Source organism: Leifsonia sp. PARNA 1/14 (genome assembly GCF_055720965.1).
Genome location: NZ_JBVQSP010000005.1, coordinates 56,681 through 111,461 on the forward strand (window position 1 = coordinate 56,681; position 54,781 = coordinate 111,461).

Consider the following 54,781-nt stretch of genomic DNA (forward strand, 5'->3'; position numbering starts at 1 on the left):
GCGTCTGGGATCACGAGGAACGGTGTGATGCTGCTGGCGCCCCTCGGGGTGCCGTTGTCGGTGTGGTCGCCGTGCGCTGCTCTGGTCATGCGTCCGAACCTACGGCTCCCGCCGGTCGCGAGGCTTGGAGATTCGCGCCAGCTCCCGGGCGAGGAGGTGCGCGGATAGGGTGAACGCGTGAACGCCGTCCCGGCGTCGTCGCGCGGGGTGCTCTACCCGGCACGGCTGCCGACCTTCCATCGCGAGCCCGTCGTGGGCGACCTCGCGGTGTTCGTGCGCTGGTACTGGATCCCGGAATGGCGCATCGAGCCGGGTCGAGCGTCACGTCAGCACATCGTGGGCTTCCCCGCCTGCAACCTCGTGGTGGAGAATGCCGCGACGGGCATCTCCGGCCCGACCACGCGTGCGTCGTATCGCGACCTCTCCGACGCCGGGTGGGCCGTCGGAGCGTTGCTTCGACCCGCCGCGGTCCCGTCGCTGGTCGACGACGTGACGGCGCTCCGCGACGAGTACCGGGAGGTCGACCTCCCCGAGCTGACGGCTGCCGTGACGGCGGCCATGACGAGCGACGCCCCTCCCGACGACCGTCGCCGATCGGCGATCGCGGTCTTCGGCGCGTGGCTGCAGGACCGGCTGGGCGCTCCGGGCGAGGACGGGATGCTCGCCAACCGCATGGTCGAGCTCGCCGAAGGCGATACGAGCCTGCTGACCGTCCCGGACCTCGCCGCGCGCCTGAACGTCTCCGTCCGCACGCTGCAACGCCTGGCCACCCGCTACGTCGGTCTGCCGCCGGCGGCCCTGATCCGACGCCGACGACTCCAGGAGGCGACGGAGCGGCTTCGCGTCGACCCGCTCCTCGACCTGACCGCACTCGCCCACGAGCTGGGCTACGCCGACCACGCTCACCTGACCAACGATTTCCGCACCACACTCGGATTCACCCCGAGCAGCTATCGGCGTTCGCGACCGACGTCATGAGCGGCGGGAGAAACAAGAAAACCCCCGGATGACCGGGGGTTTGCTCTGGTGGTGACCCCAGCGGGATTTGAACCCGCGTTACCGCCGTGAGAGGGCGACGTCCTAGGCCGCTAGACGATGGGGCCGTCTTGCAACTCATCGATAGTGCCACAGATGGGCGCCTACCTCCAAAACGAGCAGGTTATCCCGGGAGTGTCGCCTGCTCGTTCAGGCGAGGACGCGGAGCGCCCCCGCAACGACGGAGACCTCGACCGGCAGAGGGCCGATCCGCTCGCCGTCCGCGTAGGCGATCACGCCGTCGGCCTCGATGCGCACCGTGCTCAGCGCACGGAAGGAGACCTCCGGAAGCCCGGTGTGCTCGCCGCGGAACACTTTCGGGAACAGCCGCAGGAAGCGCAGGCGCTTCATCGCCGTCACGATGAAGAGGTCGAAGCGGCCGTCGTCGAGCGCAGCGTGCGGCACGATGCGCATACCGCCGCCGAGCGAGCGGTTGTTGGCGACGGAGACCAACATGGCTTGCGCGTCGATCTGCTCGCCGTCGGCCACGATGCGGTAGGGGCGCGCGTGCAGCGTGGCCAGTTCGCGCAGCAGGGCGAGGACGTACCGGCTCCGGCCCCGCGGACGCGTCATCAGGTTGGCGCGCTCGTTCACCGTGGCGTCGAAGCCCGCGGACACCACACAGCCGAACCAGGTCGTGAGCTCGGCGTGCAGCTCGCCGTGGCGCAGGAGGCCCGCGTCGATCACGCGCGGCGGGCGCTGCAGGGCCTCCAGCAGCTGGTCGATCGCGGCCTCGGTGTCGTCGATCGGGATGCCCAGGCCGTCGGCGAGGTCGTTGCCGGTGCCGCTGGGCACAATGCCGAGCGGGATGTCGGTCTGGGCGACGATGTTGATACCGAGGTTCGCCATCCCGTCTCCTCCGACGACGACGAGGGCGTCCGCTCCGCCCTCCACGGCACGAGCCGTCTCGCGGCGCAGCAGCTCGATGTTGGCCTCGTCCATCGGGATCACGGTGTGACCGACGGCACGGAGCCGTTCGACGACCCGGGGTCCGACGTCACGGCGCCGGCCGAACGACGCCATCGGGTTGACCGCTACCACGACGGTGCGAGGGGTGACAGGCATAGACCACGACTATGACACAGCTGGAGGATGATGAAGCCATGAGACTCACCAAGTTCGAACACGCCGCCCTGCTCCTCGAGGACTCCGGCAAGAAGCTGTTCCTCGATCCCGGATCGTTCACGTCGCCGCTGACCGACACGGCGAACACTGCAGCCGTCGTCATCACGCACGAGCACGCGGACCACTGGACCCCTGAGCAGCTGAACCGCATCCTCGAACTGAACCCCGACGTCCCGATCTTCGCGCCGGAGGGCGTCGCCAAGGCGGCCGCCGACTTCGACGTCACCGTCGTCCACGCCGGCGAGACGGTGGAGGCCGGCCCGTTCACCCTCCGCTTCTTCGGCGGGCGGCACGCCGTCATCCACGAGAGCATCCCCGTCGTCGACAACGTGGGAGTGCTCATCAACGACGAGCTGTACTACGCGGGCGACTCCTTCGTCATCCCGGAGGGCGTGGAGGTCGACGCCCTCGCCGTCCCCGCCGGCGCCCCGTGGCTGAAGGTCGGCGAGACGATCGACTACGTGCTCGCGACCAAGCCGAAGCGCAGCTTCCCCACGCACGAGATGGTGCTCTCGCGGGCGGGCAAGGACATGTCGAACGCCCGGATCGGCTGGGCGACCGAGCAGGGCGGCGGCGAGTTCTTCGCCCTCGAGCCGGGCGACACGCTCGACCTGTGAGCACCGCCCGCGCAGCAATGGAGGCCCGGCGGCCGGCGGTCGTCTGGTTCCGCGACGACCTCCGGGTCGCCGACAATCCCGCGCTGGACGCCGCCGGGCGCAGCGGGAGGCCGGTGGTGTGCGTCTACCTCTGGGATGACGTCTCCCCCGGCCTGCGGGCGCCCGGCGGCGCCGCCCGCTGGTGGCTGCACCACAGCCTCGGCGCACTCGACGCCGAGCTCCGCGCGCGCGGAGCGAGCCTCCTGGTGCGACGGGGAGCGGCCGAGACCGAGCTGGCGGCCCTCACGTCCGAGCTCGACGCCGCCGCCCTCTTCTGGAACCGCCGCTACGGCGGCGCCGAGCGACGTATCGACGCGGCCGTCAAGTCGGCGGCACGCGAGGCAGGCATCGACGCCCAGAGCTTCGGAGCGAACCTGCTCTTCGAGCCGTGGACGATCCGCACCGGCTCGGGCACGGCGTTCTCGGTCTTCACGCCCTTCTGGCGCGCGTGCCTGTCGGCGCCGACGCCGCGCAAACCCCTCGCCGCTCCCGATGCGCTGCCTGCGTCGCGGCGGCCGGACGGCCTCCGCATCGACGACCTGGCACTGCTTCCCACGCACCCCGACTGGGCCGGCGGCCTCCGCGACGCGTGGGAGCCGGGTGAGCGCGCCGCGCACGCCGACCTCGCGGGCTTCGTCGCCGACGACCTCGAACGGTACCGGGAGGACCGCGACGCGCCGGGGATCGCGGCGACCTCCCGGCTGTCACCGCGGTTGCGCTGGGGCGAGCTGAGCCCGCACCAGGTCTGGCACACCGCGTCCGCCGCGCGCGACCGTCACCGCGGCCTCGCCGACAGCGCGTCCGTCTTCCTCTCGGAGCTCGGCTGGCGCGAGTTCGCGTATCACACCCTCTTCGAGCACCCCGATGTCGCGACCGTCAACATCCGCCGTCAGTACGACGCCTTCCCGTGGCCACGGCTGCACCCCGGCGCGCTGAAAGCCTGGCAGCAGGGACGCACCGGCATCCCGCTCGTGGACGCGGGCATGCGCGAGCTGTGGACGACCGGCACCATGCACAACCGGGTGCGGATGGTCACGGCGTCGTTCCTCACCAAGAACCTGCTGATCGACTGGAGGCGCGGCGAGCAGTGGTTCTGGGACACCCTGGTCGACGCCGACCCGGCCAGCAACCCGTTCAACTGGCAGTGGGTCGCCGGCTCCGGTGCAGACGCTGCACCGTACTTCCGCGTCTTCAACCCCGAGCTGCAGCGCACGAAGTTCGATCCGCACGGCGACTACGTGCGCCGCTGGGTGCCGGAGTGGGACGGGGACGACTACCCGGAGCCGGTCGTCGACCTCGCCGAGACGCGCCGGGCGGCGCTGGCCGCCTACGACACGGTGAAGCGGTCGGCTCAGCGCGCGTGATCGGCGAGGATCTGGTCCACGTCGATCTGCTGTAAGAGGGCGGCCCAGTCGAGCGAGCGCGCCACGTCCGCGAGCTCTTCGTCGGCCAGCACTTTGCCGCTGCGCTCGACCACGATGCCCGACGGCAGCATGCGGTTGAGCTCGGCCAGGATGGCGTCGTCGACCGCTTCGGTGTCGAAATCGGCGCCGACCTGGGCGTAGTAGTCCGACGAAAGGGTGTAGGAGACGATCCCGGCTTCGATGCGGCTCATGTCCGGCATCGTAGTCCCCTCACTCGGGCGTGGCCTCGCGGTCGGCTGCCCACGCCGCGATCTCCGCACGACGGGACGCTCCCAGTTTCGTGAGGATGTGCTCCACGTGCGTCGCGACCGTGCGCGGCGTGATGTGGAGCTCGTCCGCGATCTGCCGGTTCGTGGCGCCGGTCGCGATCTGGCGGGCGACCTCGTCCTCCCTGGCGCTCAGCACGGTCGGGGCCACACCCTCCGCCAGCCGCGCAGACAGCTCGTCCACCTGGGCCTGAAGGACGCTGCCGGCCACACGTTCGCGTGCGGCGGCCACGAGCTGAGCGGCCTCCAGGGGGCTGCGCGTTCGCCGAGCGCATTCCGCCCGGTCGAGCAGTGCCTGGGAGCCCTCCCACCAGCGCCCGAGGGCGTCCCAGCCGGTGGAGGCCTCGGCGAGCAGGTCGCGCGCCTCCGTGAGCCGCCGCTCGCGCAGTGCGAGAAGGCCGGCGGCGTGCCGGATCGCGAACCCGGTTCCCGGGATGCTGCGCCGTTCGACCAGCCCGGTCACCTCCTCGAGCCAGGCTCGCGCGCCCTCGATGTCGCCCAGCGCGAGGTGCGCCCGCATCCCGGTGACCGCGAACGGGAACACATAGGCGGAGTCCTCCACGCGCCGCGACTCCTGCGCCCCGCGCTCGCAGAGCCTCACGGAGGTCAGCGGGTCCCCCGAGCGCAGCGCCACCTCGGCGAGTCCCCACAGCGCCGGCGACAGCCGTTGCAATTCCTGCATGCGCTCGCCGATCTCCCGGGCGCGCTCCAGCACCTCCTGCGCGCGCGCCAGGTCGCCTGCTGCCAGCGCGCGGTAGCCGAGCACGTGCAGCGCGGTCACCTCCGTGGTGATCCCGCCGCGGCCGTCGGCCAGGGTACGTGTGGCGAGAGCCTCCGCTCCCGGGAGGTCGCCGGTCGCCCAGCGCACGTGCGCCAGATGCGCGGCGAGGTAGTGCGCGTCGTTCCAGCGCTCGATGCGCTCGGCGTACGAGATCCCGTCCGTCAGCCACTCCGCGCCGCGCTCGTACTGCAGCAGCACGGAGGCGCTCGAGCCGAGCATCCGGTAGGCACGGGCGGCGGCCTCCTCTTCACCGTGTGCCGCACCGCCCTCCGCGGCGGAACGCAGCAGCTCCCACGCCGGCTCGCCCGCTCCCGCGAAGACGAGCACCGAGCCGAGCGTCGCGTCGATCGCGATGCGGTCGCTCTCGGCGGTGAGCAGGACGCGGGCCTCCTCGGCGACGCGGCGCGAGTCGTCCAGCCGGCGCTCGAGCATGGCGGCGGCCGCGTGCGCCGCCAGCAACCGGCCGCGGGCCTGTCGCGCCTCAGCGCTGTCGTCGCCGTCGATCCAGCCGAGCGCCGCGCGGACGGCGGAGACCCGCGCCGAGTAGTCCGCGCCCAGCAGGTGACGGGTGGCGACCAGCGCCGGGACCACCCCCGCAGCCTCCACCTCGGCACCCGCCGTGCGATAGAACTCGACGGCGCGACTCAGCTCGGTCTCGGCCTCTGCGTTGGCGTCCGCGGCCGCGAGTTCGGCTCCCAGCCTCCGCAGGAGGTCGGCGCGCTCCCGCACGTCCATGCCGAGCGGGAGGGTGCGCTGCGCCCGCCGGTAGAGATCGACCGCCTCGCGATGGGCGGAGAGCGCCGAGGCCCGCTCGGCGGCGCGCCGGGCCAGCGCATAGGCCTCGCGGGCGCGGCCCGCTCGCTCACTGTGCAGCGACAGGAGGGCGTCGGACAGCCCGGCACCGGCGTCGACCACCCGCCCGTGCAGTACGCGGCGACGGCTCGACGGCAGCGCGGCATACACCGCGTCGCGGATGAGCGCGTGCCGGAAGTCGAACGATCCGCCCGGAGCGCGGACCAGGAAGTGGCTCCCGACCAGCTCGTCGAGCGCGGCCTCCCGTGCTCCGCGGTCGACGTCGTCGCCGATGACCACGGCGAGCATCCTGCTGTCGAAGTCGCGGCCGATCACGGCCGCCGCCTCCAGGACCGCACTCGTCTGCGGAGGGAGACCCCGCATCCTCGACAGCACGGCGGTCGCGACGGTGTCGGGTGCGCCGTCGGCCTCCGCGGCGAGCAGCTCCTCCACGTGCAGCGGGATGCCGTCGCTCACGGCGGCGAGACGGGCGACCTCGTCGACGGAGGCCGGGCTCCGGCGGATCGCGGCGATCATCCGTGCGACGCCGTCGGCGTCGAGCCGGACCGGCCGCACCTCCTCGGCCAGCCGGTGGGCGACGAGGTCCAGCCGCCAGGCCGTCGCCGCGGCCGACACCTGCGGGTCCTCCGTGCGGAACGTCGCGACGACGAGGCTCGGACGCTCGCGCACGGCGACCGCTACGCGGCGCAGCACGTCGAGGCTGAGCTCGTCGGCCCAGTGGAGGTCTTCGAGCGTGAGCACGGTCGGCGTCGCGAGCACGGCGGCGAGCGCGGACGCGAGCTGCGCCACCACGAGTCGGCGCGGCCGCTCGGTGCCCGGCATCGAACTGCCGGTCGGCGGCCCGCCGAGGACGAGTTCGCGCACATGCGCGGCGGCCGCGGACTCCGCCGCGTCGTCCAGCGCGGTCGCGATGTCGAGGATGAGCATCCCCGGCGTCTCGCTGTCGTCGGCGTAGGCGTCGGCGCGGAGGCGGCGTGCTTCGCCGATGGCGACGGCCTCGTCCATCAGGCGGGACTTGCCGATGCCGGCCTCCCCGGAGATCAGGAGCACCCCACCGTGGCCTTCGGCCGCCGCGGCCTTCCGGCGGGTCGCGAGGGCGAGCAGGTCCTCCCGGCCGACGAAGACCGGACACACCCGTTCGAGGCTTTGCGATGACGCGGCACCCGCATCCATGGCCGCAGCATAGCGCCGGGAGCGCACGTGCAGCACCGGGATCGGTCGGATGACCGATGCCGCCGCGGTTGGGCCGCCGCCAGTCTGAGCTGAACGAAAGGAGCCGATCATGGCGCGATTCATGGATGTGCACGACGGGTTCGTCGGTGTCACGCGGGACCAGCTGGCGGAGGCGCACGACGCCGACCTGGCGATCGAGGGCGAGGAGGGCGTGCACTTCGAGCAGGCCTGGCTCGACCCGGAGAGCGGCAAGGTGTTCTGTCTCTCCACCAGCCCATCGAAGGAGGCGGTCATGCGGGTGCACGAGAGGGCGGGCCACCCGACCGAGCAGGTGTTCGCGGTCGACATCGTCGTCTGACGGGCCACCGGGTCGTGTCGTCCGGCGTACAGTGCTCGGCATGACGGACCGACAGGACCAGCCGCGCGACGCTCACGACCTGGCCGAACGGGTGTCCGCGCTCGGCGAGACACCGGAGGACGCCCTCGAGGAGGTCGCCGGCCGGAACGAGTCGCTCGAGGAGCGGCTCCCGGACGAGTATCTGGGCGACGCTCACGAGACCGACGGGCTACCCCGCGGCGAGGGGGCACCCGGCCAGGGGTAGGCCACGGATTTCGTCCCTCAGTGGGGACTTCAGCGGCCCGTTCGCCGTCTTTACGCTGTCAGGGATGGACGACGAAGGACGGCGCACGAAGCGCATGCGCGACCGCGCCCCCGGGGCCGCGGTGATGGAGCAGGTGGTGCGGCTGCACACCCAGTCCCCGCCGCGTTCGCCGCTCGCGCGGGCGCTCGGGGCGCGTCCGCTCGGCGCAGAGACGGAGCCCTGGTTCGCCGGTGCCCTCGGCGAGCGGGAGGTCGGCGCCCTCCTGGACCGCCTCCCCGATGCGTGGAGCGTCTTCCACGCCGTCCCGGTCGGAACGCGGCCGGACGAGACGGGCGCCGTCGCCGACGTCGACCACGTGGTGGTGGGTCCGCCCGGCGTGTTCGTCATCAACACCAAGCATCATCGTGGCCAGCGCGTCTGGGTCGGCGAGCGTGCGGTCCTCGTCGCCGGGCAGAAGCAGCCGTACCTGCGCAACTCCGATCTGGAGGCCTCCCGGGTGCGCGGCGTTCTCGCGCAGGCGGGCCTCGTCGCCCCGGTGACCGCGCTCGTGGTCCTCGTGGGAACGAAGGAGGTCACGGTACGGCAGCAGCCGCGGCGGGTGCGCGTCCTCCGGGCGGAGGCGCTGCTGCGCTGGTTGACCCGCCGTCCCGCGGTGATCGACGCGGCGACCACCGCCGCGGTCGCCCGGCTGTTCGACGACCCGGCCACCTGGAGACTTGCGGAGTCGTCGGCGGACACCCTGGAGCGTTTCGCCCTCATCGAGCGGGAGGTGCGCACCGCCCAGCTGGTGCGCCTCGGGTGGGGCTTCGCCGTCGCCCTCGCAGCCATCGCGGCCGCGCTGCCGTTCCTCCCGCGCTAGCACCCGCCGAGCGTCAGGCGGGCTCGACGGTCGTGCGCATCGTGAGAGAGGCGGCCTCGGCGTCGTAGCCGAGCTGGATGCGGATCGCGGCGAGCCCGGCCAGCGAGCGCAGGTGCGTGCCGCCGCACGGGATCTCGACCGTGCCGTCGGGGAGGTCGGCGCGCCAGCGGCGACGCTCCCCCAGCCCGTCGCCGTCCCGCTCGATGGCGATGTGCACGTCGGCGGCCACCCACTGTGCGAGCAGCGCGTTCGCGGCGTCGGTCACCCCGGCGAGCGCCGCAGGCAGCTCGGCGGCGGAGAAGCCCTTCTTCCGCAGGCTCTTGCCGATGCGGTACTCGTCGAGCGAGCCGTCGGGGAGGATGCGGGAGGAGGCGATGGCGAGCTGGTCGAACGCGGGCTTGCCGCGTCCGTCGAGCGGGGCCTCTTTGGTCCACAGCGCGGCGAGCGCGTCGTCGAGGGCGAGGGAGGCGAGATGGCACGCCGTGTGACCCGTCGAGAGCGCGCGCCGCAGCTCGGGGTCGGCCTCCACCTCGACCGTGGCGCCCGGTTCGATGCCTGCGGCGTCCTCCACGAGGTGGCAGACGACGAAGGCCCACCCGGGCGTGCCGGTGCGCACCGGGGCGTCTCCCACGTGGAGGGTCGTGCCGTCGGTCGCGCCGACCACCGCGTCCACCAGCGGCTCGCGGCGCCCGTCGACGACGAGCGCACCGGCGTCGGCCGGCTGGTCGGGCCAGACCGGGTCGACGGGATGGAAGGCCGTGCGGTCGAGGACGATCGCAGTGCGTCCGTCGTCGAGCGGCTGCACGTGCAGCACGGTTCCGGTGGAGGCGGGGTCGCCGTCGGGATAGGTGACGACGGTGTCGCCGGCGGGGAGGCTCATGCGTTCAGACTACGGCTAAGCTGACCGCGTGTCGGGGCAGAGGGGGACGCGACGGGCGGCCGTCGCGCGTGTGATCGCGGTGTCGCTCGTGGTCGCGGCGGCACTCTCCGGGTGCACGCCCCCGCTCGTCCAGCGCGCGGAGGACGACATCGTCGAGGCTCCGTCGACGGCCAGGTTCTACGAGCAGCCCGACCCGCTCCCGTCGGGCGGCCCCGGCGCGCTGATCCGCACCGAGCACATCGTCGGCTCCCCGCTCGGCTCCACGGCGTGGCGGATCATGTTCCACTCCACCGACCTGAACGGCCGCGACGTCGTTAACACCGGACTGGTGGTCATCCCGGCGGCGAAGCCCCCCGCGGGCGGGCGCACGATCGTCTCGTGGGGGCATCCGACGACGGGGGTGGCGCAGAAGTGCGCGCCCTCGCGGGCAGTCGACCCGTTCGATCTCGTGGAGGGTCTGACGGACTTCCTGAACCGCGGCTACATCGTCGTCTACACCGACTACACCGGCATGGGAACGGCCGGCCCCGACTCGTACCTCATCGGCGAGACCGCGGGCAGGAACATGCTCGACGCAACCCGTGCCGCGCGGCAGCTGCTGAAGGACGACGCGAGCGACCGGGTCGTGCTGTGGGGGCACTCGCAGGGCGGCCAGGCCGCCCTCTTCGCCGCCCAGCTCGCGCCGGTCTACGCACCGGAGCTGCATGTGCTCGCCACGGCCGTCGCGGCGCCCGCGACCGACCTGGCGAGCCTCCTGAACGCCGACATCGGCGACATCTCCGGCGTCAGCATCTCGTCGTACGCGTTCGACGCGTACTCGAAGGTGTACGGGTATCCGCTGCAGAGCATCCTGACGCCCGCGGCGATCACCGCGCTGCCCGCGATGAACAAGCTGTGCTTGCTGTCGCAGAACGCGGCTCTGCACGCCATCGCCAAGCCGCTGATCGGCACGTTCCTCACTGCGGACCCGGAGACCACCGAACCCTGGGCAGGGCTCCTGGCCGCGAACACTCCCGGCGCCGTGCGGATCGCGTCGCCGCTCTTCGTCGCCCAGGGCGAGGCGGACAAGCTGGTCCGGCCGGCCTCCACCGACGCGTTCGTCGAACACGTCCGGGGCAACGGCACAGTGGTGACCTACGACCGCATCCCGGGGGCCACCCATGGCACGATCGCCCTCCGCGCACTCACCAGACTGTTCGAGTGGCTGCATGCGGAGGGCGTCAGCGCTACCGGGTGAGCGTCGCGACGTACGAGGCGTGCGCGTCCATCCACTTCGCGACGATGCGGTCGTACTGGCCGGAGTCGGCGCCGCTGTTGAACATCGCGTTCTCGAGTGAGTAAAGCAGGTCGGACTTCATCCGGAACTTCTTCACCCATTCGGCGATCTGCGGCTGCCGCTTCGGGAAGTCCGTGCTCGCGATCGAGTGGATGGACTCGGCCGCGCCGAGCGTGCCCTTCGGGTCCTTCAGATCCTTCAGGTCGAACTGGTCGTAGGCCCAGTGCGGCCGCCAGAGCGTCACCGCGACGTCGTCGCCCTTCTTCATCGCGCTCGACAGCTCGGCGAGCATGGCGGGCGTCGAGGAGGTCACGAAGTCCAGCTTCTGGAGGCCGTACTGCGGGATGACCTTCTTCTGCACCGCCTCGGTGAGGCCCGCGCCCGGCTCGATCCCCACCAGCCGGTCGCCGAACGCCGACGCGTGCGAGGCGAGCTGGTCGATCGAGTCGATCGGCGCGTCCTTGTTCACCGCTATGGTGAGCTTCGCCTCGTCGTTCCAGGCGCCGAGGTCGGTGAGGCTCTTGCCGTACGTCTTCAGATACTGGGCGTGCGTGGTAGGCAACCAGCCGTCGAACGCGATGTCGTAGTCGCCGGTGCTGAGACCGGCGAAGGCGGGACCGGCGTCGGCGTACTCGAAGTCGACGGTGTAGCCCTCCTTCTCGAGCACGTGCTTCCACAGGTAGGAGGCGGCCTCGCCCTCCGGCCAGCCGTTGAAGACCGCGACCTTCACGGTGCCCTTGTCGCCGCCGGCGGTGGAGGCCGCGGTCACGGCCGTGCCGCCGATCACGACGAGCAGGGCCGCGCCGAGCACCGCCAGCGCGCGCTTCGGCATCCGGAGCCGGGCGCGGCCGGCCGCAGCGGTCAGCCGGTCGAGGATGATCGCCAGGATCACAACCGCGACACCCGCCTCGAAGCCGAGGCCGACATCCACGCGGCTCAGCGCCTGCACGATGTCGCGTCCGAGACCGCCGCCGCCGACCATGCCCGCGATGACGACCATCGAGAGCGAGAGCATGATCACCTGATTGACGCCCGCCAGGATGGACGGCATCGCCAGCGGCAGCTGGATCTGGCGCAGGATGCGTCCGGGAGGCGAGCCGAACGCCTTGCCGGCCTCCACCAGCTCGGAGTCGACGCCCCGGATGCCCAGCTCGGTGAGCCGGACCCCGGGCGCCATCGCGAACACGATCGTCGCGACCATGCCCGGCACCACACCCACCCGGAACAGGATCAGCGCGGGGATGAGGTACACGAACGCGGGCATCGTCTGCATGAAGTCGAGCACCGGCCGGACGATGGCCGACGCCGTCTTCGACCGGGCGGCCAGGATGCCGAGCGGGAGGCTCAGCGCCACCGCGATGGCGGCAGAGACGAGCACCAGCGCGAGGGTGTCCATCGCGTTCGACCACTGGTCGATACCGGCGATGAGCAGCAGCCCGACGACGGTCCCCGCCCCGAACACCCAGCCGCGCAGCCAGACCCCGAGGATCGCGAAGATGAGGATGACGCCCCAGAACGGCGGCGTCTGCAGCGCCCAGTCGACGCCGTCGTACATGCCCGTGAAGACGATGCGGATGACGTCGAACAGGCCGCCGAAGGTCGTCGTCACGAAGTCGACGACGTGGGTGGCCCCGTCCCCGAGGGGGATGACCTTGGTCGTTGCGGGAGCGAGGGCGGTCATGCGAGCACCTCCGCCTCGTCGCCCGCGGTCTCCCGCAGGGCCAGCGTCATCGCGTCCACCGGAACCGTCGCCGGTGGTTCGACCACCACCGGGATCTCGGTCGTGTCGCTGCTGACGTTGCCGAGCGCCGCGAGCAGCGTCACGCGCGGGATCACCCCGAGCAGACGGTGCTGGTCGTCGACCACGGCGAGCGGGAGGGCGCTGCCGACGGACGGCTCCACGAGCTCGCTGAGCACCTCGTCGCGCGACACGGTCGCGATGTCCTCGTCGATCGCCTCGGCGAGGTCGGAGCGGCCGTCGCGCACCTGGCGCATCACATCGCGGTCGCGGACCGCCCCGAGCAGCCGGCGGCCCTGGCCGACGACGAAGGCGGCCGAGGTCTGGAGGTCGCGCATCGTGCGCATCGCCGCGCGCGGTCCTCCCGCCACGGTGACCAGCGCACGCGCCGGCTCCATCACGCTCGCGGCCGTCAGCACGCGGGCGCGGTCGACGTCCTGCACGAAACTCGCCACGTAGTCGTTGGCCGGGTCGGTGAGGATCTCCTCCGGGCTGCCGGTCTGCACGACGCGGCCGTCGCGCATGACCGCGATCCGGTCGCCGAGGAACATCGCCTCGTTCAGGTCGTGCGTGATGAACACGATGGTCTTGCCGAGCGAGCTCTGCAGCTCGAGGAGCTGCTCCTGCATCTCGCGCCGGATCAGCGGGTCGAGCGCCGAGAACGCCTCGTCCATCAGCAGCACGTCGGTGTCGGCGGCCAGCGCCCTCCCGAGCCCGACGCGCTGCTGCATCCCGCCCGAGAGCTCGGAGGGGAGCTTGTCGCCCCAGCCGGCGAGGCCGACCAGCTCCAGCACCTCGGCGGCGCGGGCGCGACGCTCGGCGGCCGGCATCCCCTGCACCTCCAGGCCGTAGGCGATGTTGTCGAGCACCGTGCGGTGCGGCAGCAGGGCGAAGTGCTGGAACACCATCGAGATGTGCTTCCTCCGCACCGCGCGCAGACGCTTCGCGGGCAGGCCGGTGATGGTCGTGCCCATGACCGCGACCTCGCCGGCGGTCGGCTCCAGCAGCCCGTTCAGCAGCCGGATGAGCGTCGACTTGCCCGACCCGGACAGGCCCATCACGACGAAGATCTCGCCGCGCCGAACCGTCAGGCCCGCATCGATGACGGCGGCCGTACCGAGACCCGTCACCTCGCCTCTGGTCGCGCCGTCCCGCAGACGGCGCACGGCCTCCTGCGGTTTGCGTCCGAAGACCTTGAAGATGTTCCTCGCCTCGACGGCGATCGTGTTGCTCAACTCTGTACTCCCAGGCGCACTCGCCCCCGCGAGGCACGCACAGTGGTCGCGCCCGGGCCGGAGGCATGCGGCGACGGCAGCACGACTCGAGCGCGGACCCTCCGCGCGAATCGCCATCGCTGGCGCGACCATCGGGGTGCGCCCATGCCAGCCGACCATACGATCCGGCCGGGCCACCTGTGCGGCCACGCGGCCCGGGATCGCGGGCTGGTTCACCCGGTGCACCATGCCGTTCGGCGCGCCGGGCCGCCTTCGACGCTATCAGTGATCTCGCAGCGGTCGCCAATCGAGGCTGTGAGCATGCACACGATCCCGGCCGTGGTGCTCCCGTGGCCGCCGTCGCAGCTCTACCGACGGCGCTGAGTTCTGGGGCAGAGTTGGCGCATGGCGAATAGCACCGGAGATCACCCCTGGCAGCGTGTCCCGATCGAGCCGCAGAGCGTGGATGCGCCGCTCTCGCGCGCGGCCGTCTTCCTGGTGGTCACGGTCGCCGACACGCCGGAGGCGCTGGCGACGGTGAGCGACGTCGTATCGGGGATCTCCGACCTCGTGAAGACGGTCGGCTTCCGCGATCTGAACGCGCACCTGTCGTGCAACATCGGCATCGGCGCGCGGTTTTGGAGCCGGTTGACGACGGTCGCGCCTCCGCAGGAGCTGCATCCGTTCCCGGAGGTCCGCGGAGCCGTGCACACGGCGGTGTCCACCCCCGGCGACCTGCTGTTCCACATCCGCGCCGAACGCGGCGACTTCTGCTTCGAGTTCGAGCGGCAGTTGCTCGACGTCCTCGGCGACGCGATCGCGGTGGTGGATGAGGTCAGCGGGTTCCGCTACTTCGACTCCCGCGACCTCCTCGGCTTCGTCGACGGCACGGCGAACCCGACCGGCGGTGACATGGCGGATGCCGCGATCGTCGGTGAGGAGGACCCCGCGCACGCCGGAGGGAGCTACGTGGTCGTGCAGAAGTACCTGCACGACCTGGCGACGTGGAACCGGCTGCCGGTGCCCTCGCAGGAGGGCGTCATCGGCCGCACGAAGGTCGAGAACATCGAGCTCGATGACGTCGAGCACGGCCAGAAGGCGCACAAGACCCTCACCACGATCACCGACGACCAGGGAGTCGAGCACGACATCCTGCGTGACAACATGCCGTTCGGCCGGCCGGGCCAGGGCGAGTTCGGCACCTACTTCATCGGCTACTCACGCCGCCTCTGGGTGATCGAGAAGATGGTGGAGCGGATGTTCGTCGGCGACCCGGTCGGCAATCACGATCGCATCCTCGACTTCTCGACGGCCGTGACCGGCACGACGTTCTTCGTGCCCACCCGGGGGTTCCTGGAGGGGCTCGCCGACTGACCCTCCGCCGCGCGGCGACCTCCCCGCGCCGTCTGGCCGACACCGATGCCGACGAGGACGATGGCGAGGCCGACGAATTGCCGGAACGTGAACGCCTCCCCCGCCACGAGGGCGCCGAGCGCGACGCCCGCCACAGGGTTGAGCAGCCCGATCAGCCCGACGACGGCGGGGCCGAGACGGCGCATCCCGCCGAACCAGGCGAGATAAGCGAGCGCGGTCGCGACCAGTGAGACGTACGCGAAGCCCGCGATCGCAGCGGCGTCGAGGGCGGGAGGCGCGCCCTCGACCACCACGGCGAAGGGGACCACGAGCAGACCGCCGGCCACCAGCTGCCAGGCGGTCGACGACAGCACGTCGACGTCGTGCCACCGTGTCGCGAGCACGTAGCCGATCGCCGAGAGCAGCATCGCGGAGACCGCGGCGACCAGCCCGAGAGGATCGACCGCGTCGCCGCCTCCGTAGAGCATGACCGCGACGCCGGCGACACCGGTGAGCGCTCCCGCGATCGAGAGCGCTCGAGGCCGCTGGCCCAGCAGCATCCAGCCGAATCCCATCAAGGCCAGCGGCGAGGTCGCCATGACCGTGGACGCGATGCCGGACGGCAGCAGTTGTGCGACCGCGTACACGAGCACGAAGAAGCCGCCCGCGTTCAGTGCGCCCAGCAGGATCGCCCGCCACCACCACGCTCCGCGCGGCCGCCGGTGCGCGACCGCGAGCAGCAGCAGTCCGGCCGGGAGCGCGCGCAGCACGGCGCCCCAGAGCGGGGCTTCCGGGAGGACCGCCCTCGTCACGACGTAGGTCGAGCCCCAAGCCACGGGGGCGATCGCCGTGACGGCGATCCAGCGCCATTTACCTTCCATGGAAGCTACTTTAGCTTCCGTGGAAGGTATTGTGAAGACATGAGCCCCGCATCCGACCGCGTCGCCGGCATCCAGCAGGAATGGCGCCGCGAGCGCCCCGACCTCGACCCGGCTCCCCAGGGCGTCATCGGCCGCCTCCACCGCGTCGCCGGGCTGCTGACGGAGCAGCTCGTCGCCGTATACGCCCGGCACGGGCTCACCGAGGGAGACTTCGACGTGCTCGCGACCCTCCGCCGGGCCGGAGCGCCCTACGAACGCACGCCTGGTGAGCTCGCGCAGCACACCATGGTGACCACCGGCGGCATGAGCAAGCGCATCGATCGGCTCGAGCAGGCGGGGCTCGTCTCGCGCCGGGCTTCGTCCTCCGACGGCCGCGGCCGAGTGGTCGCGCTCACGCCGGAGGGGGTCGAGCGGATCGACGCCGCGGTCACCGAGCACTTCGCCAACGAGCGGAGGCTGCTCGACGAGCTCTCCCCCGCCGACGCTCGAGCGCTGGAGCGCGTCCTCACGGCGTGGCTCGCGCGGCTCGGCGACTGACCTGCGGACAGCAGCGGGTCTCCCGGCCGCAACAGGCCGTCATCTTCGTGGCGACGGACACCGCCGGCGAGGTACAAAGGCCATCATGTCGCGCATCTTCACGAGCAAGTTCAATCCGGGCCGCGCCCGGTGGGAGCTGGTGGTGAGTCCGCGCGGCGATGTCTACGCGTTTCCGCTCGCGCTGCCCATCGCGCAGCGCCAGGTGCTCGGCGGGCACAAGCGCTACCTCGTCGGAAAGGTCGCCAAGCAGAAGGAGACCTGGACCGCCGCCGGCCCGTCGGGTCTGATCTACGGGACGACGTTCCCGACCCTGCCTTCCGCCCTGGAGGCCATCGCCGACGAGGTCGACCTCGCCCCCGTCCCCTGACCTCGGCCCTGTCCCTAAACCTCGCACCTGGGCCGCCGAGGGGCACGTTGTTGTCACTTTACGGCCCCAAAAGTGACAACAACGTGCCCCTCGAGCGTGGGGAGAGCGGGGTCAGGCGGATTTGAGGAGGGCGTCCTCCAGTGCGACCCACGGCAGCATCGCGCACTTCACGCGCGTCACGTACCGCGAGACCCCGGCGAGCACGACGGCGTCGCCGAGCAGTTCCTCATCGCCCTCCAGCGCACCCTTGGACTGCATCAGCTCGCGGAACGCCCCGATCGACGCAGCCAGCTCCTCCCGGTCGGTGTCGTGCACCAGGTCACTCAGCAGGGAGGCCGACGCGGTCGAGATCGAGCAGCCGTGGCCCTCCCAGCTGATCGCGTGGATGCGGCCGTCCGCGTCCGGGTGCACGCCCACGGTCACTTCGTCGCCGCAGGTCGGGTTGAACTGGTGCGAGCTCGCCGCCGCGTCATCGCGCAGGCCGAAGCCGTGCTTCTCGCGCGCGTGGTCGAGGATGACCTGCTGGTAGAGGTTCTGAAGGTCGCTCATCGGTCGATCACTCCGAAGAAGTCACGGGCGTCAGCGACGGCCTCGATGGCCGCATCCACCTCGTCGGCGGTGTTGTAGAGGTAAGTGCTGACGCGGGTGGAGGCCGTGGCCCCGAAGCGCCGATGAACCGGCTGCGCGCAGTGGTGGCCGACCCGCACCGCGATGCCGCGGTCGTCGAGGAACTGGCCGACGTCGTGCGAGTGGATGCCCTCCACGACGAAACTCGCGAGGCCGACTCGCGGCACGCCGGCGCCCGGGCCGAGCACCCGCACGCCCGGGAGAGCGGACAGCCCCGCGACGAGGCGGGCTCCCAGCTCCTCCTCGTGCGCCTCGATCGCCGGCATGCCGACCGCGTCGAGGTAGCCGACCGCCGCGGCCAGCGCCACGGCCTGCGAAACCCGCTGCGTGCCCGCCTCGAAGCGCTGCGGGGCCGGCAGATACTCGGCGCCCTCCAGCGTGACCGTCGTGATCATCGACCCGCCCGTGAGGAACGGCGGCAGCGCGTCCAGCAGCTCGGTGCGACCGTAGAGCGCACCGACGCCGGTCGGTCCCAGCATCTTGTGGCCGGAGAAGACGGCGAAGTCGACGCCGAGCGCCGGCAAGTCGACCGCGAGGTGCGGAACCGACTGACAGGCGTCGAGCACCACCAGCGCGCCGTGCTCGTGCGCCAGCTCGACCAGCAGGCTGACCGGGTTGACCGCGCCGAGCACGTTGGAGACGTGGCTGAAGGCGACGACCCTGGTGCGCGGGCCGATCAGCTCGGCCGCCTGATCGAGCCGCAGCTGCCCGTCGTCGGCGAGTCCGATCACCCGGAGGGTCGCACCGGTGCGCGCGGCCAGCTCCTGCCAGGGGATGAGGTTGGCGTGGTGCTCGGCCTCGGTCACGACGAGTTCGTCGCCCGCGCCGAGCCGGAAGCGCTCGGAGGCCGCGCCGCCCCGCCCGAGCGAGGCGTTCGACATGCCGTACGCGAGCAGGTTGATGCCCTCGGTGGCGTTGGAGGTCCACACCAGCTCCTCCGGCCGGGCACCGACGAACGCCGCGACGCGCGCGCGGGCCTCCTCGAACAGCTCCGTCGCCTCGCCGGCGACGGTGTGCGCGCCGCGGTGCACGGCCGACGTGTACCGCTCCGCGAACGCGCGTTCGGCGTCGAGCACCTGCCGGGGCTTCTGCGAGGTGGCCCCGGAGTCGAGGTAGACGAAGGGGTGGCCGTTGACCTCGCGGGCGAGGATCGGGAAGTCCGAGCGGAGCCGGACCGGGTCGAGGGTGTCGGTGCGCATACTGGGTTCAACGCTACCGGGGTTCGCTGCAATCCCGCCGTGCGTCACGGGACTGTGACGACATGCCGCCGAAGGCGTCCAGCGCCGACGCTAGGCTCGATGCCATGGTCGAACGCACCAACGGCTCCCCCTGGTTCTTCGTCGTCGGCATCCTGCTCGTGGTCGTCGGACTCGCGGGTCCGCTCCTGGTCGATGCGGCCACCGGCGAGGTGCAGTGGCTCGTCCGCGGGATCGGGGTGCTGGTCGCGATCGGCGGCGGAGTGCTGATCGGATTCGGCCTGCGCAGACGCCGCGGACGCTGATCCAGTGCTTCTCCGGCGAGGATGCCCCGGGGTGGAACGTCGATTCTGCCTGCGCCCGTCCAGGTGCTAGCCTGACCGAGCACTGGGTTCCGAGCATCTGCTCATGGGGGGAACATGAATCGTCGTCAGTCCGTGCTGGTCGCCGTCCTTTTGTCGGTGGTCGCAGCCGCTCTGGTCGGCTTCGGCTCCGTTGCTGTGATCGACTCGCTGTCGGGCGCGCCGACGACTCCCGGCATGCACACGACGCCGTGAGGCCCTCCCGCGCGAGGCTACTCGACCGCCGCTCGTGCGAGGTCACGGAGCTCGATGAGGCGACCGGCCGTGCCGCCGCGCCCTCCGCGCACGGCGATGTGCTGGCGCGACGCCGGCGTGAACGCGGCGTCGAGCGCTGAGCTGATCATCAGAAGGTAGAACCGCAACAGCCGGGAGGTGTCGGCGCGCAACCGCTCCTGCTGCGGCTCGCAGACCATCCCGTCGAGCCACCGCGACAGCTGGGTGAAGGTGACGCGCAGCCGCAGCCCTTGGCGGGCCTCGGCGACGCCCAGCCTCCACTCGGCCGGCCGCGCATCGGAAGGGTGGCCCGGTTCGCCGGCGAGCGCACAGCGCTCCAGGAGGGCTTCGGCGGCGTCGAGCTGGGAGACGGCCTCCTCGAGCACGGCGAGCAAGGTCAGAGCGCCGAGGCCGTCCTCCAGCGGATCCGGCGCGGAGGCGGGCCTGTTCGGGCGGACGAACCATCCCATCGGATCGCCCTCCCTCCCGCCGAAGTGGGACCGATTGTACGCCTCGGGCACGCGCCTCCACACCGGTGCCTACACCCGACCGCCACCCGATTCAACGCCCTGGGCACGGCGGGGCGAGCCGTCTAGCGTCCGTTGCGGCAGATCGACCCACGCGCCCGCCACCCGCGGGCGGACCGTCAGGAGGCTCCGAGATGACCGACCGCACTCCCCCCGCGGATGAACCCACCGCCGCTGAACCCACCGCCGCTGAACCCACGCCGGCGACTCGCGCGTACGCCCCGGACTCGCGCGCAGGCGAGCCGGAACGCGGGGCGCACCCGCAACCGACTCGCGCAGACGATGCCGAGACCCGTTCCTACGAGCCGGGGACCCGTGCATACGACTCCACCGCTGCCGACGACCGCGCGGTGGACGAACGTCCCGTCGACGCACGTCCCGTCGACGCACGTCCCGTCGACGCACGCACCGTACCTCCCCGGTACCCGGCCGACACCGTCGCGGCCGAGCCCGTCGTCGACAACCGCGCCCTGCGCGAGGACGTCGTCGCGCGCGAACGCAGCGAGTTCGGCGGCATGAAGTTCGGCGCCGCGTTCTTCGGCTGGCTGACCGCGACCGGGATGGCGGTGCTGCTCACCGCTCTTGTCGCGGCCGCAGGCGCCGCCGTGGGCGTCGGCGCGACAGGCAGCCCGAACGCCGCCGCCGACCAGGCCAACAAGAACGCCGCGACCGTCGGGACAGCCGGCGCCATCGCCCTCGTCGTGATCCTCTTCCTCTCGTACTTCTGCGGAGGCTACGTCGCTGGGCGCATGGCGCGGTTCAACGGTCTGCGTCAGGGTGTCGCGGTGTGGATCTGGGCCGTGATCATCGCGATCGTGGTGGCGATCCTGAGCGTGATCCTGGGCAGCCAGTACAACATCCTGGGCAACCTCAACAGCTTCCCGCGCATCCCTCTCGACGAGGGCTCCCTCACTCTGACCGGCGTCATCACGACCGTGGTCGTCGCCGTCGTCAGCCTGATCGCCGCGATCCTGGGAGGCCTGGCCGGCATGCGTTACCACCGCCGCGTCGACCGCGTCGGATTCTCGACCGACCCCGCTTACACGGCCGACGGCACCGCCGCCGCCCGCTCGCGCACGGACGACACCCGCGCAGACACCGGCCCCGCCGGTACGGTGCGCTGAGAAGGTGCGGCCGGTCTCACCCCGTCCTGTGGATGAGACCGGCCGCACTGCCGCCGCGTCATGGAGCGGCCATCGGCTCGAGCGGAACCCCCCGGATCCGCGAACACCGGTCGAATGAGTGTCCCGCACGCGGGTTACGCGCGGGTGAACGGCGGCCGAGGCGTGGCCGAGACGGTGGAGACGGAGTCTGAGAGTTCGTTCGCGGTGCAACGAAAAAGCCCCGGTATCCGGGGCTCTCGATGTGACGTTTCTTGCTGGGGTACCTGGACTCGAACCAAGAACAACTGAACCAGAATCAGCCGTGTTGCCAATTACACCATACCCCAAGGGCTTCGGGCCAAGGCCCGGGCACGAGTAACAACTCTAGCCTATGCGTCGCTGCTTCCACAAAACGCCGCGAGGGCCGGGCGAGCCGTCGCCCGGCCCTCGCGTCAGGCGGCGACCGCGGCCGTCTCCTCCTCTTCGGCAGTGGCGGCGAGGGTGTCGTCGGCCGCCTGCCGGCGCCGCAGCGTGAGGAGGTGGCTGATGCCGATCAGCGCAAGACCGGCCGTCGCCCAGAGCGCCAGGCGGAGGCCGTCGAAGCCGAACGACTGGCCGGGCAGGTAGGTCAGCGCGCGGGCCGCGTCCAGCCAGGCCGCACCCGTCCAGAACGTGCTGAGGCCGGCGAAGAACGGCGGCATCATGTTCGTCGGGAAGATGCCTCCGGAGGTCGTCACGTTGAGCATGACGAAAAGCAGCGTGAGCGCCGGCGTGGTCCAGCGGCCGAGCATCGGGTGGAGGCCGACCCCGATCGTGATGATCCCGAAGGTGTAGAGCGCGCCCAGGAGGCCGATGCTCCACTCGTTGCCGGTGAGCACGTGGAAGAGCGGCCCGGCGACGACGGTGCCGATCGCCGAGACGACGACCGCCGTCGCCGCCGCGATGGCGATGCGCCAGCCGATGCCGAGACGCGCGGTCACCGCGGCGATCGCGATCGCGCTCGAGTAGCCTCCCACGCTCATCGTAACCATCAGGAAGAACAGGCCCTGGCCGGTCATGTCGTCTGCGGGAACCGGGCGCACGTCGTCGACGGTCACCGGGAAGTGCTGCTGGTAGGCGACCGGGAGCAGAAGCTCTTCTGCCGCGCTCGCTTCGGCGGGCGACGCGGCGGTCGAGAGGATGATGGTCGCGTGCGAGGCGTCGGTCGCGTATGCGGCGGAGATCGTGCCGGCGGCGACCTTCTGCTCCGCCTGCTTCACGGTCGCCACCGTGCGCACGTCGAGGGCGTCCGGCGCCTTGTCGTTCAGCGTCTGTGCGAAGACCTCTGCCGCCGGTCCCTCTCCCACGATCCCGACCGGGATGTTGCTGGGCTGCGCGGCGTGGAAGGCGCCGAGGTAGGCGAGCGCCATGCCCGCCGCCAGGAACAGCGGGATGACGATGTGCGAGCCCAGAGTCTTCCAGAAGGCCGCCGGCGGCCAGACGCTCGCCTTTCGTGCGGCGACGGGGACGGGGGTGATGCGGTGCGCGGACATGCGGGGGCGGGATCCTCTCGATCACAAAGTTGCAGAGAGCAACATACGATGAATCGTTGTATTGTGCAACTCGAACTCACTAGGCTGAGAGGATGACGACCCCGGAGACCGCGGAGGGCGACCCGATCGCCCGCGTGCAGCGAGAACTCCTCACCGTCGGCCGGCGCGGCACCGCGCGCGTGCGGCGCGAGGACGAAGCGCTGTCGGTCGTCGACCGGTCGCTGCTCACCTACATCCAGGACAACCCCGGTTGCCGCGCGGTGGACATCGCCGCCCACTTCCAGCTCAACCGCTCGACGGTCTCACGGCAGCTCGGCGCCCTCCTCGAGCACGGGTACGTCGCCGCAGACGACGAGAACACGGGAGGCTCGCGCGGCATCGCCCTGCGGCTCACCGGGGCCGGCAGAACCGCGTTCCAGCAGTCGACGCGCACGGTGATGGATTCGGTCGCGCGGCGGCTCGAGGGCTGGTCGCAGTCCGACTTGGAGGCCTTCGCCCGCATGCTCGAGCGCTACAACTCCGCTCCCGACGAGTAGTTCCCCGAAGGGCACGTAAACGCCCCCAAAACGCGCGGATAGGGGCGCTTACGTGCCCTTCGCGGTCTACAGGACGGCGGCGTCGTCGATGGCGACGCCGATCAGGTCGCGGTTGACCGCTCCCGCCACCACCGCGCCCGATCCCGCGGCGACGATGAGCTGCTGCGGCCCGGGGGCCGTGGTCTCGCCAGCCGCGTAGACGCCCGGCACGGAGGTGCGCCCCTGCCCGTCCGTCACCAGGTAGCCGTCGGAGTCCGTGTCGAGGTCGAGGCCGTCGGCGAACGACAGTGCCGGCGCCCACAACGGACGGACGAAACCGCCCGCGCGCTCGATCACCGTTCCGTCGGCGAGCCGGATGCCGGTCATGACGCCCTTCTCGCCCACCACGTCGTCGATGGCGCGCCGCTCGACGCTGACACCGAGTCGCGCCAGCGCGCGCTCCTCGTCGTCGCTCACGGGCGCGACGTCGTTGGTGAAGACGATCAGGTCGTCGGTCCACTGGGTGAGCAGCAGCGCTCGCTCGACCAGGTCGGTCGTCTCGCCGATGAGTGCGAGCGGCTCTCCGGCCTTCTCGAATCCGTCGCACTCCAGGCAGCTGTGCAGCTGCGTCCCGTAGAAGGCGCGCAGGCTCGGGAGGGCGGGCATCGTCTCGGTCACGCCGGTCGCGATCACGACCGTCGAGGCGCGCGCGTCCACGTCGGCGCCGCCGCGCACACCGCGGCCGCGCACCCGGAAGCCGTCGTCCTCGATCGAGATGTCGCTCACCTGCGCGAACACCACGTCGGCGTCGTCGTAGCCGGAGACCTCCTCGCGCCCGAGCCGGCGCAGCTCAGCGGGCGCCACGCCGTCGCGCGTGAGGAAACCGTGCGCCTGCAGCGTCGCCGCATGGCGGGGCCGGTTGCCGTCGACGACGAGCACCCGACGCCGGGCGCGGGCAAGGTTCAGCGCAGCGCTGAGCCCCGCAGGGCCTCCCCCGACGACGATGACTTCGACGCTGGCCGCCACGCGCCGTCCTAGGCTTCCGACGCGCCCAGCGACGCCGAGAGCGCGTCGAGACGCGCGATCGACTCGGTCTTGCCGAGGATCTCCATCGACTCGAAGAGCGGAGGCGAGACCCGGCGGCCCGACACGGCCACGCGCAACGGGCCGAAGGCGACCCGTGGCTTCAGCCCGAGGGCCTCCACCAGCGCGTCGCGCAGAGCGGCCTCGATCGCGTCGTGCGTCCACTCGGCTTCACCCACGACCTCCAGGGCGCCGATCGACGCCGCGAGCACCTCGCCCGCGTTGTCGGGCAGCGATGCCCGCGCGTCGTCCTCGATGGTGAGTGACGCGGAGTCGGTGAACAGGAAGCCCAGCATCCCCGGCGTCTCGCCCAGCAGCTGTACGCGCTCCTGAACCAGCGGCGCGGCCTGCGCGAGCACCGCGCGCTGCGCGTCGGTGATCGGCTCGGCGAGCACACCGGCGGCGACGAGATACGGGATGGTGCGCTCGGCGAAGTCGCCGACCTCCAACAGCCGGATGTGGTCGCCGTTGATGGACTCGGCCTTCTTCTGGTCGAATCGTGCCGGGTTGGGGTTCACGTCGGCGACGTCGAACGCGGCGACCAGCTCGTCGATCGAGAAGACGTCGCGGTCATGGCTCAGCGACCAGCCGAGCAGCGCCAGGTAATTGACGAGCCCCTCCGGGATGAAGCCGCGGTCGCGGTGATGGAAGAGGTTCGACTCGGGGTCGCGCTTGGACAGCTTCTTGTTGCCCTCGCCCATCACGTACGGGAGGTGGCCGAACCGCGGGACGAAGGTCGTCACGCCTGCGTCGATCAGCGCGTGGTACAGCGCGATCTGGCGCGGGGTCGACGAAAGCAGGTCCTCGCCGCGCAGCACGTGCGTGACGCCCATGAGCGCGTCGTCGACCGGGTTGACGAAGGTGTAGAGCGGGTGGCCGTTGGGGCGGACCACGACGAAGTCGCTGAACGAACCGGCCGGGAAGGTGATCTCGCCGCGGACGAGGTCGTCGAAGCTCAGGTCGGTGTCGGGCACCCGCAGCCGCAGCGCGGGCTCGCGACCCTGCGCGCGGTAGGCGGCCTTCTGGTCGTCGGTGAGGTCGCGCTCGAAGTTGTCGTAACCGAGCTTCGGGTCGCGGCCGAGCGAGACGTTGCGCGCCTCGATCTCCTCGCCGGTGGCGAAGCTCTCGTAGACGTGGCCCGAGGCCTTGAGCCGCTCGATGAGGTCGCGGTAGATGTCGTACCGCTGCGACTGCCGGTACGGGCCGTCCGGGCCGCCGACGTCGATCCCCTCGTCCCAGTCGAGGCGCAGCCAGCGCAGCGCGTCGAGGATCATCGCGTAGCTCTCTTCGCTGTCGCGGGCCGCGTCGGTGTCCTCGATGCGGAAGATGAGCTTGCCGCCGGTGTGCCGCGCGTAGGCCCAGTTGAACAGGGCGGTGCGGATCAGGCCGACGTGCGGCGTTCCGGTGGGCGACGGGCAGAACCGCACGCGCACGTCGGCGCCGGTCGCGGTCGAGAAGGGGTGCGAATCGTTGTCAGACATACCCTTGGAATCCTACTTGGGAGCGCGCACCGGATTCACCAGCGAGCCGACGCCGTCGACCTCCACCTCGACGGTGTCGCCCGGCTTCATCGGGCCGATGCCGGACGGGGTGCCGGTGAGGATGACGTCGCCGGGCAGCAGCGTGAACACGCTCGACGCGTACGCGATGATCGACGGGATGTCATGCACCATGTCGCTGATCGGGGCCTCCTGCTTCAGCTCGCCGTTGAGGCGGGTGCGCAGCACGGCACCGGCGGGAAGGTCGGTCTCGATGACGGGGCCGAGCGGGCAGAAGGTGTCGAAGCCCTTCGCGCGCGTCCACTGCCCGTCCTTCTGCTGGAGGTCGCGCGCCGTGACGTCGTTGGCGACTGTGTAGCCGAAGATGTGCCTGGCCGCGTCGGCCTCAGACACGTTGCGCGCGATCGTGCCGATGACGACCGCCAGCTCGCCTTCGAAGTCGACGCGCTCGGACTGCGGCGGCACGATGATCGGGTCGCCGAGGCCGATCACGGAGGTGTTGGGCTTGAGGAAGAGCAGCGGCTCCTCTGGTGCGTCCCCGCCCATCTCGGCCGCGTGCTCGCGATAGTTCTTGCCCACCGCGACGACCTTCGACCGGGGGATCACCGGCGCCAGGAGCGCCCCCACCTTGCCGAGCGGCACGCGCTCCCCCGTGGTGTCGAACCCGGTGAACATCGGGTCGCCGGCGAGCACGACCAGTGCGTCGTCGTCGACGATCCCGTAATCGATCTTCCCGTCGTGGCTGAATCGTGCGATCTTCACGCGTTCGAGCCTAGCGCCGCGACGATGCGAGCGATGGCCGGAGTCGGGACGCCCCGCCGGGCCCCGACTCGCAGCAGGGCGCCACCCAGTGCGTCGAGCTCGCTCGGCCGGTCGGCGGCCAGATCCTCCTGCAGGGAGGTGCGCAGGCCTCCCGGCACGCTGTGCAGCGCACGCACGAGGTCGAGGGCCGAGGTCGGCACGCCCTCCGCGGCGGAGCACGCGACGATCTCCGAGACGACCGCCTCCGTCAGCTCCGGGTCCTCGCTCAGCGCGGGTCCGGCCGACTGCCGCCAGTAGGAGGTCAGCAGCGCGAGCGCGGAGAGCAGCCGGAACTTCGCCCACAGCACCTCGGCCTCCGTGCCGCCCGTGCGCACGCGGGGCCCCGCCTCGGCGAGGGCACGGACGATGGCGAAGTCGCCGGCGGCATCCGGCACCTCGATGTTCAGGAACGGACTGCGGTGGTCGATGACAGTGCGGGAGGCGCGCAGGGCCGAGACCGTGACGGAGCCGCCGGCGACGAGCGCGTCCGGCAACGCGGCCCGCAGTGACGCCATGTGCTCGACGCCGTTGAGGACGGACAGCACCTCGGCGGGCCGCGACGCGACGATTCCCGGGAGGACGTCGTCGAGTCCGTAGGCCTTCGTGGCCACGATCACGCTCGCACCTTCGGGCACCTCGGTGGAGGCGCCCACTCGCTCGACGACGCCGCGCTCGACGCCCTCGCCGAACGTGGCGCTCCGCACCTCGATGCCATCGGCCCGGATGGCCTCCACCGTCGGCGCCCTGCCGACCGCTACCACGTCGTGGCCCGCGCGGCTCAGCAGCCAGGCGAGCAGACCTCCCACAGCACCGGGGCCGACGACGGCGAAGACGGGCTCAGCAGCGCTCATGGCTCGATCGTAGCCAGCGATCAGAGCCCGGACAGCCCCCAAGGGGCGCCGTCGAGGGCGAGGAGCGCGTCTGCGGTCGCGGCGATCGCGGGCACCGCGTCGGAGCCGGAGGCGGCGACCAGGTTGATGGTGCGGTGGTCGCGATTCGTCGTCGGCCTGAGTACCACCCCGGGTACCGAGCCCGCCGACCCGACCGCGAGGGCAGGCAGGAGGGCGACTCCGACGCCCTCGGCGACCATCCGCAGCACCGCGATGAAGTTGTCGGTCTCGTAGGCGATTCGCGGCGCGTACCCGGACGCGTCCGTCAGCTCCAGGAGGTGACCGCGGCAGCGCGGGCAGCCGCCGATCCAGGAGGCTGCAGCCAGCCCGGCGAGGTCGACGCGCTCGGCCTCGGCGAGCGGATGACCGGCCGGGAGCGCGACGAGCATCTCGTCCTTCCAGAGCGGCACGACGGCCAGGCCTCTGGTGCTCTCGCGGTGGGGGTCGGCGCGATCGCCGGGGTAGCTGAACGTGATCGCCAGGTCGGCGGTCTGCGAGCGCACCGCGGCGACGGCTTCGGGAGGCTCGGCCTCCAGATACGTGATGCGCACGCCCGGATGCTCGCCTTCCATCGTGCTGAGCAGCCGCGGGACCAGCGACGACGATACCGACGGGAAGCCCGCGAGCCGCACCCGGCCGGTCCGCAGGCCGCGGAGGTCGGCGAGCTCGCCGGCCGCAGCGTCCAGAGCGGTCGTGACCGCCCGCGCGTGGCGAGCGAGCACCCGCCCCGCCTCGGTGAGACGCACGCCACGGCCGGCGCGGGCGACCAGCGGCATCCCGATCCGGCCCTCCAGCCGGCGCAGGTGCTGGCTGATCGCCGGCTGGCTGTAGCCGAGCGATTCGGCCGCGCGCGTGATGGAGCCGAGGTCGGCGATGGCGCGCACGACGCGGAGGCTGTGGGAGTCGAGGTCGTCGAGCAGCATGTCGGAAATCATAACCGGAGTGCATGTATTCGATTCAATACCTGTGCTGGTGTGATGTATCCGCCTTCCCGCAGGCTGAGGACATGCTCGAACCCTCCAGCCGACCGGCCGCCGCCGCCGCTTCGCCCGCGTTCGGCGACGCGTTCGCTGCGGGGCCCGGTTATCTCGCCGCCTGCACCCAGGGGCTCCCGACTCGTGCGACCGTGGATGCGACGCGCGACGACCTGGAGCGCTGGGCGCGGGGCGACGCCTCCCCCGGCGACTACGACGCGGCCATCGCACGGTCGCGCGCCGCGTTCGCACGGATCGCCGGCGTCGACACGGACGACGTCGCCATCGGCTCCCAGGTCTCGGTGCTCGCCTCTCTGGTGGCGGCGTCCGCGCCCGACGGTGCGGAAGTGGTCTGCGCAGAGGGCGATTTCGCATCCGTCGTCGCGCCCTTCCACGCGCAGGCGCACCGGGGCGTACGCGTCAGGGAGGTGCCGCTCGCCGGGCTCGCCGAGGCCGTCGACGACCGCACCTGGCTGGTCGCCTTCTCGCTCGTGCAGTCGGCGACGGGCGAGCATGCGGACGCCGACGGGCTCCTCGCAGCGTGCGCACGCACCGGCACGCTGAGTCTCGCCGATCTCACGCAAGCGCTCGGCTGGCTCCCGGTCGACGCCTCCCGCTTCGACCTCACCGTCACCCACGCCTACAAGTGGCTGTGCGCTCCGCGCGGCAGCGCGTTCCTCACCGTGCGTCCAAGGGTGCGCGACACCCTGAACCCGGTGCACGCGGGCTGGTTCGCCGGCGAGGATCCCTGGACCTCGTGCTACGGGCCGCTCACCGCGCCTGCGGCGTCCGCGCGCCGGTTCGACGTCTCCCCCGCATGGCCGGTCTGGCCGGGCACCGCGGCGGCGCTGGAGTTCTTCGCGTCGCTCGATCCGCGCGACGTGCACGCGCACGCCTCCGGGCTGGGCGACCGGCTCTCGGAGGCGCTCGGCCTGACGGACGGGCTCGGCGCGCCGGTGCGCGGTCGCGCGATCGTCACCTGGCCCGACCCGGACGGCGCCGACCTCGCCGCACTGACGGCCGCCGGCCTCCGCGCTTCCGGCCGAGCCGGCCGCGCCCGCGTCGCCTTCCACCTCTGGAACACGCTCGACGACGTCGACCGCGTCCTCGCCGCCCTCCCCTGCTGATCTTCAACGCGCGAAGGGCACGTCGTTGTCACTTTTCGGGGTGAAAAGCGACAACGACGTGCCCCTCGGCAGACGCGTCAGGCGTCGAGTCGGAACATCCAGTTGTGGCGGTCGCGCTCGCGGCCGTACTGGATATCGGTCAGCTCTTTGCGCAGCGACATCGTCAGCTCGCCGGGAGGGGCGGTGATGTCGCCGACGGTGAACGTGTCGGACTTCAGCTCGCCGATCGGCGTGATGACCGCGGCGGTTCCACACGCGAACACCTCGACGATGTCGCCGGACTCCACGCCGTCGCGCCACTCGTCGATCGTCACGCGTCGACGCTCCACTGTGTGGCCACGGTCGCGCGCGAGCTGCAGCACCGAGTCGAGCGTGATGCCCTCGAGGATGCTGTCCGAGTCGGGCGTGACGATCGTTCCGTCCTTGTACACGAGCACGACGTTCATGCCGCCGAGCTCTTCGATGTACTTACCCTCCACCGAGTCGAGGAAGAGCACCTGCGCACAGCCGTGCTCGTAAGCCTCCGCCTGCGGCAGCAGGCTCGACGCGTAGTTGCCTCCGGTCTTGGCCGCTCCCGTGCCGCCCTTGCCCGCACGCGACCAGTGGTCCGACAGCCAGATGGACACCGGCGCCACCCCGCTCGGGAAGTAGGCTCCCGCCGGACTGGCGATCAGGTAGAAGGCCACCTTGTTGGCCGGGCGCACGCCGAGGAACGCCTCCTTGGCGAACATGAACGGCCGTAGGTAGAGGCTGGTCTCTTCGCGGTCGGGCACCCAGTCGCCGTCCACCGCCGCAAGCTGCTTGAGGGCGTCGAGGAAGTGCTCGACGGGCAGCTCGGGGAGCGCCAGCCGGTATGCCGAGCGCTGCATGCGCGCGGCGTTGGCCTCCGGGCGGAAGCTCCAGATGGAGCCGTCCGCGTGCCGGTACGCCTTGAGGCCCTCGAAGATCTCCTGCGCGTAGTGCAGCACGGCCGCCGACGGGTCGAGCTGGATCGGCCCGTACGGGGAGACCCGCGGGCGATGCCAGCCTCCCTTGGCCGACCAGCACAGGTCGACCATGTGGTCGGTGAAGTAGTTGCCGAATCCGGGGTTCGCCAGGATCTCTTCACGTTCGGCCGCGCTGCGTGCCGACTCGTTGCGAGTGACGTTCCAGAGGAGCCCTGCGGTCTCGGAGGGGCCGGAAGTGAGGTTGATGCTGGTGGAGGTCATGGAGTGTCCTTTGCTGCGATGCGTCAATTCTGCGCCACGCGGGCCGCGATCGCGTCGCCGATCTCGGAGGTCGTGCGCGCGTCGCCACTGCGGGCGGCCAGGTCGGACGTCACCGCCTGCTCGACACGCTTCGCGAGCTCCCCGGCGCCGAGGTGGCGGAGGAGGAGCGCGACGGAGAGGATCGCGGCGGTGGGGTCGGCCTTCTGCTGTCCGGCGATGTCGGGAGCCGATCCGTGAACCGGTTCGAACATGCTCGGGAATTCGCCCGCGGGGTTGATGTTGCCCGAGGCGGCGAGTCCGATGCCGCCGCTGATCGCGGCCGCGAGGTCGGTGAGGATGTCGCCGAAGAGGTTGTCCGTGACGATCACGTCGAATCTAGCAGGATCCGTGACCAGGAAGATCGTCGCCGCGTCGACATGGAGGTAGTCGACGGCCACGTCGGGGTGCTCGGCGGCGACCGCGTCGACGATGCGCTTCCAGAGGCCTCCCGCGAAGGTCAGCACGTTGGTCTTGTGCACGAGGGTCAGCTTCTTGCGGCGCTGCTCGGCCTGCTCGAACGCGTAGCGCACCACGCGCTCCACGCCGTAGGCCGTGTTGACGGAGACCTCGTTGGCGATCTCGTGCGGCGTGCCCTGCCGGATGGCGCCGCCGTTGCCGACGTACGGGCCCTCCGTGCCCTCGCGCACCACGACGAAGTCGACCTGCCCCGGGTCGGCGAGCGGGCTCGCGATGCCGGGGAAGAGCGTGGTCGGCCGGAGGTTGACGTAGTGGTCGAGCGAGAAACGCAGCTTCAGGAGCAGCCCGCGCTCGATGTTGGCGCCCGCGAGGCGCGGGTCGCCGGGCTTGCCGCCGACCGCGCCGAGCAGGATGGCGTCGTGACCCGCGATGGCGGCCAGGTCGTCGTCGGTGAGCACGTCGCCGGTCGCCAGGTAGCGGTCGGCGCCGAGGGAGAAGTGCGTCTTCTCGAACGCGAGGTCGCTGCCGTCGGTCACCGTATCGAGCACCTTGACCGCCTCCGCGATCACCTCCGGACCGATTCCGTCCCCGGGGATGACGGCGAGTTGGACGGTTGTGCTCATGACACTCCTGCACTGATCGGTGGGCGGACGGTTCACCTAACCCTATCGCCGCCGCCCGGCGCGCAACGGCGGGCTCAGCCGCGCGCGCGGCGGAGGGTGAGGACGGCGAGCACCGCCGCGGTCAGCATCAGGGCGACGCCGATGGAGGCGGTGAGCCCGATCCCGCTGTCGAACGCGTGCCGCGCCGACGCCAGCAGTTCGGCGGACGCCCGGGCAGGGAGGCCCTCGGCGACCGTGACCGCTCCGCCGAGCGTGTCGGCCGCCGCCGTCGCATCCGCCGGGCTGAGCCCCGTCGGGAGAACGATCGCGGAGCGGTAGGACGCGATGATGATGCTGCCGAGCGTGGCCGTGCCGAGCACGGCGCCGAGCTCGTACGCAGTCTCTGACACCGCGGAGGCCGCGCCCGCTTTGTCGGACGGCGCCGTGGAGATGATGAGCTCGTTCGACACCGTCTCCGCGGCGCCGATGCCTGCACCGAGGAGCACGAAGGCCGCCAGCAGGACGCCCCACGAGGCGTCGCCGCCGGTCAGCGCGACCAGCAGGTAGCCGGTCGCGGAGACGCACAGGCCGCCGGCGATGACGAAGCCGGGCGCGAGCCTCCGGGCCATCGGCACCACGACCAGACCCGAGACGATCATGGTGGCGAGCCCGGGCAGCAGCACCATCCCGGCCTGCACCGGCGGCATCCCGAGCACGAGCTGGAGGTGCTGCGAGACGAAGAACAGGAAGCCGACCAAGGCGATCACGCTCAGCAGGTTGATCAGCACCGCACCGCTGAACGCGGCACGGCGGAACAGCCGCATGTCGAGCATCGGGATCGGCCGCCGGAGCTGCCGCATCACGAACAGCACGCCGGCCGCAACGCCGACGGCCACCGCCAACACCGGCACGATCGCGAGACCGTGCACGGCGAACTCCTTGATGCCGTACACGATCGGCGCCATCGTCAGCAGCGAGAGCAGGATCGACAGCACGTCGACGGGGCCCGGGTTCGGATCGCGCGACTCCCGCACCAGCAGAGGTGTGAACACCAGCAGCGGGATCAGGACGGGCACGGCCAGCAGGAACACCGACCCCCACCAGAAGTGCTCGATCAGGAGGCCGCCCACGATCGGGCCGAGCGCCGACCCGGCGGCGAACCCCGCGGCCCAGATCGCGATGGCGAGGCGGCGCTGCTCGCGGTCCTGGAACACGCTGCGCAGCAGCGACAGCGTCGACGGCATGAGCATGGCGCCGAAGAAGCCGAGGGCCGCGCGCGACGCGATCAGCAGCTCGGCGGTCGGCGCGAACGCCGCGGCCGCCGAGACGGCGGCGAAGCCCGTCGCTCCGATGAGCAGCACGCGCCGTCGGCCGATGCGGTCGCCGAGGCTGCCCATGGCGACCAGGAGGCCGGCGAGCACGAGCGGGTAGACGTCGACGATCCAGAGCATCTGCGTGGCGGACGGCCGCAGCGCTTCGGTGATCGCCGGCAGCGCGAACCCGAGGACGGTGTTGTCGACCGAGACCAGCAGCACCGGCAGCATGAGCACGACCAGCGCAACCCAGGCGCGGGCGCCGCCGCGGGCCGGAGCCGGAGCGGAGACGGACGCGGTCGCGGGGCGGACGGTCGAAGACACGTATCTACTGTACCGTCCGGACGGTACAGTATTCAAGGTCGGGAGCAACGGCGGCTAGCATGGCCCCATGCCCTCCCCCGTCGCTCCCGCCGCCGCAGCGACGCCCGCCGCTCCGGCCCGCTCGGCGCGCGACCGCATCCTCGACGCCTTCGAGGACCTCCTCGCCGAGCACAGCGAGCGGGCGGCCACACTGGAGGCGGTCGCCGCCCGCGCCGGCGTCTCCAAGGGCGGACTGCTCTACCACTTCGCCTCCAAGGACGCCTTGGTCGACGGCGTCCTGGAGCGCTTCGCCGCCGACCTCGAACAGGACGTCGAGCACATGCGCGCCGCGCCCGACGGCCCGGTCTCGTACTTCCTGCGCACCTCCATCCCCTCCGACAACCGCCTCGAGCGCGTCATCGTCGCCATCGCCCGGCTCGCGCAGGCGTCGGACGCCCGGGCGAGCGACGCCCTCGCCGACGCCCAGCGGCTCTGGCTCAGCGAACTGGAGGCCGTCGTCGGCGACCGGATGGTCGCACGCACGATCATGCTGATCGGCGACGGGATGTACTACAACAGCGCTCTGCTCCCCGCGGCCAACGCGGTCCTCCGCGACGAGACCGATGTAGAGCAACTCATCGCGCTGGTCGAGCGCCTGTCCGCCCGCGACTGAGCGGTCACGCCGGCCCGGCGTCACACCGGCCCGTTGTCACACCGGCCCGGTGTCCCAGGGCCCGGCCTCCAGCAGCCGCTGCAGGGATCGCCGGGTGCGGTCGTCGTCCGATGCGGCGATCGCCCGACGCAGCTCCTCCGCCGCCGCGGCGGTGGCCCCCGCGAGCCGGAGCAGTTCGGCGCGGGCGGCGTGCGCACGGGGCGCAAGCGGCCCCGCGAACAACTCGGGTTCGGCATCCAGCCCGGCGAGCGCGACCTCGGGACCCCCGTCGGGGCTGTGGCCCAGCGCGACCAGCCGGCCGAGACGTGCGGCGGTGCTCGGCCACACCCGCACCAGCCCGTCGTAGAGGCGCACGATCGCCGGCCAGTTCGTGGCCTCCCACGACGGCGAGATGGCGTGCACTCCTGCAATGGCCGCCTGCAGCGCGTACCGGCCGTCGCCGTTCGCGGCGCCACAGTTCAGGGCCTCGGTGGCGAGACCCTCGCCCTCGTCGATGAGCGCGGCGTCCCAGCGCGAGCGGTCGGCCTCCCGGAGCGTTGCGAACTCATCGTCGGACGTCAGCCGGGTGGGCTCGCGGGCCTCCGTGAGCAGCAGCAGGGCCAGCAGGCCCGCGCTCTCCGGGTCGCCGGCCACCCGGTGCGCGTCGCGGGCGAGCGCGATCGCGTCGCCGCGCAACCGGTCGTCCGCGGCCGCGTGACCCGCTGTGTAGAGGAGGTAGATGGTCGTGAGGGCGTCCGGCATCCGCGCCGCTACCAGCGCGGGGTTCTCCAGCGAGAAGCGGATGCCGGAGTCGTGGATGCGCTTCTTGGCGCGCGTCAGGCGGGCGGCCATCGTCGGCTCGGAGACGAGGAAGGCCTCCGCGATGCGCGCGGTCGGCACACCGCAGACGTGCCGCAGCGCGAGCTCGACCCGGGCCTCCTGCGCCAGATCGGGGTGCGCGAGCAGCAGAATGAGCTCGAGGCGCTCATCTCCGGTGAACACCGACGCACCTCCCTCCACCTCGTCGTCGACGGCGGCCCGCTCGGCGATGGCGAGCTGCGCGGCGAGCATCGGAGCCATCCGCGACGACGTGCGCTCGCGGCGCTTCGCGTCGACAGCGACCCGCCGGGCGACGGTCGTGATCCAGGCGGCCGGGTTGGCCGGCTCGCGCCCGCGCGCGGCCTCCCCGAGCGCACGGGCGAACGCCTCCTGCACCGCGTCCTCCGCGAGCAGGAGGTCGCCCGTCGTGCGAGCGACCGCGCCGAGGATCAGCGCGGCGTCGTCGCGATACGCGCGTTCGATCCGCTCGGGCGCCGTCATCCGCTGCCGGCCGCCACCGCCGTGACCCGGCCCTCAGCGTGCCAGGTCGAGCACCAGCACCGGGTAGAGCTCGACCCAGCCGCCGGTCGGCACCAGCGCGGCCAGCTGACGCGCCTGCTCGGGATTCGACGCGGTGAAGCTGTAGAAGCCGGTGATGACTTCGCGGGTCTCGCTGAAGGGGCCGTCGGTGATCAGCGGGTCGCCACCGGGCCGCGGGGTGATCTTCGTCGCCTTCGCGATGGGCTGGAGGGCGCTCGTGGCGACGATGCGCTCACCGGCTGCGACGACCGCGTCCTGGAACGCCTGGTGGCCGGACATGGCCTCCCGCCACTCGTCGGGCGTCATGGAGTCCGGATCCCAGTCCGGTTCGTGGATGAGCAGGACGTATTCGTCGGACATGCTGGTCTCCTCACTTCGATGGGGCGTCGGTCCGGGAGGATCGACACCCCTACGACGCAAGTCAACCGCCGAAATCGACAGCGCGCGACAGAGAGATTCGCCGAGGCCGTGCTCAGGCCTCGGTGATGTCGATCTCCTGCAGGAGGTCGGCGTCGATCGCGACGCGCACCTTCTCGAGCAGGCCCTCCGGGACGCGCGAGTCGACCGTCAAGACGCTGAGAGCTTTGCCGCCGGCGGAGGTGCGGGCGATCTGCATGCCCGCGATGTTGATCTTGGCCTCGCCGAACTCGTGACCGTAGACCGCGACGATGCCGGGGCGGTCGTCGTAGACCATGACGATCAGGTGCTCGGCGATCGGCACCTCCACGTCGTAACCGTTGATCTCGACGACCTTCTCGATCTGCTTCGTGCCGGTGAGCGTGCCGGACACCGACACCTGCGAGCCGTCACTCAGAGCGCCGCGCAGCGTGATCAGGTTGCGGTACTCCTCGCTCACCGAGTCGGTGATGAGCCGCACCTCGATACCGCGCTGCTCGGCGAGGAGCGGAGCGTTCACGTACGACACCGTCTCGCTCACGATGTTGGTGAAGATGCCCTTGAGCGCCGCGAGCTTGAGCACGCTGACGTCGTAGTCGACGAGCTCGCCGCGCACCTCCACGTCGATGCTGGTGAGCGGGCTGTGCGCCAGTCCGGAGAAGACCTGACCGAGCTTCTCGACGAGCGGGATGCCGGGACGCACGTACGGGTCGATGACGCCGCCCGCGACGTTGACCGCGTCGGGGACGAGCTCGCCGGAGAGCGCCAGGCGCACCGACCTGGCGACCGAGACACCGGCCTTCTCCTGCGCCTCGTCGGTCGACGCGCCCAGGTGCGGCGTGACGACGACGTTCTCGAGCGCGAGGAGCGGCGAGTCGGTGGGGGGTTCGCTGACGAAGACGTCGAGTCCGGCGCCGGCGATGCTGTGGGTGCTGAGCGCGCGGTAGAGCGCGTCCTCGTCGATCAGGCCGCCGCGGGCGACGTTCACGACGAACGCCGTCGGCTTCATCTGCGCGAGCTGGTCGTCGGAGATCATCCCGGTCGTCTCCGGGGTCTTCGGCATGTGGATGGTGATGAAGTCGGCGTCGGTGAGCAGCTCGTCGAGGCTGACCAGCTGTACGCCGAGCTGCTGCGCGCGGGCGCTCGTGACGTAGGGGTCGTACGCGATCACCTTGGTGCCGAACGCCTGCAGGCGCGCCGTGATGAGCGCGCCGATGCGGCCGAGACCGATGATGCCGACGGTCTTCTCGTAGAGCTCGACACCTGTGTACTTCGAGCGCTTCCACTGGCCCTGTGCGAGCGCGTTGTGCGCGGCGGGGATGTGGCGGGCGAGGCTCAGGATGTGGCCGACCGTGAGCTCGGCGGCCGAGATGATGTTGGAGGTCGGCGCGTTGACGACCATGACGCCCGCATTCGTGGCGGTCTTGATGTCCACGTTGTCGAGTCCGACACCCGCCCGTGCGATCACCCGCAGCTTCGGGGCCGCGGCGATCACCTCGGCATCGACCTTCGTCGCGGAACGTACGAGGATCGCGTCGGCCTCGGCGACGGCGGAGAGCAGGGACGGCCGATCGGTCCCGTCGACGTCGCGGATGTCGAAGTCCGGCCCGAGGGCGTCGACGGTGGCGGGCGAAAGTTCTTCGGCGATCAGCACGACCGGCTTTGTCACGTGGCAGTTCCTTACAGGGAGGCTGGCTTGGGAGAAGGCGCGCAGCAGTCGGCGGTGCGCGGGTTGCTTAACTCTAGCGGGAGGGCAAGCGCAGCTTTCGCCGCGTTACGACGCCCACCCGTCGCGTGGTCCCCGCGCTGCGGCGACCGCCTCGCGCACGGTGATCGGGTCGGTGATGTCGTAGCTCGCGTCGCCGCCACCCGGTCCGCTCGGCGCCCCGGAGACCGACTGACGCGCCGACAGGTGCACGGCGTCCACGCCCGCAGCGGTCAGCACGGGGATGTCCTGTACCCGCACTCCCCCGCCGGCCATCACCTGGAGGCGCCCATCGACCCGCTGGGCCAGCGCGCGTAGACCGTCGATGCCGTCGATCGTGCGTTCGGCGCCTCCGGAAGTCAGCACGCGGGCGACTCCCAGCTCGGTCAGCGTCTCGGCCGCCGAGGACGGGTCGGCGAGCGTGTCGAAGGCGCGGTGGAAGGTGACGTCGAGCTCGCCCGCCGCTTCGACGAAGCGTGCGACAGCCTCCTGGTCGATGCGCCCCGCTTCGTCGAGGGCTCCGACCACGACACCGCCGGCGCCGGATCGTCGAGCGAAGCGGATGTCGGCGATGGTCGTCTCGAGCTCGTCGGAGTCGTACACGAAGCCGCCGCCGCGCGGGCGAACGAGGACGTGGACGAACCCGGTGCGGCCCGCGTCGACGGCCTCCTCGATGGCGGACGCGACCAGTCCCGCGGACGGCGTGAGGCCGCCGAGTCCCAGCGCCACGCACAGCTCGACCCGGTCGGCGCCCTCCGCGAGTGCGACGCGCACACCCGCGACGTCCTGGACGGCGATCTCGACGGCGGCGCGGTGGAGGGGCATGCCGCCACGATAGCGGCATTCCCGGACGCCGGACGCGGGCGTAGCGTCGGCCCTGAGGGAAGGAGGCCGTCATGCAGGCGACGATGGGAGACCGGATCTGCATCCGCGGCGCGACGGTGGAATCGCCCGACCGTCACGGCGAAGTGCTGGAGGTGCGCGGAGCGGACGGCGCGCCGCCGTACCTCGTCCGGTTCGACGACGGCCACGAGACGCTCGTCTACCCGGGAACCGACGCGGTCATCGAGCACAGCGCGACCTGAGCCGCCGCCGCGCGCGGTCGCGGTGGACGGCGGAGGGGCCGCACCCGTTCGGATGCGACCCCTCTCAGACCGTCGTCAGCCAGTCGGTCGTGATGCGCGGCTGAACGATCAGCGCGCGACCTCGCCGTCGACGTAGTCGTCGTCGTTCGAGGCGTTCCAGGCGAAGAGCTTGCGCAGCTCGCGGCCGGTGGCCTCGATGGGGTGCTGCTCGCCTTTGGCGCGGAGCGCCAGGAACTCGGGCGCGCCCGCGTCCTGGTCGGCGATGAAGCGCTTGGCGAAGGTGCCGTCCTGGATGTCGGAGAGAACGGCCTTCATGTTCTCCTTGACGTGCGGGTCGATCACGCGCGGGCCGGAGACATAGTCGCCGTACTCAGCCGTGTCGGACACGCTCCAGCGCTGCTTGGCGATGCCGCCCTCCCACATGAGGTCGACGATGAGCTTGAGCTCGTGCAGCACCTCGAAGTAGGCGACCTGCGGCTGGTAGCCGGCCTCGGTCAGGGTCTCGAAGCCGTACTGGACGAGCTGCGAGACACCGCCGCAGAGCACGGCCTGCTCGCCGAAGAGGTCGGTCTCGGTCTCTTCGGTGAAGGTGGTCTTGATGCCGCCGGCACGCAGACCGCCGATGCCCTTTGCATAGCTGAGGACGAGCGGCCAGGCGTTTCCGGTCGCGTCCTTCTCGACGGCGACGATCACGGGGACGCCACGGCCGGCCTCGTACTCGCGGCGCACCGTGTGCCCCGGGCCCTTCGGGGCCACCATGATGACGTCGACGCCCTCCGGTGCCTCGATGTAGCCGAAGCGGATGTTGAAGCCGTGGCCGAAGACGAGCGCGTTGCCCTCTTCGAGGTTGGCCTGGATGTCGTCCGCGTAGAGGTTGCGCTGCACCTGGTCGGGCGCCAGGATGACGACGACGTCGGCCCACTTGGCCGCGTCGGCGGCGGAGAGGACGCGGAAGCCCGCCTCCTCGGCCTTGGGCTTGGACTTCGAGCCTTCCTTGAGGCCGATGACGACCTCGACGCCCGAGTCGCGGAGGTTCTGCGCGTGCGCGTGGCCCTGCGAGCCGTAGCCGATGACCGCGACCTTCTTGCCCTGGATGATCGAGAGGTCCGCGTCGTTGTCGTAGTAGATCTCAGCCACTTTGTGGGTTCTCCTTCTTGATGTGGTTCTGGCGCCCGGGAGGTGGGCTTAGTTCTTGAAGACTCGCTCGGTGATGGATTTGCCGCCGCGGCCGATCGCGAGGAGGCCGGACTGGGCCATCTCTTTGATCCCGTACGGCTCCAGCACCTTGAGCAGAGCCTGGGTCTTGCCGCTGTCGCCGGTGACCTCGATCACGAGGGCGTCGGTCGCCACGTCGACGACGCGGGCGCGGAAGAGGTTGACCGCCTCGAGCACCTGGGAGCGCGTCGAGTTGTCGACGCGGACCTTGATGAGGAGGTGCTCGCGCTGAACCGACTGCGCCGGGTCGAGCTCGACGATCTTGATGACGTTGATCAGCTTGTTGAGCTGCTTGGTGACCTGCTCGAGCGGCAGCTCCTCCACGTCGACGACCACGGTGATGCGCGAGAGCCCGTCGACCTCGCTCGTGCCCACCGCGAGCGAGTGGATGTTGAAGCCGCGGCGCGCGAACAGGCCGGCGACCCGGGTCAGCAGACCGGGCTTGTCCTCGACGAGGAGGCTCAGAACGTGACTGCTCATAGGTTCACTCCTCTCCGAAGGCGGGGCTGTGGTCGCGTGCGTACTGCACGTAGCTGTTGCTGACACCCTGCGGGACCATCGGCCACACCATGGCGTCTGCGCTGACGACGAAGTCGATCACGACCGGGCGGTCGTTGGTCTCGAGCGCCAGCTTGATGGCGGCGTCGACCTCTTCTTCTTTCGTGACGCGGATGCCGAGGGCGCCGTACGCCTCGGCGAGCGTCACGAAGTCGGGCACACGCACGGTGTCGTGACCGGTGTTGAGATCGGTGTTGGAGTAGCGGCCGTCGTAGAACAGGGTCTGCCACTGCCGCACCATCCCGAGCGACGAGTTGTTGATGATCGCCACCTTGATCGGGATGTTGTTGATCGTGCAGGTCGCGAGCTCCTGATTCGTCATCTGGAAGCAGCCGTCGCCGTCGATCGCCCACACCACGCGGTCGGGCTGGGCCACCTTGGCGCCCATCGCCGCGGGCACCGAGTAGCCCATCGTGCCTGCGCCACCGGAGTTGAGCCAGGAGTTGGGCCGTTCGTACTTGATGAACTGCGCCGCCCACATCTGGTGCTGCCCGACGCCGGCGGTGTAGACACCCTCCGGTCCGGTCAGCTCGCCGATGCGCTGGATGACGTGCTGCGGCGCGAGGAGGCCGTCGCTGGTCGGGGTGTACCCGAGCGGGAACTCCTCGCGGAGCCCGTTCAGGTAGGTCCACCATTCGACCAGGTCGACCTCCGTACCGCGGGTGGCCTCCTGGAAGGCTGCGGTCAGATCGACGATGACGTCCTTGGCATCGCCGACGATGGGGACGTCGGCGATGCGGATCTTCGAGATCTCGGCAGGGTCGACGTCGACGTGCACGATCTTCGCGTTCGGCGCGAAGAGGGAGGTGTTGCCGGTGACCCGGTCGTCGAAGCGGGCTCCGAGCGACACGATGAGGTCGGCCTCCTGCAGTGCGAGCACCGCCGGGACCGTGCCGTGCATGCCGGGCATGCCGAGGTGCTGCTGATGGGTGTCGGGGAACGCCCCGCGCGCCATCAGCGTGGTCACGACCGGCGCACCGGTGGTCTCGGCGAGCTCGAGGAGCTCCTGCGACGCCTGGGACCGGATAACACCGCCGCCGACATAGAGCACCGGTTTCTTGGCCTCCGTCAGGAGCTGCGCCGCCGCCAGGATCTGCTTGCCGTGCGCTTTGCTGATCGGCCGGTAGCCCGGGAGGTCGATCTTGGGCGGCCACACGAACGGCACCGCGTTCTGCTGGGCGTCCTTGGTGATGTCGACGAGCACCGGGCCGGGGCGACCGGTGCCGGCGATGTGGTAGGCCGCGGCGATGGTCGCCGGGATGTCCTCCGCCTTCTTGACGAGGAACGAGTGCTTGGTGATCGGCATCGTGATGCCGACGATGTCGGCCTCCTGGAACGCGTCGGTTCCCATGAGGGTCGAGAACACCTGACCGGTGATGAACACGACCGGCACGGAATCCATGTGCGCGTCCATGATCGCGGTGACGAGGTTCGTCGCACCGGGGCCGGAGGTCGCCATGGCGACGCCGACCTTGTTGGAGGCCGACGCGTAGCCCTCTGCCGCGTGGCCGCCGCCCTGCTCGTGGCGGACCAGGATGTGGCGGATCACGGAGGAGTCCATTATCGCGTCGTAGATGGGCAGGATTGCACCGCCCGGCAGCCCGAAGACGTCGGTGACGCCCAGGAGCTCGAGGGTACGGACGACCGACTGGGAGCCGGTCAGGGTTTCGGGCGACGCCTTTCCTGGCGTCGCGGAGGGCAACACTGTGCTGGGGGTTGCATCCGGCGTCATGCCTTATCGATCCCTTACGTGCGAATGGTGGATGGAGCTGTGTCGAGGCGAAGGGCTACCCCGTGACCGCGCCCTCCGCAGCGGAGCGCACGAGCTTGGAGTACTTCGCGAGAACGCCACGGGTATAGCGCGGAGGAAGAGGCGCCCAGCCTTCACGGCGGGCGGTCAGCTCTGACTCGTCGACCAGTAGGTCGAGGGAGCGAGCCGCGATATCGACCCGTATCAGATCACCATCGCGCACGAATGCGATGGGACCTGCGTCCACCGCTTCGGGTGCTATGTGGCCGATGCACAGGCCGGTTGTGCCGCCTGAGAATCGTCCGTCCGTCAATAGTAGTACATCCTTGCCAAGCCCCGCGCCCTTGATGGCGGCGGTGATCGCCAGCATCTCGCGCATGCCGGGGCCGCCCTTCGGACCCTCGTAGCGGATGATGACGACGTCGCCCGCATTGATGCGCCCCTCGGTCAGGGCGTCCATCGCCGCACGCTCGCGCTCGAAGACGCGGGCGGGACCCTCGAAGACGTCGGCGTCGAAGCCGGCCGTCTTGACGACGGCGCCCTCCGGAGCGAGCGAGCCCTTGAGGATGGTGAGGCCGCCCGTGGGGTGGATGGGGTTGTCGAGCGACCGCATGACGTTGCCGTCGGGCGCGGGCGGGTTGATCTCGGCGAGGTTCTCGGCCACCGTCTTGCCGGTGACCGTGAGGCAGTCGCCGTGCAGCAGCCCGGCGTCGAGCAGGGCTTTCATGACCACGGGGACGCCGCCGTGACGGTCGACGTCGTTCATGACGTACTTGCCGAACGGCTTGAGGTCGCCGATGTGCGGGACCTTCGAGCCGATGCGGTTGAAGTCGTCGATCGTGAGGTCGACGTCGGCCTCATGCGCGATCGCGAGGAGGTGGAGCACCACGTTGGTGGAGCCTCCGAATGCCATCGCGACGGCGATCGCGTTCTCGAACGCCTTCTTGGTGAGGATGTCGCGCGCGGTGATGCCCTTCTTGAGGAGGTTGACCACGGCCTCGCCGGAGCGGTGCGCGAAGTAGTCGCGACGGCGGTCGGCCGAGGGCGGCGCCGCGGAGCCCGGGAGGCTCATGCCGAGGGCCTCTGCGACGCTGGCCATCGTGTTGGCGGTGTACATGCCGCCGCACGCGCCTTCGCCCGGGGCGATGGCGCACTCGATGCGCTTGAGGTCCTCCTCGCTCATCTTGCCGGCCTTGCACGCGCCGACGGCCTCGAACGAGTCGATGATCGTGACGTCTTTCTCGGTGCCGTCGCTGAGCTTGACCCAGCCGGGGGCGATCGAGCCCGCGTAGAGGAAGACGGCCGCCAGATCGAGCCGGGCCGCTGCCATGAGCATGCCGGGCAGCGACTTGTCGCAGCCGGCGAGCAGCACGGTGCCGTCGAGGCGCTCGGCCATCATGACGGTCTCGACGGAGTCGGCGATGACCTCGCGCGAGACCAGCGAGAAGTGCATGCCCTCGTGGCCCATGGAGATGCCGTCGGAGACCGAGATGGTGCCGAACTGCAGCGGGTAGCCTCCGCCGGAGTGCACGCCCTCTTTCGCGCCCTGCGCGAGGCGGTCGAGCGAGAGGTTGCACGGAGTGATCTCGTTCCACGAGCTCGCGATGCCGATCTGGGGCTTCTCCCAGTCGGCGTCTCCCATGCCCACGGCCCGCAGCATGCCGCGGCTGGTGGTGGCTTCGATCCCGTCCGTGACGACGCGCGAACGCGGTTTCCAATCAATCTCTGGCATGTGACAACTCTAGGACCGTTTGGATGCCCGTTCGTCCATGCGTCGCGGCTGGTGGAGAACGGGCGCGGACGTCACGCTGTGGAGGACTACCGCGTGGCGCCGCGCGCGTCGGCGAGCAGGGTCAGCAGGGTCGCGATCGCGCGCTCGTCGGCGACGCGGAACTGCGCGGCGGTGTCGCCCTCCCCCACCTTCACCCCGAGGTCCCCCGCGTCGGGTCGCAGCACGGCGAAGCCGTCTTCGTCGGTGACGTCGTCGCCCGCGAACAGCACAGCGGTCGCGTGCGTGTAGTCGCGCAGCCGCTGGATGCCGTCGCCCTTGTTCGCGCCGCGCACGGAGAACTCGATGATGTCCTTGCCGTCGCGGATCGTGAGCGAGTCGCTCACCCCGGCCGCGGCCTCGTACGCCCGCGCGACGACGTCGGCGGCCGTGCCGCCCTCCAGCTGCCGGTAGTGAACGCCGAAGCCGACCGGCTTCACCTCGAGTCGCGCGCCGGACGCGCTGTCGACGAGTTCTCCGAGCACGCGCCCGAGCTCCTCGAGCGTCGCGCGCTCGTCGTCGGTCAGGTCGAGCGACACCCCGTCGCGTCCGAAGCGGATCTCGACGCCGTGGGATCCGATGAGCAGCGCGTCGGCATCCGCCTCCGTCACGGCCTCGAGGCTCGACAGGGGCCGGCCCGAAACGTACGCGACCCAGGTGTCGGGCAGCGCTTCGAGGCGATCGAGCGCGGCCTTGGCCTGCGGCAGCGCGCGCGCCGAGGTCGGGACGTCGACGAAGGGGGCGAGCGTCCCGTCGAAGTCGAGAGCCAACAGGAGCCGTTTGGTCCCGGCGAGCTTCGCCACGGCCGTGGCGAGGGCGACGGCGGCCTGAGGCCGTCCGGGTCGGGAGGACGAGGAAGGGTGGTGCGAGGGGGTGCTGTCGGTCATGCGGCTCCCGGGTCAGCGCCGGTTGACCGGCGGGTCCTGCAGGGGGTGGTCTCCGTGCGCGCTCCGCGTGAGCGCGTCGAGGAAGCTGGCGGACCAGCGGGCGACGTCGTTCGTCAGCACCTTCTTGCGCAGAGCGCGCATGCGCCGCACCCGATCGCGCTTCGGCATCGCGATGGCCTGGAGGATCGTGTCCTTCAGCCCTTCGATGTCGTGCGGGTTGATCAGCAGGGCCTGCCGCAGTTCGTCGGAGGCGCCGGCGAACTCGCTGAGCACGAGCACGCCGTCCTCGTCGACACGGGTCGCGACGTACTCCTTGGCGACGAGGTTCATGCCGTCGCGCAATGCGGTCACCAGCATCACGTCGGCCGCCAGGTACAGGGCGACCATCTCCTCCCGCGGGTAGCCGTGGTGGAGGTAGGCGACGGCCGTGTGCCCGAGCGTCGCGTAGTCGCCGTTGATGCGGCCGACCGTGAGCTCGATCTCGTCGCGCAGCTGGCGGTAGGTCTCGACCCGCTCGCGGCTCGGGCTGGCGACCTGCACGAGCGTGACCTTCTCGACGTCGACGCGCTCGTCTTGGAGCAGCTCGCCGAAAGCCTTCAGCCGGTGGCCGATCCCCTTGGTGTAGTCGAGGCGGTCGACGCCGAGCATGATCGTCTCGGGGTTGCCGAGCTCCTCGCGGATCTCCCTGGCGCGCGCCTGGATGTCCGGGCGGCGGGCGAGCGACTGATACTGGTCGGCGTCGATCGAGATCGGGAAGGCACGCGCGAGCACGGTGCGCACCAGGCCGCCGTGCCGGTTGGTGGTCACGTGGCGGTGCGAGCCGGCCTCGGGATCGTCGCTGTCGATCGGCACCTCGATGATCGGCCCACGCGCCTCGTAGCCTTTCAGCCGCCGCACTGCGCGCGAGAAGTTGCCCGCGTCGGCGACGCGCTGGAAGCCGATGACGTCGGCGCCCAGGAGGCCGTCGATGATCTGGCGCCGCCACGGGAGCTGCGAGTAGATGCCGTACGGCGGGAACGGGATGTGGTTGAAGAATCCGATGACCAGGTCGGGTCGGACCTCCCGCAGCATCGCGGGCACCAGCTGCAACTGGTAGTCGTGCACCCACACCACGGCGCCCTGCGCCGCCGCCCCCGCGGCCGCGTCGGCGAACCGGCGGTTGACCCGCACATAGCTCTCCCACCACTCGCGGTGATAGCTCGGCTGGGCGATGACGTCGTGATAGAGCGGCCACAGCGTGTCGTTCGAGAAGCCCTCGTAGTACTCCTGCAGCTCCTGCTCGCTCAGCGCGACCGGGAGGATGTTGATGCCGTCGGCCTCGAAGGGCTCGACCTCCTCGTCGGCGACGCCGGCCCAGCCCACCCAGATGCCGTCCTCGGCGCGCATGACGGGCTGCAGCGCCGCGACGAGACCGCCCGGCGACGGCCGCCAGCTAGCCCGACCGCTCTCGTCCACGATGCGGTCGACCGGGAGCCGGTTGGACACGATCACCAGTTCGTACGTTTCGGTTGTCACTGTTTCGGACGTCGTGCTGATGGTCGGTCAACTCCCCCGGATGCGGTCGGATGCTCGTACCCGCCACAGTACCAGCGCGTCCAGGAACCCCAGGGGGTTGCGTCACCGCCCCGACACTGCTCGTTCAGCCTCTCTGATTAGAGTGGCGTCGTGATGCGCATCGGCATGGGCACGACCTGCGTCTACCCGCTCGGGGTCGAGACCGCGTTCCGCACCGCCGCCGAGCTCGGCTTCGACGGCGTCGAGGTCATGGTGACGCGCGACGAGACGACGCAGTCCGTGCGGGCGCTCCGAGGACTCGCCGAACGGTACGGGACGCGCGTGCTGAGCATCCACGCGCCCGTGCTGCTCCTGACGCACTTCGTGTGGGGCCGCGACCCCCAGGTGAAGCTGGAGCGGTCGGCGGAGCTCGCCGCGGAGCTCGGAGCCGACACCGTCGTCGTCCACCCGCCGTTCCGTTGGCAGTCCGGCTACGCGGAGGACTTCCTCGACATCGTCCGGGCCACGGCGCAGTCGTCGGGAGTGGTGGTCGCGGTCGAGAACATGTTCCCGTGGAAGGTCGCGGGCCGGTCGATGGCCGGCTACGTGCCGCACTGGAACCCGCTCGGGATGGACTGCGACGCGGTGACGCTGGACTTCTCTCACGCCGCCCTCAGCGGCGTCGACGGCCTGGAGCTGGCCGGTGCGCTCGGCGACCGGCTCCGGCACGTTCATCTGTGCGACGGCTCCGGCGCGCTCGACGACTCGCGGGTGTTCGACGAGCACCTGGTGCCCGGTCGCGGCAGCCAGCCGGTGGCCGCGGTGCTCCGGTCGCTCGCGGCCTCCGGGTGGAACGGCTCCATCGTCGCGGAGGTCAACACCCGCAAGGCGCGCGACGCCGGCGAACGGCGCGCGATGCTCCAGGAGACCCTCGACTTCGCCCATGCGCACACCAGTGGTGACGACGTCGCGGAGCAGTCTCCGGCCGTTCGCGTCACTGCGCCCGACCCAGCAGCCGCACCAGCGCGCTCGAGTATTGCCCGTAGCCCGCTGCGGTCGGGTGGAAGGCGTCGATCCCGCTGACGTTGAGCCACGGCGATTTCGATCCGATGCCGTGGCCGGCGAAGTCCACTCCGACGTACGTGATCGGCACGCCGGAGGAGCGCTGGCTCGACACCACGTCCTGGATCGTCTGGTTCAGGCCCAGCGTCGCCGCGTTGATCGCCGTCGCCGTGCCGAAATCGGGCGACTTGGTTTTCGAGTTGTCGAAGATCAGGGCGTAACCGGTGACGACGATGCGCGCGTTCGGGGCGGCGTCGTGGATCGAGCCGTAGACCGCGGCCAGCCGCTCCGGCAGGACGTTGAGCAGTGAGAGCGCCGACGATACCCCGTCGCGGCACGGCACCGCCTTGCCCGCAGAGCACTCGGCGGCGATGGCGGCGACGCCCAGGTCGTTGCCTCCCACGCTCACCGTCACCAGGTCGGTGCGGTCGTCGAGGGCGATCAGCTGGTGCTTGAGCAGGTCGGAGGTCGTCGCACCGGCGCAGGCCGCGTTCACGACCAGGTCGACTCCGGAGGCGCGCGTGAAGTCGTTCGGGTAGCTGCTGGGGCTCAACCGGCACTTGCCTGTCTCGTTGCCGCCGCCCATGCCCGCGGCGAACGAGTCGCCCAGGGCGACATAGCGGGTGCGCTCGGTCAGCGGTTCCTGCGGGAACGCGTCCGGTGTGGCCGTGGCGGTGGGCGTCGGCTGCGGCGTCGCGTCCTGCGTCGCCTCGGGAGCACCGGGCGCCGCGCACGCGGCCACGGCGAGGAGCACGGCCGCTCCGAGCGCGGTCGTGAGAGCGGAGGTGAGCACTCTGCGTCGCATCGAGCACACGTTACCCGGTGCTCCTCGCGGTTCGATCCGAGGGCGCCGCAAAGGAGCTGATCAGATCCGCTCGGTGAGCGCGAGGAGGATCGCGGGGACCGTCTGGGAGAGCCGCTCGGCGAAGGGGCGCTCGTCCCCGGAGAGCAGGGCACGCGCCTCGCCGTTCGCGCACAGCTCCGCGATGATCCGCACCCCCTCCTCCGGGTCGATCGTGAAGCGGCGACGCGCACTCGCGAGGGCCGCGACCACCGTCTCGGTGAGCTCCTGGAAGAAGCTGTCCTGGTAACGCAGGAAGTCCGCGGAGATGGCCGGGTCGCGCAGCGCCAGCAGGAGGAACTCCGACTGCACGAGCCACCACCGCCGGTCGTCGGACTGCAGCTCGAGGATCCGGGTGATGGTTCGGATGACATCGTCGTCGTCGAGCTCCACGCCGCCCGCGCCGACGAGGGGCCGCAGGAACTGCTCGACACCGGCGTCGAGCTGCTGGAGGCGCATGACCTTCTCGCGCTCCATCAGGGCGAAGAAGAGCTCCTCTTTACTGGAGAAGTTGGAGTAGAACGCGCCGCGCGTGAAGCCCGCCGCCTCTGCGATCGTCTCGACGCTCGCGGCCCTGACGCCCTGCTCGGCGAACACGTCGAAGGCGGCGTCGAGGAGGCGCGCACGGGTGCGCTGCCGACGTGCGGACTCGACGGGGGCGTCGTCTCTGAGAGCCGTGCTTTCCAAGCTGAAACCTTCCTGGATCGAGTTCCCGATACACGAGTGTATCCGATACAGTCGGGCCGTCGGATACAAAGGTGTATCGAATCCTTTTCGACGGTGCCGCAACCCGAATCCGTCGGCCCCTACTGCTGGAGAACGCGTGTCCTCGCTCCTGTATTCGATCGGCCGTCGGGCCTTCCGTGCCCGCAAGCTCGTGCTGTCGCTGTGGCTGCTGCTGCTCGTCCTCCTGGCCGGCGGCGCCATCGCCTTCAACCAGGGCACGGACAACACGTTCAGCATCCCGGGCACCGAGTCGCAGGAGGCGCTCGACACGCTGAGCAGGACCTTCCCGCAGGTCAGCGGCACGAGCGCCCAGATCGTCGTGGTGGCGCCCGACGGCGAGACGGTCGATCAGTCGGCGATCCAGCACCCCGTCGAGCACACGGTCGCCGACCTCGCGAAGACCGACGGCGTCGCCGGCACGACCTCCCCCTACAGCTCGACGGTCAAGAACCTGATTTCGGACGACCGGACGGCCGCCATCATCACTGTGCAACTGCACGGCCAGCAGACGACGGTGCCCGCCGCGACGAAGACGGCGATCTCCGACGCAGGCGCAAGCCTCGAGAATCAGCTGCCCTCCGGCTCCCAGGTCGCGGTCGGCGGTCAGCTCTTCTCGCAGAACCTGCCGACGATCTCGCCGACCGAGGGCATCGGCCTCGTCATCGCGATCGTCGTGCTGATCATCACCTTCGGGTCCATCCTCGCGGCCGGGATGCCGCTGGCGACGGCGCTGCTCGGCGTCGGTCTATCGATGGCCCTCATCTTCATCGCGACGCTGTTCGGGCCGATCTCCTCTACCACGCCGCTGCTGGCGCTCATGCTGGGCCTCGCGGTCGGCATCGACTACTCGCTCTTCATCATCTCGCGGCATCAGAGTCAGCTGAAGGCGGGAGTCGATCCGGAGGAGTCCACCGCACGCGCGGTCGCGACCGCGGGCTCCGCCGTGCTGTTCGCGGGAATCACCGTGATCATCGCTCTGGCCGGGCTCGCGGTGGCCGGCATCCCGTTCCTGACGACCATGGGACTGGCCGCCTCCGTCGCGGTCGCGATCGCCGTGCTCGTCGCGCTCACGCTCACTCCGGCGTTCCTGGGCTTCGCCGGCGCCCGGATCACGCCGGGTCGCCGCGCCGCCGAGCGTGCCGCGAGGAAGGCGACGGCGGCGCAGCAGGCAGGCGCGGCTCAGGAGGCCGCACCCGCCGAGCCCACCGCTACGCACAAGGCCGACCGCGCCAACCCGTCGCTCGCTCACGCGGCGAAGGCCGAGATCCCGAAGGGGCCGTTCCGCACCTGGGTGCGCGCGGTGACCCGGTTCCCGATCGTCACGGTGGTCGCGGTCGTCGTCGCCCTGGGCATCGCCGCCCTCCCCGCCCTCCAGCTCCGGCTCGCCCTCCCCGACGCCGGCTCGCACCCGAAGTCGGACCCTGCGCGCATCGCCTACGACCTCGTCTCGGAGCACTTCGGTCCCGGCTACAACGGACCCCTGATCGTCACCGGCTCGATCATCTCCAGCACCGATCCACTCGGCCTGATGAAGAAGCTCGGCGCCGAGATCGCCGACCTGCCGGGAGTGGCGGCCGTGCCGCTCTCGACCCCGAACCAGAACGCCGACACGGGGATCGTGCAGGTCATCCCGACGACGGCCCCGGACGATCCGCAGACCGCCGCGCTCGTTTCCGAGCTGCGCGCCAAGCACCAGCATTTCCTCGACGAGTACGGCGTCGACCTCAAGGTCACCGGCACCACGGCGGCGCAGATCGATGTCTCCTCGCGGCTCGCCGGCGCGCTGCTGCCGTTCGGCATCCTGGTCGTCGGGCTCTCGCTCGTGCTGCTGACGATGGTGTTCCGGTCCATCGCCGTGCCCATCAAGGCGGCACTCGGCTACCTGCTCTCGGTCGGGGTCGCCTTCGGCGCCGTCACCGCGGTGTTCGAGTGGGGCTGGTTCTCCGGCGCGGTGAACCTCGACAAGACCGGCCCGGTGATCAGCTTCATGCCGATCATCCTGATGGGCGTGCTGTTCGGGCTCGCGATGGACTACGAGGTCTTCCTGGTCAGCCGGATCCGCGAGGACTACGTGCACGGCGGCGATGCGCGCCGCGCGGTGCAGAGCGGCTTCGTCGGCTCCGCCAAGGTCGTCACCGCCGCCGCCATCATCATGATCTCGGTCTTCGCCGCGTTCGTGCCGGAGGGAGACGCCTCCATCAAGCCGATCGCGCTCGGCCTCGCCGTCGGCGTCTTCGTCGACGCGTTCATCGTGCGGATGACGCTGGTGCCCGCCGTGCTGCAACTGCTCGGCGAGAAGGCCTGGTGGATGCCGCGCTGGCTCGACCGCATCCTGCCCTCCTTCGACGTGGAGGGCGACGGGCTGCAGAAGGAGCTCGAGCTGGCCGACTGGCCGGAGCCCGGTTCGCGGTTCGTCGCGGCAGCCGACGGGCTCGCGGTCAGCGCGCGCCGCACGCCCATCCTCCGCGACGTGTCCTTCCGTCTCGGCGACGGCGAGGCGCTCGTGGTGCACGGGCCCGACCGCACCGCCGCCCTCGCCCTGCTGATGGCCGTGACCGGGCGCACCAAGGTCACCGCCGGCACCGTCAAGGTCGCCGGCTTCGTCCTCCCGACGCGCGGCGCGGCCGTGCGGGGCCGGACCTCCGTCGTGCGACTCGACCGCTCGGAGACGCCGGTGCATGACCTGCGCCGCGCGCTCGCCAGCACGCCGGTCATCCTCGGACTCGACTCCGCGGACAGCCTCACCGATCCCGTCGAGCGGCGCCGGGTGCGCGTCGAGCTCGGCCGCGCCTTCGCCGACGCCCGGGATGCCGGTCGTCCGTTCGCCCTCGTCGTGACCTGCGTGGACCCGTCCGGGCTGGACGACCTGCTGCCCGAGGCCGCGCAGCCGACAGCGGTCCAGCTGACGATCGACGCCGACGGCACCGCGCACCCCTTCCCCTCCACAGACCCATCGGCCGGCCGCGCGGACCACGCGGACACGGCCGACGCGACCGACCACGCGGACCGCACCGCCGCCCACCTCGAGAAGGCGAACGCCCGATGACCAGCTCTGCTCCCCTGCGCCGTCCGCGCTCCCTGTTTTCGCTGGAGCGCATGCGCTCCGACAAGCGGGTGACCTGGCTGACCATCGTCGGCCTCATCCTCGTGCCGCTCGTCATCGGCGGCCTGCTGGTCTGGGCGCTGTGGAACCCCACCGAGCGCCTCGGCGACGTCAAGGCCGCCGTCGTGAACCTCGACCAGCCGGTGACCGTCAACGGCCAGGTGGTGCCGCTCGGCCGCCAGATGGCCGCGGGCCTGCTCGGCGCGAAGAACGACAACTTCACCTGGGTGCTCACCGACCAGAAGGATGCGGACGCGGGGATCGCGGACGGCAGCTACGTGGCCGTCGTCACCATCCCGAAGGACTTCTCGAAAGCGGCGACCTCGACGGCCGGCACCGAGGGTGCGGCGACCCAGGCCACCATCGACGTGCGCACCAGCCGGAAGTCGAAGCTCGTCGACCCGGCCATCAGCCAGGCCGTGACCACGACCGCGACGGGAGTCCTCAACAAGCAGCTCACGACGACCTACCTCGAGAACGTCTACGTCGGCTTCAACACGCTGCACGACCAGTTGGCGAAGGCGGCGACCGGGGCGCACTCTCTTGCCGGCGGACTCACGCAGCTCGCGTCGGGCACGCATCAGCTCGCGGACGGGGCGAATCAGCTGTCGACAGGAGCGGACTCGCTCGCGAGCGGCCTCGGCCAGCTCTCGGGCGGCGCCTCCGGCCTGGCGAGCGGGCTCGGAACACTGTCGAACGGGATGACGGCCTACGCGGACGGGGTTTCCCAGGGGGCGTCGGCAGCACAGCAGCTTCCGGCCGGAGCCGCCCAGCTCGCGGCGGGCACGGCGGGAGTGCGGGACGGCATCGGCAAGACCGTCGCGGGACTCACCGCTCTCGAGAAGAACTGTGAAGCCCTCCACCCCGGCAACGCGGTCACCCCGGTCGATCCGATCTGCGCCGGCATCCAGGCGACCATCGACGCCATCACGAATCCGGATCCGACCGCGGGCCTCCAAGCCGCAGCGACCCAGGTGGCGTCGGGCGCTCAGACCTTCTCGAACAGCGTCGCCCCGCTGCCCGGCCAGCTCGCCCAGTCGGCGTCCGCCGCGCAACAGCTCGCGTCGGGCACCGCGCAGTCGGCCTCCGGAGCCCAGCAGCTCGCCTCCGGCGTGCAGCAGTCGGCCGACGGCGCGACCCAGTACGCGGCCGGTGTGCAGCAGTTCGCGGCGGGGGTCCCGGCTCTCGCGACCGGTGCCGACCAGTCCGCCGCAGGCGCGGCCTCCCTCGCCTCCGGGCTCGACGAAGCGGTCGCACAGCTGCCCAGCTATGACGCGGGTCAGCGCACGAACCTGGCGTCGGTCGCCTCGCAGCCGGTCGGCCAGAAGCAGTCGGGCACGGCGGCGTTCGGCGCCTCCAGCGTTCCGTTGTTCGCGTCCGTCGCGCTCTGGCTCGGCGCGCTCGCGACCTTCCTGGTGCTCCAGGCGCTGTCGCGGCGTGCGCTGCTGACCTCCCGCGCCGCCGGCCTGATCGCCGTGGACGGTCTCGCGCCCGCCGCCGCGATCGGGGTGGTGCAGGGGCTGCTCGTCGCCGGGATCATGCAGCCGGCGATGCAGCTGAGCGTCGGCGCGTGGTTCGGCTTCGCGGCCGTCTCCGTCGCCGCAGCCGTGTGCTTCGCCGCGGTCAACCACGGGCTCGTCGCCCTGCTGGGAGGAGTCGGCCGCTTCCTCGGCATGCTCGTCGTGGTGGTGACGCTCGCCTCCGGGATCGTCTCGACCTCGCCCGGATTCTTCGACGGCGTGATGGCCTGGCTGCCGACGTCTCCGGCGATCACCGCGCTGCAGGGCGTGGTCGACGGCTCGACAGGCGTATGGCGCGGCCTCGGCGGGCTCCTCCTCTGGGCGGCCCTCGGCTTCGCACTCGCGCTCGCCGCCGTTGCGAGGCGCCGCATCGTCACCGCCTCCCAGCTCCTCCCGGCCGAGTAGACCGCGCCGAAGCGGTCAGGCGGTCGCGGCCAGGGCGAGCGTCGCGAGGATCACGGTGGCGGGCGCGACGAGGAGACCGAGGAGCATGTAGCGGCGCCAGCGGATTCGGACGTCGAACGACGAGAGCCGCTGGTGCCAGAGCAGGGTCGCGAGGGACGCCCAGGGTGTGATCAGCGGGCCGGCGTTCACGCCGATGAGCAGCGCAGCGAGCCGCACCGGGCTGCCGGCCGCCGGCTCCAGCGCAAGATAAGCGGGGAGATTGTCGATCGCGTTCGCCCCGACCATCCCGGTCCACGACAGGCGCAGCAGGGCGAGAGGCGACTCCCCCGACCCGGACACGCGCGCCAGCAGGGTCCCGAGTCCGTTGGCGTGCAACGCCTCGATGAACAGGAACAGCCCGGACGCCAGGAGGACGAGCTGCCACGGCAGGAGGCCGAACCGCAGCACATCGCGCCGGCGGACGGCGTAGACCACGATCAGGACGACCGCGGCGGCCGAGGCCGGCATCCACACCGGGATTCCGGACACGAGCAACGGCACCAGCGCGACGACCACGACGGCGGCGATCCAGAACAGCACGGGATCGTCGACGCCGTCCTCCGGACCCGTCACGTACCGCACCAGCAGCTGCCGGCGCGACAGCAGGAACAGCGCGATCATCGGCAGCACGATCGCCACGGCCGCAGGCGCCCACATCAGTGCCGCGAACGCGAACGGTGTCGGATCGCCCATCGCGTGCTGGGCCAGCAGGTTCGTCAGGTTCGAGACCGGCAGCAGCAGCGAGCCGGTGTTCGCGAGCCACACGGTCGTCAGGGCGAACGGCAGCGGGTCGAGGCCGGCGTGCCGGGCGAGCACGATCACCACCGGCGTGAGCAGGACCGCCGTCGTGTCGAGCGACAGGAAGATCGTGCTGAGCGCCGCGACGACCACGACGAGCAGCCAGA

At 71.0% G+C, this 54,781-nt stretch carries 53 protein-coding genes and 2 tRNA genes (2 of these 55 cut by a window edge); 20 read left to right on the forward strand and 35 right to left on the reverse strand.

The genetic code is table 11. The annotated features are described in order from the left end of the window. Positions 1 to 89, reverse strand: the beginning of a protein-coding gene (locus tag AC0HS0_RS13915; RefSeq protein WP_472964646.1) for a VOC family protein. It extends 400 nt beyond the left edge of the window; the window shows 89 of its 489 coding nt (coding positions 1–89); its start codon is at positions 87 to 89; its stop codon lies beyond the left edge, outside the window. Positions 90 to 177: 88 nt separating this feature from the next. Here AC0HS0_RS13915 and AC0HS0_RS13920 point away from each other — a divergent pair, with 88 nt between their 5' ends. Next, positions 178 to 978, forward strand: coding sequence for a helix-turn-helix domain-containing protein (locus AC0HS0_RS13920; RefSeq protein WP_472964647.1), 801 nt, complete (start codon positions 178 to 180; stop codon positions 976 to 978). Between the two features lie 49 nt (positions 979 to 1,027). Here AC0HS0_RS13920 and AC0HS0_RS13925 read toward each other — a convergent pair. Beyond that, a tRNA-Glu gene (locus AC0HS0_RS13925) sits at positions 1,028 to 1,103 on the reverse strand. 82 nt (positions 1,104 to 1,185) lie between these two features. Then, a complete protein-coding gene (locus tag AC0HS0_RS13930) occupies positions 1,186 to 2,100 on the reverse strand; it encodes a diacylglycerol kinase family protein (protein WP_472964648.1) in 915 nt (304 codons plus the stop codon). 38 nt (positions 2,101 to 2,138) lie between these two features. On the opposite strand from AC0HS0_RS13930, the gene AC0HS0_RS13935 reads away from it, so the two are divergent. Further along, positions 2,139 to 2,777, forward strand: a complete 639-nt coding sequence (locus AC0HS0_RS13935; protein WP_472964649.1) for an MBL fold metallo-hydrolase — start codon at positions 2,139 to 2,141, stop codon at positions 2,775 to 2,777. Positions 2,778 to 2,794: 17 nt separating this feature from the next. Continuing rightward, complete coding sequence (locus tag AC0HS0_RS13940; RefSeq protein ID WP_472964995.1) at positions 2,795 to 4,180, forward strand: cryptochrome/photolyase family protein; 1,386 nt, start codon at positions 2,795 to 2,797, stop codon at positions 4,178 to 4,180. Here AC0HS0_RS13940 and AC0HS0_RS13945 read toward each other — a convergent pair. Together AC0HS0_RS13945 and AC0HS0_RS13950 are read right to left on the reverse strand one after the other, a co-directional pair. After that, entirely contained in the window at positions 4,168 to 4,431 is a 264-nt protein-coding gene (locus tag AC0HS0_RS13945; protein ID WP_472964650.1) for a hypothetical protein, read from the reverse strand. The genes AC0HS0_RS13940 and AC0HS0_RS13945 overlap by 13 nt on opposite strands. Positions 4,432 to 4,450: 19 nt before the next feature. Beyond that, a complete protein-coding gene (locus tag AC0HS0_RS13950; protein ID WP_472964651.1) occupies positions 4,451 to 7,234 on the reverse strand; it encodes a helix-turn-helix transcriptional regulator in 2,784 nt (927 codons plus the stop codon). Positions 7,235 to 7,382: 148 nt separating this feature from the next. On the opposite strand from AC0HS0_RS13950, the gene AC0HS0_RS13955 reads away from it, so the two are divergent. The 3 genes from AC0HS0_RS13955 to AC0HS0_RS13965 all read left to right on the forward strand — a co-directional run bounded on the left by AC0HS0_RS13955 (position 7,383) and on the right by AC0HS0_RS13965 (position 8,734). Then, entirely contained in the window at positions 7,383 to 7,631 is a 249-nt protein-coding gene (locus tag AC0HS0_RS13955) for an SCO4226 family nickel-binding protein (RefSeq protein WP_472964652.1), read from the forward strand. Positions 7,632 to 7,671: 40 nt separating this feature from the next. Next, positions 7,672 to 7,875, forward strand: coding sequence for a hypothetical protein (locus AC0HS0_RS13960; RefSeq protein ID WP_472964653.1), 204 nt, complete (start codon positions 7,672 to 7,674; stop codon positions 7,873 to 7,875). Positions 7,876 to 7,939: 64 nt separating this feature from the next. After that, positions 7,940 to 8,734, forward strand: a complete 795-nt coding sequence (locus AC0HS0_RS13965) for an NERD domain-containing protein (protein WP_472964654.1) — start codon at positions 7,940 to 7,942, stop codon at positions 8,732 to 8,734. 13 nt (positions 8,735 to 8,747) lie between these two features. Here AC0HS0_RS13965 and AC0HS0_RS13970 read toward each other — a convergent pair whose 3' ends face one another. Further along, a complete protein-coding gene (locus AC0HS0_RS13970) occupies positions 8,748 to 9,614 on the reverse strand; it encodes an alanyl-tRNA editing protein (RefSeq protein ID WP_472964655.1) in 867 nt (288 codons plus the stop codon). Between the two features lie 28 nt (positions 9,615 to 9,642). Between AC0HS0_RS13970 and AC0HS0_RS13975 the strand changes: the two genes are divergently transcribed. Further along, positions 9,643 to 10,851 (forward strand): alpha/beta fold hydrolase, encoded by a 1,209-nt coding sequence (locus AC0HS0_RS13975; RefSeq protein WP_472964656.1) that lies wholly within the window; start codon positions 9,643 to 9,645, stop codon positions 10,849 to 10,851. Here the strand turns inward: AC0HS0_RS13975 and AC0HS0_RS13980 are convergent. Both AC0HS0_RS13980 and AC0HS0_RS13985 read right to left on the reverse strand, forming a co-directional pair. Then, on the reverse strand, positions 10,841 to 12,571 hold the full coding sequence (locus AC0HS0_RS13980; RefSeq protein WP_472964657.1) for an ABC transporter permease/substrate binding protein: 1,731 nt from the start codon (positions 12,569 to 12,571) through the stop codon (positions 10,841 to 10,843). The two genes, AC0HS0_RS13975 and AC0HS0_RS13980, sit on opposite strands and share 11 nt — an antisense overlap. Further along, positions 12,568 to 13,863, reverse strand: a complete 1,296-nt coding sequence (locus AC0HS0_RS13985; protein ID WP_472964658.1) for a quaternary amine ABC transporter ATP-binding protein — start codon at positions 13,861 to 13,863, stop codon at positions 12,568 to 12,570. Before AC0HS0_RS13985 ends, AC0HS0_RS13980 begins: the two co-directional genes overlap by 4 nt. 384 nt (positions 13,864 to 14,247) lie before the next feature. Here AC0HS0_RS13985 and AC0HS0_RS13990 point away from each other — a divergent pair, with 384 nt between their 5' ends. Beyond that, positions 14,248 to 15,216: a Dyp-type peroxidase gene (locus tag AC0HS0_RS13990; protein ID WP_472964659.1), complete on the forward strand. Its 969-nt coding sequence runs from the start codon at positions 14,248 to 14,250 to the stop codon at positions 15,214 to 15,216. On the opposite strand, the gene AC0HS0_RS13995 is transcribed toward AC0HS0_RS13990, so the two are convergent. After that, a complete protein-coding gene (locus AC0HS0_RS13995; RefSeq protein WP_472964660.1) occupies positions 15,126 to 16,076 on the reverse strand; it encodes a DMT family transporter in 951 nt (316 codons plus the stop codon). The two genes, AC0HS0_RS13990 and AC0HS0_RS13995, sit on opposite strands and share 91 nt — an antisense overlap. 39 nt (positions 16,077 to 16,115) lie before the next feature. On the opposite strand from AC0HS0_RS13995, the gene AC0HS0_RS14000 reads away from it, so the two are divergent. Further along, complete coding sequence (locus tag AC0HS0_RS14000) at positions 16,116 to 16,613, forward strand: MarR family winged helix-turn-helix transcriptional regulator (RefSeq protein WP_472964661.1); 498 nt, start codon at positions 16,116 to 16,118, stop codon at positions 16,611 to 16,613. 85 nt (positions 16,614 to 16,698) lie between these two features. Further along, entirely contained in the window at positions 16,699 to 16,980 is a 282-nt protein-coding gene (locus AC0HS0_RS14005; RefSeq protein WP_472964662.1) for a hypothetical protein, read from the forward strand. Positions 16,981 to 17,091: 111 nt separating this feature from the next. Here AC0HS0_RS14005 and sufU read toward each other — a convergent pair whose 3' ends face one another. Beyond that, positions 17,092 to 17,529, reverse strand: a complete 438-nt coding sequence (gene sufU, locus AC0HS0_RS14010) for a Fe-S cluster assembly sulfur transfer protein SufU (protein WP_472964663.1) — start codon at positions 17,527 to 17,529, stop codon at positions 17,092 to 17,094. After that, the gene (locus AC0HS0_RS14015) at positions 17,526 to 18,806 is read right to left on the reverse strand and encodes a SufS family cysteine desulfurase (RefSeq protein WP_472964664.1); all 1,281 of its coding nucleotides are present in this window, start codon (positions 18,804 to 18,806) and stop codon (positions 17,526 to 17,528) included. Before AC0HS0_RS14015 ends, sufU begins: the two co-directional genes overlap by 4 nt. A 104-nt stretch (positions 18,807 to 18,910) precedes the next feature. On the opposite strand from AC0HS0_RS14015, the gene AC0HS0_RS14020 reads away from it, so the two are divergent. After that, on the forward strand, positions 18,911 to 19,108 hold the full coding sequence (locus tag AC0HS0_RS14020) for a hypothetical protein (protein ID WP_472964665.1): 198 nt from the start codon (positions 18,911 to 18,913) through the stop codon (positions 19,106 to 19,108). 114 nt (positions 19,109 to 19,222) lie between these two features. Continuing rightward, a complete protein-coding gene (locus AC0HS0_RS14025) occupies positions 19,223 to 19,360 on the forward strand; it encodes a hypothetical protein (protein WP_472964666.1) in 138 nt (45 codons plus the stop codon). Between the two features lie 17 nt (positions 19,361 to 19,377). Here AC0HS0_RS14025 and AC0HS0_RS14030 read toward each other — a convergent pair whose 3' ends face one another. Beyond that, positions 19,378 to 19,848 carry a hypothetical protein gene (locus AC0HS0_RS14030; RefSeq protein WP_472964667.1) on the reverse strand — a complete coding sequence of 157 codons (471 nt, stop codon included), beginning with the start codon at positions 19,846 to 19,848 and terminating at the stop codon, positions 19,378 to 19,380. A 407-nt stretch (positions 19,849 to 20,255) separates the two neighbouring features. On the opposite strand from AC0HS0_RS14030, the gene AC0HS0_RS14035 reads away from it, so the two are divergent. Further along, entirely contained in the window at positions 20,256 to 21,029 is a 774-nt protein-coding gene (locus AC0HS0_RS14035; protein WP_472964668.1) for a hypothetical protein, read from the forward strand. Between the two features lie 254 nt (positions 21,030 to 21,283). On the opposite strand, the gene AC0HS0_RS14040 is transcribed toward AC0HS0_RS14035, so the two are convergent. Next, positions 21,284 to 21,355 (reverse strand) — tRNA-Gln (locus tag AC0HS0_RS14040). Between the two features lie 105 nt (positions 21,356 to 21,460). Then, entirely contained in the window at positions 21,461 to 22,540 is a 1,080-nt protein-coding gene (locus AC0HS0_RS14045) for a hypothetical protein (RefSeq protein WP_472964669.1), read from the reverse strand. 92 nt (positions 22,541 to 22,632) lie between these two features. Between AC0HS0_RS14045 and AC0HS0_RS14050 the strand changes: the two genes are divergently transcribed. Further along, complete coding sequence (locus AC0HS0_RS14050) at positions 22,633 to 23,076, forward strand: MarR family winged helix-turn-helix transcriptional regulator (RefSeq protein ID WP_472964670.1); 444 nt, start codon at positions 22,633 to 22,635, stop codon at positions 23,074 to 23,076. Positions 23,077 to 23,142: 66 nt separating this feature from the next. Here AC0HS0_RS14050 and AC0HS0_RS14055 read toward each other — a convergent pair whose 3' ends face one another. The 5 genes from AC0HS0_RS14055 to AC0HS0_RS14075 are packed head-to-tail and all read right to left on the reverse strand — an operon-like array spanning position 23,143 to position 28,263. Beyond that, a complete protein-coding gene (locus AC0HS0_RS14055; RefSeq protein WP_472964671.1) occupies positions 23,143 to 24,081 on the reverse strand; it encodes an NAD(P)/FAD-dependent oxidoreductase in 939 nt (312 codons plus the stop codon). Positions 24,082 to 24,089: 8 nt separating this feature from the next. After that, entirely contained in the window at positions 24,090 to 25,619 is a 1,530-nt protein-coding gene (gltX, locus tag AC0HS0_RS14060) for a glutamate--tRNA ligase (RefSeq protein WP_472964672.1), read from the reverse strand. A gap of 12 nt (positions 25,620 to 25,631) precedes the next feature. Next, positions 25,632 to 26,399, reverse strand: a complete 768-nt coding sequence (locus AC0HS0_RS14065; RefSeq protein WP_472964673.1) for a fumarylacetoacetate hydrolase family protein — start codon at positions 26,397 to 26,399, stop codon at positions 25,632 to 25,634. Next, a complete protein-coding gene (locus AC0HS0_RS14070) occupies positions 26,396 to 27,289 on the reverse strand; it encodes a ketopantoate reductase family protein (RefSeq protein ID WP_472964674.1) in 894 nt (297 codons plus the stop codon). Before AC0HS0_RS14070 ends, AC0HS0_RS14065 begins: the two co-directional genes overlap by 4 nt. Before the next feature lie 20 nt (positions 27,290 to 27,309). Next, complete coding sequence (locus AC0HS0_RS14075) at positions 27,310 to 28,263, reverse strand: LysR family transcriptional regulator (protein ID WP_472964675.1); 954 nt, start codon at positions 28,261 to 28,263, stop codon at positions 27,310 to 27,312. A gap of 71 nt (positions 28,264 to 28,334) precedes the next feature. Here AC0HS0_RS14075 and AC0HS0_RS14080 point away from each other — a divergent pair, with 71 nt between their 5' ends. Beyond that, on the forward strand, positions 28,335 to 29,429 hold the full coding sequence (locus tag AC0HS0_RS14080) for an aminotransferase class V-fold PLP-dependent enzyme (protein WP_472964676.1): 1,095 nt from the start codon (positions 28,335 to 28,337) through the stop codon (positions 29,427 to 29,429). Between the two features lie 77 nt (positions 29,430 to 29,506). On the opposite strand, the gene AC0HS0_RS14085 is transcribed toward AC0HS0_RS14080, so the two are convergent. The 3 genes from AC0HS0_RS14085 to AC0HS0_RS14095 all read right to left on the reverse strand — a co-directional run bounded on the left by AC0HS0_RS14085 (position 29,507) and on the right by AC0HS0_RS14095 (position 33,239). Next, positions 29,507 to 30,637, reverse strand: coding sequence for a branched-chain amino acid aminotransferase (locus tag AC0HS0_RS14085; protein ID WP_472964677.1), 1,131 nt, complete (start codon positions 30,635 to 30,637; stop codon positions 29,507 to 29,509). 23 nt (positions 30,638 to 30,660) lie between these two features. Next, positions 30,661 to 31,716, reverse strand: coding sequence for a 3-isopropylmalate dehydrogenase (locus AC0HS0_RS14090; RefSeq protein ID WP_472964678.1), 1,056 nt, complete (start codon positions 31,714 to 31,716; stop codon positions 30,661 to 30,663). A gap of 74 nt (positions 31,717 to 31,790) precedes the next feature. After that, positions 31,791 to 33,239 (reverse strand): MFS transporter, encoded by a 1,449-nt coding sequence (locus AC0HS0_RS14095; protein ID WP_472964996.1) that lies wholly within the window; start codon positions 33,237 to 33,239, stop codon positions 31,791 to 31,793. Positions 33,240 to 33,399: 160 nt separating this feature from the next. Between AC0HS0_RS14095 and AC0HS0_RS14100 the strand changes: the two genes are divergently transcribed. Further along, complete coding sequence (locus AC0HS0_RS14100; protein ID WP_472964679.1) at positions 33,400 to 33,984, forward strand: TetR family transcriptional regulator; 585 nt, start codon at positions 33,400 to 33,402, stop codon at positions 33,982 to 33,984. 36 nt (positions 33,985 to 34,020) lie between these two features. On the opposite strand, the gene AC0HS0_RS14105 is transcribed toward AC0HS0_RS14100, so the two are convergent. From AC0HS0_RS14105 to AC0HS0_RS14120, 4 genes are all read right to left on the reverse strand, one after another. Continuing rightward, positions 34,021 to 35,283: an RNA polymerase sigma factor gene (locus AC0HS0_RS14105; protein ID WP_472964680.1), complete on the reverse strand. Its 1,263-nt coding sequence runs from the start codon at positions 35,281 to 35,283 to the stop codon at positions 34,021 to 34,023. A gap of 33 nt (positions 35,284 to 35,316) precedes the next feature. Next, complete coding sequence (locus AC0HS0_RS14110) at positions 35,317 to 35,682, reverse strand: YciI family protein (protein WP_472964681.1); 366 nt, start codon at positions 35,680 to 35,682, stop codon at positions 35,317 to 35,319. A gap of 112 nt (positions 35,683 to 35,794) precedes the next feature. Next, positions 35,795 to 37,387 carry a phosphoglycerate dehydrogenase gene (gene serA / locus AC0HS0_RS14115; protein WP_472964682.1) on the reverse strand — a complete coding sequence of 531 codons (1,593 nt, stop codon included), beginning with the start codon at positions 37,385 to 37,387 and terminating at the stop codon, positions 35,795 to 35,797. 105 nt (positions 37,388 to 37,492) lie between these two features. Continuing rightward, positions 37,493 to 38,248: a copper homeostasis protein CutC gene (locus AC0HS0_RS14120; RefSeq protein ID WP_472964683.1), complete on the reverse strand. Its 756-nt coding sequence runs from the start codon at positions 38,246 to 38,248 to the stop codon at positions 37,493 to 37,495. A gap of 71 nt (positions 38,249 to 38,319) precedes the next feature. Here AC0HS0_RS14120 and AC0HS0_RS14125 point away from each other — a divergent pair, with 71 nt between their 5' ends. Next, the gene (locus tag AC0HS0_RS14125) at positions 38,320 to 38,508 is read left to right on the forward strand and encodes a DUF1918 domain-containing protein (RefSeq protein ID WP_472964684.1); all 189 of its coding nucleotides are present in this window, start codon (positions 38,320 to 38,322) and stop codon (positions 38,506 to 38,508) included. Positions 38,509 to 38,616: 108 nt separating this feature from the next. Here the strand turns inward: AC0HS0_RS14125 and ilvC are convergent, their stop codons facing one another. The 6 genes from ilvC to otsA all read right to left on the reverse strand — a co-directional run bounded on the left by ilvC (position 38,617) and on the right by otsA (position 46,171). Next, the gene (ilvC, locus tag AC0HS0_RS14130) at positions 38,617 to 39,645 is read right to left on the reverse strand and encodes a ketol-acid reductoisomerase (protein ID WP_472964685.1); all 1,029 of its coding nucleotides are present in this window, start codon (positions 39,643 to 39,645) and stop codon (positions 38,617 to 38,619) included. A 48-nt stretch (positions 39,646 to 39,693) separates the two neighbouring features. Further along, entirely contained in the window at positions 39,694 to 40,203 is a 510-nt protein-coding gene (gene ilvN, locus AC0HS0_RS14135; protein ID WP_055919769.1) for an acetolactate synthase small subunit, read from the reverse strand. A gap of 4 nt (positions 40,204 to 40,207) precedes the next feature. Continuing rightward, positions 40,208 to 42,013: an acetolactate synthase large subunit gene (locus tag AC0HS0_RS14140; RefSeq protein WP_472964686.1), complete on the reverse strand. Its 1,806-nt coding sequence runs from the start codon at positions 42,011 to 42,013 to the stop codon at positions 40,208 to 40,210. A 55-nt stretch (positions 42,014 to 42,068) separates the two neighbouring features. After that, complete coding sequence (gene ilvD, locus AC0HS0_RS14145; protein ID WP_472964687.1) at positions 42,069 to 43,763, reverse strand: dihydroxy-acid dehydratase; 1,695 nt, start codon at positions 43,761 to 43,763, stop codon at positions 42,069 to 42,071. Between the two features lie 86 nt (positions 43,764 to 43,849). Further along, on the reverse strand, positions 43,850 to 44,686 hold the full coding sequence (gene otsB, locus AC0HS0_RS14150; RefSeq protein WP_472964688.1) for a trehalose-phosphatase: 837 nt from the start codon (positions 44,684 to 44,686) through the stop codon (positions 43,850 to 43,852). Between the two features lie 12 nt (positions 44,687 to 44,698). Then, a complete protein-coding gene (otsA, locus tag AC0HS0_RS14155; RefSeq protein WP_472964997.1) occupies positions 44,699 to 46,171 on the reverse strand; it encodes an alpha,alpha-trehalose-phosphate synthase (UDP-forming) in 1,473 nt (490 codons plus the stop codon). 183 nt (positions 46,172 to 46,354) lie between these two features. Between otsA and AC0HS0_RS14160 the strand changes: the two genes are divergently transcribed. Next, complete coding sequence (locus AC0HS0_RS14160; protein WP_472964998.1) at positions 46,355 to 47,263, forward strand: sugar phosphate isomerase/epimerase family protein; 909 nt, start codon at positions 46,355 to 46,357, stop codon at positions 47,261 to 47,263. Here AC0HS0_RS14160 and AC0HS0_RS14165 read toward each other — a convergent pair. Together AC0HS0_RS14165 and AC0HS0_RS14170 are read right to left on the reverse strand one after the other, a co-directional pair. After that, positions 47,175 to 48,047 (reverse strand): SGNH/GDSL hydrolase family protein, encoded by an 873-nt coding sequence (locus tag AC0HS0_RS14165; protein WP_472964689.1) that lies wholly within the window; start codon positions 48,045 to 48,047, stop codon positions 47,175 to 47,177. The two genes, AC0HS0_RS14160 and AC0HS0_RS14165, sit on opposite strands and share 89 nt — an antisense overlap. Positions 48,048 to 48,107: 60 nt before the next feature. Further along, a complete protein-coding gene (locus tag AC0HS0_RS14170; RefSeq protein ID WP_472964690.1) occupies positions 48,108 to 48,770 on the reverse strand; it encodes a TetR/AcrR family transcriptional regulator in 663 nt (220 codons plus the stop codon). Between the two features lie 136 nt (positions 48,771 to 48,906). On the opposite strand from AC0HS0_RS14170, the gene AC0HS0_RS14175 reads away from it, so the two are divergent. Next, positions 48,907 to 51,855: an MMPL family transporter gene (locus tag AC0HS0_RS14175; RefSeq protein WP_472964691.1), complete on the forward strand. Its 2,949-nt coding sequence runs from the start codon at positions 48,907 to 48,909 to the stop codon at positions 51,853 to 51,855. Next, positions 51,852 to 53,837, forward strand: a complete 1,986-nt coding sequence (locus AC0HS0_RS14180; protein WP_472964692.1) for a YhgE/Pip domain-containing protein — start codon at positions 51,852 to 51,854, stop codon at positions 53,835 to 53,837. The genes AC0HS0_RS14175 and AC0HS0_RS14180 overlap by 4 nt, the downstream gene beginning before the upstream one ends. 15 nt (positions 53,838 to 53,852) lie before the next feature. Here AC0HS0_RS14180 and AC0HS0_RS14185 read toward each other — a convergent pair whose 3' ends face one another. Continuing rightward, positions 53,853 to 54,781 carry the 3' portion of an SLC13 family permease gene (locus AC0HS0_RS14185; RefSeq protein WP_472964693.1) on the reverse strand. Its footprint extends 226 nt past the window's final position, so the window shows 929 of its 1,155 coding nt (coding positions 227–1,155); the start codon falls outside the window, past its right edge; it ends in the stop codon at positions 53,853 to 53,855.

Bases quoted from the DNA above. Each gene is read 5' to 3' on its own strand.
- AC0HS0_RS13930 (WP_472964648.1), bottom strand. From the start codon at position 2,100: ATGCCTGTCACCCCTCGCACCGTCGTGGTAGCGGTCAACCCGATGGCG.
- AC0HS0_RS13935 (WP_472964649.1), top strand. From the start codon at position 2,139: ATGAGACTCACCAAGTTCGAACACGCCGCCCTGCTCCTCGAGGACTCC.
- AC0HS0_RS13940 (WP_472964995.1), top strand. From the start codon at position 2,795: ATGGAGGCCCGGCGGCCGGCGGTCGTCTGGTTCCGCGACGACCTCCGG.
- AC0HS0_RS13945 (WP_472964650.1), bottom strand. From the start codon at position 4,431: ATGAGCCGCATCGAAGCCGGGATCGTCTCCTACACCCTTTCGTCGGAC.
- AC0HS0_RS13955 (WP_472964652.1), top strand. From the start codon at position 7,383: ATGGCGCGATTCATGGATGTGCACGACGGGTTCGTCGGTGTCACGCGG.
- AC0HS0_RS13960 (WP_472964653.1), top strand. From the start codon at position 7,672: ATGACGGACCGACAGGACCAGCCGCGCGACGCTCACGACCTGGCCGAA.
- AC0HS0_RS13965 (WP_472964654.1), top strand. From the start codon at position 7,940: ATGGACGACGAAGGACGGCGCACGAAGCGCATGCGCGACCGCGCCCCC.
- AC0HS0_RS13970 (WP_472964655.1), bottom strand. From the start codon at position 9,614: ATGAGCCTCCCCGCCGGCGACACCGTCGTCACCTATCCCGACGGCGAC.
- AC0HS0_RS13980 (WP_472964657.1), bottom strand. From the start codon at position 12,571: ATGACCGCCCTCGCTCCCGCAACGACCAAGGTCATCCCCCTCGGGGAC.
- AC0HS0_RS13990 (WP_472964659.1), top strand. From the start codon at position 14,248: ATGGCGAATAGCACCGGAGATCACCCCTGGCAGCGTGTCCCGATCGAG.
- AC0HS0_RS13995 (WP_472964660.1), bottom strand. From the start codon at position 16,076: ATGGAAGGTAAATGGCGCTGGATCGCCGTCACGGCGATCGCCCCCGTG.
- AC0HS0_RS14000 (WP_472964661.1), top strand. From the start codon at position 16,116: ATGAGCCCCGCATCCGACCGCGTCGCCGGCATCCAGCAGGAATGGCGC.
- AC0HS0_RS14005 (WP_472964662.1), top strand. From the start codon at position 16,699: ATGTCGCGCATCTTCACGAGCAAGTTCAATCCGGGCCGCGCCCGGTGG.
- sufU (WP_472964663.1), bottom strand. From the start codon at position 17,529: ATGAGCGACCTTCAGAACCTCTACCAGCAGGTCATCCTCGACCACGCG.
- AC0HS0_RS14015 (WP_472964664.1), bottom strand. From the start codon at position 18,806: ATGCGCACCGACACCCTCGACCCGGTCCGGCTCCGCTCGGACTTCCCG.
- AC0HS0_RS14020 (WP_472964665.1), top strand. From the start codon at position 18,911: ATGGTCGAACGCACCAACGGCTCCCCCTGGTTCTTCGTCGTCGGCATC.
- AC0HS0_RS14025 (WP_472964666.1), top strand. From the start codon at position 19,223: ATGAATCGTCGTCAGTCCGTGCTGGTCGCCGTCCTTTTGTCGGTGGTC.
- AC0HS0_RS14030 (WP_472964667.1), bottom strand. From the start codon at position 19,848: ATGGGATGGTTCGTCCGCCCGAACAGGCCCGCCTCCGCGCCGGATCCG.
- AC0HS0_RS14045 (WP_472964669.1), bottom strand. From the start codon at position 22,540: ATGTCCGCGCACCGCATCACCCCCGTCCCCGTCGCCGCACGAAAGGCG.
- AC0HS0_RS14050 (WP_472964670.1), top strand. From the start codon at position 22,633: ATGACGACCCCGGAGACCGCGGAGGGCGACCCGATCGCCCGCGTGCAG.
- gltX (WP_472964672.1), bottom strand. From the start codon at position 25,619: ATGTCTGACAACGATTCGCACCCCTTCTCGACCGCGACCGGCGCCGAC.
- AC0HS0_RS14070 (WP_472964674.1), bottom strand. From the start codon at position 27,289: ATGAGCGCTGCTGAGCCCGTCTTCGCCGTCGTCGGCCCCGGTGCTGTG.
- AC0HS0_RS14075 (WP_472964675.1), bottom strand. From the start codon at position 28,263: ATGATTTCCGACATGCTGCTCGACGACCTCGACTCCCACAGCCTCCGC.
- AC0HS0_RS14080 (WP_472964676.1), top strand. From the start codon at position 28,335: ATGCTCGAACCCTCCAGCCGACCGGCCGCCGCCGCCGCTTCGCCCGCG.
- AC0HS0_RS14085 (WP_472964677.1), bottom strand. From the start codon at position 30,637: ATGACCTCCACCAGCATCAACCTCACTTCCGGCCCCTCCGAGACCGCA.
- AC0HS0_RS14090 (WP_472964678.1), bottom strand. From the start codon at position 31,716: ATGAGCACAACCGTCCAACTCGCCGTCATCCCCGGGGACGGAATCGGT.
- AC0HS0_RS14095 (WP_472964996.1), bottom strand. From the start codon at position 33,239: ATGCTGCCGGTGCTGCTGGTCTCGGTCGACAACACCGTCCTCGGGTTC.
- AC0HS0_RS14100 (WP_472964679.1), top strand. From the start codon at position 33,400: ATGCCCTCCCCCGTCGCTCCCGCCGCCGCAGCGACGCCCGCCGCTCCG.
- AC0HS0_RS14105 (WP_472964680.1), bottom strand. From the start codon at position 35,283: ATGACGGCGCCCGAGCGGATCGAACGCGCGTATCGCGACGACGCCGCG.
- AC0HS0_RS14110 (WP_472964681.1), bottom strand. From the start codon at position 35,682: ATGTCCGACGAATACGTCCTGCTCATCCACGAACCGGACTGGGATCCG.
- AC0HS0_RS14120 (WP_472964683.1), bottom strand. From the start codon at position 38,248: ATGCCCCTCCACCGCGCCGCCGTCGAGATCGCCGTCCAGGACGTCGCG.
- AC0HS0_RS14125 (WP_472964684.1), top strand. From the start codon at position 38,320: ATGCAGGCGACGATGGGAGACCGGATCTGCATCCGCGGCGCGACGGTG.
- ilvN (WP_055919769.1), bottom strand. From the start codon at position 40,203: ATGAGCAGTCACGTTCTGAGCCTCCTCGTCGAGGACAAGCCCGGTCTG.
- AC0HS0_RS14140 (WP_472964686.1), bottom strand. From the start codon at position 42,013: ATGACGCCGGATGCAACCCCCAGCACAGTGTTGCCCTCCGCGACGCCA.
- ilvD (WP_472964687.1), bottom strand. From the start codon at position 43,763: ATGCCAGAGATTGATTGGAAACCGCGTTCGCGCGTCGTCACGGACGGG.
- otsB (WP_472964688.1), bottom strand. From the start codon at position 44,686: ATGACCGACAGCACCCCCTCGCACCACCCTTCCTCGTCCTCCCGACCC.
- AC0HS0_RS14160 (WP_472964998.1), top strand. From the start codon at position 46,355: ATGCGCATCGGCATGGGCACGACCTGCGTCTACCCGCTCGGGGTCGAG.
- AC0HS0_RS14165 (WP_472964689.1), bottom strand. From the start codon at position 48,047: ATGCGACGCAGAGTGCTCACCTCCGCTCTCACGACCGCGCTCGGAGCG.
- AC0HS0_RS14180 (WP_472964692.1), top strand. From the start codon at position 51,852: ATGACCAGCTCTGCTCCCCTGCGCCGTCCGCGCTCCCTGTTTTCGCTG.